The organism is Schumannella luteola (assembly GCF_013408685.1).
GTDB lineage: Bacteria > Actinomycetota > Actinomycetes > Actinomycetales > Microbacteriaceae > Schumannella > Schumannella luteola.
In genome coordinates this window covers 1,139,835-1,197,505 of sequence record NZ_JACBZY010000001.1, presented here as the reverse complement: position 1 = coordinate 1,197,505, position 57,671 = coordinate 1,139,835, and the positions used below count along the sequence as shown (strand labels likewise).

The window sequence follows — 57,671 nt, the reverse complement described above, 5'->3', positions numbered from 1 at the left end:
GATCGAGCTGCTCCGACTCGGGCCCTGCCACGCAGACACAGCCGTGGTGCAGCTTCACCCCGGCGAACGCCCACGGGCCCTTCTCGGCCGGCGACTCGATCCTGCTGGCCCGCGGCGCGAGCTGGAACCAGCAGCTCTCGGTCAGCGGCACCGGCACCGCGAACGCATGGATCACGCTGGGCGCCTACGGCACCGGCGCGAACCCCAAGATCCTGCGGAGCCAGGGCGACAACGACCTGTCGGTGAAGCTCACGAACCCCGACTACTGGGCCGTCGAGCACCTCGAGGTGGGGAACGCGGCCGCCGGCATCCTGGTCTACTACTCGACCAAAGGCCATCAGGGGTTGCGGCTGACGGACATCACCACGCACGACAACAAGGGCATCTGGGCCGTGCACAGCACCGGCTACCCGAACTTCCCGGGCGCACCCGTGGATCCGTGGGCCGCGGCGAACAACATCGTGCTCTCCGCCGGCATCCTCGTGACCGTCGATCCGGCGCTGGCGCTCACCGCCTCCTCGGATTACGCCGCGAAGGGGATCACCGCGACGGCGATCAGCGGGACGCACAACATCAATACCCTCGCGTTCTCCGCCACGAACGAAGGACCGGACCACAAGCAGTCGGGCACCTTCCCGCTGCAGGACATCACGGTGTCGCAGCTCGCGATCTCCGACGACGACGGCCATGCCGGAGCGGCCTATCAGGCCGCGGGTCTCGGATGCTCCGACGCCTTCCGCTTCGTCGGCGTGACGCGAGCGGTCGTGCGCGACTCGTCGTTCTTCCGAGGCGCGGCGTGCCACACGAACTCCGGGACCGCACAGGTGTTCATCGGCATGGTGAACGACCTCACCTTCGTCAACAACTCCTTCGTCGGCACCCCGGCGACCGGTTCGAACGACCAGACCGCGATCGACTTCGAGTACTTCGAGAAGAACGTGAAGTTGCGCAACAACTACTTCGCCGGGAACGCCGGCCCGGGCGTCGAGATGCTCGGCATCCACCCGCCGGACCCGGCCTTCCCCAATTCGCCACTGGATGTGGTGACGACGGAGATCGACGGCAACACCTTCGCGCACAACAACTGGGCGAAGACCAACGCGACCGGCTCCGATGCCTCGATCCATCAAGGGGGCACGAGCTCGGCGCCGAGCGGGCCGGTGTCGGACAACCTCTACACCGAGCCGAACAAGAACTTCCTCGGCGGCGACCGCATCGGCGATCTCGTGCTGACGAACAACACGGCGGTCACCTCGCCCGGGAACTTCGCCGCTGCGCAGTTCAGCGGAACCCAGGGCGCGAACCAGTGGAGCTACCGCTACCTCTCCGGCGGCGGCTGGACCGATCTGCCGACCTTCACCGCCTCGCCTTTCGGCGGCACCTGGCAGCGCACCGCAGGCCAGTACGTGGGTCCGTCGGGCATGGCACCGCTCTCGGGCGGCGACGTCGCGCGAGTCTGGACAGCCCCCTACAGCGGGACCGTGAGCATCCGCGGACGCCTGCTCAAGTCCGACACCGGCAACGGCGTCAGCGGCGGCAACGGCGTCACCGGATCGATCGTCAAGATCACGGGCGGTTCCGCGACGCAGGTGTGGCCCACCAGTGGCGGGCCGCAGGTGATCGCGGGCACCGACGGAGTCGGGGTCACCACGAATCGCGACAGCATCGCGGTCGCGGCGGGTGACAAGCTGTACTTCATCGTCGGCGCGAACGGAGCCGACAACAGCTACGACACGGCGAGCTGGACGCCGTCGATCGCGTATACGAGCTCGACGACGCCGTACGCCTGGAACTTCACCACCCCGACGGACTTCGAGGCGTGGAACCAGAACGCGTGGAACCAGCTCTCCGCCGCCGAAGTCACCGGAGGAGCGTTGACGCTGACATCCGCCGGCACGGATCCGTACATCCTGTCGCAGGACGACCTCGCGCTCGCGAGCAGCAACCGCTACCTCCACCTGCGGATGAAGAACCAGACGAGCGACCCGGCCGGAGCGATCTACTTCACCACGGCGTCGAGCCCCGCCTTCAGCGGCGACAAGGTGGTCACCTTCACCTCGGCGGTCAACGCCACCGGGTACACCGACTACACCGTCGACATGGGCACCAATCCGAACTGGACCGGCACGATCAAGCAGCTGCGGCTCGACCCGACAGGATCGCCGGGTGTCGTGTCGATCGACGCCATCTCCGTCGGTTCTGTCTGATCCGGCTTCGGCCGCCGAGAGTGGTTCTCGGCGGCCGAAGCTCACCCGGTCGCGTCGCTCGACAGGATGCGCGCGAGCCAACGACATCGGGCATCACGCGCATGACGCGAGATGGCCGCCGCCGGCACGACCGCGTCGAAGCCGTGGAACCCACCGGGCCAGACGTGCAGCTCCGCGTCGCCGCCATCCGCCCAGATCCTGCTGGCATAGGCGACATCCTCATCGCGGAAGACCTCCGAGCTGCCGCAGTCGATGAAAGCGGGAGCAAGATCGGAGAGGTCGCCGGCACGCGCCGGTGCCGCGTAGACGGATACGTCCGGGCCGCCACGGCGTTCGCCCAGGAGGGCCGACCAGCCGAACCGATTGTCGCGGGCATTCCAGATGCCCGTCGACGCGTATTGCGCAGCGGACGTCGTCTCGCCGCGATCGTCGAGCATCGGGCAGATCAGAAGCTGCCCGGCCGGCGCGGGCCCACCGCGGTCCCTCGCCAGCAGCGCCACGCCAGCGGCGAGGCCGCCGCCCGCACTGGCGCCCGCCACGACGACGCGCGCGGGGTCGACACCGAGCTCCGCAGCGTGTTCGACGACCCACTGCAGTGCCGCGAAGCAGTCCTCCACCGGTGTCGGATCGGGGTGCTCGGGCGCGAGACGGTAGTCGACCGTGATCGCGACGGCGGAGAAGAGCCGGATCCAGCCCACCACCTCGTCGATCCCACCCCAGCGCGTGCCGCCGACCATGCCGCCGCCGTGGATGAACAGGATGGCCGGCCGCGCGAACCCCTGACTCGCATCCAGCACGGACACCTCGATCGCGCCGTCGCCGAACCCGGTGAGCGTCACGTCCCGCCGACGCAGGCCCGCGAGTGCCGCATCGACCGCTTCCACGTCCGTCTCCCGCAGGGCGGCGATCGCCGCGGCGTCGAACGGGGGCAGCTGCGCGTCGGGGTCGAACTCGATCCCGACGCGCAGCTCCCGGTCGATGGCCGGGCGCCGCGGCAGTCGGTCAGACGGCAACGAGATCGACCACCGCCGAGTGCGAACCATGGCCGAGTTCGCGCACGTCGCCGCCGACCGCCCGCAGGTCGAGCGTCGCCGATGCTCCGACCGGCACCACCACATCGACGCGGCATCCCTCGGCGGTCAGCCGCCAGTCGATCGAGGCGCGACCGAACGGCGTCTCGAGCGTCGCTCCGGCGGACTCGAGCCCGCCTCCCGGTCGTGGACGGAACAGGATGCGCTCGTAGCCGGGAGCCGCGGGCGCGATGCCGGCGACGGTGCGGTGCAGGAAGTCGGCGACCGCACCGAGTGCGTAGTGGTTGAACGACGTCATCCCGGCGTCGTTCACGCGGCCATTCGGCGTGAGGCTGTCCCAGCGCTCCCAGATCGTGGTCGCCCCCTGGGTGACCGGATAGAGCCACGAGGGGCTCTGCGTCTGCATCAGCATCGCGTAGGCATCGTCGAGGTGGCCGGTATCGGCGAGTGCGTGGCAGATCGCGGGTGTTCCCGCGAAGCCCGTGCCGATGAGATGTCCGCGCTCGCGGACGAGCTCGGCCAGCCGGGCGCCGGCGAGGCGCGCCGTCTCGTCGTCCCCGAAGAGGCCGAACCGGATCGCGACGGCGTACGACGCCTGCGCGTCATCGCTCAGCACGCCGGGCGCGGGCGAGAAGCGATCCAGGAAGGCGACGCGGACGCGCTCCGCCAGTTCCGCGTACTCGCGGGCGTCGTCGGTCTCGCCGATCGCCGCCGCAGCCCGAGCCAGGATCGCCGCGCTGCGCTGGTAGTACGCGGTGGCGAGCAGGTTCGAATCTGCCTTGGCCGCCAGGGCGTTGTCGACGGGAGCGGAGGGGTCGAGCCAGTCGCCGAATTGGAACTCGCCCGTGATCAGTCCATCCGCGTCGGCGGCCGAGCGGAGCCCCTCGACCCAGCGTCGCGCGGTCGGATACTGCTCGGCGAGCATGCCCCGATCGCCGAACGCCTCGTACAGATCCCACGGTGTCAGCGCGGCGACGTCGCCCCAGATCGCCGTGAACCCGATCTCGAGGTCCAGCTCGGGCACGTCGGGCACGAAGTGCGGGATCGCGCCGGAGGGCCGCTGCTCGGCAGCGACATCCCGGAGCCAGGATCGGAGCAGCCCTGAGCAGTCGTAGAGGAAAGCCGCGGTCGGCGCGAAGACCTGCAGGTCGCCGGTCCAGCCGAGGCGCTCATCTCGCTGGGGGCAGTCGGTGGGCACATCGACGAAGTTGCCGCGCATGCTCCAGACGACGTTCTCGTGCAGGCGCTCGAGCAGCGGATCCGAGCTGCGGAACCAGCCGGTGCGCCGCATGTCCGAGTGGATCACCTCGGCGACGACGTCCTCCGGCGAAGGGTCTCCCGGCAGGCCCTCGACGTCCGCGTAGCGGAAACCGTGGAAGGTGAATCGCGGTGACCAGGATGGCGTCTCGTCGGTGCGCGGCCCGGTGGCGACGCTGAGCGTGTCGAAGGCCTCGGCGGTGCGCAGCGGACGAGTCGAGAGCTCGCCGTCCTGCATGACCTCGGCATGCCGCATCCGCAGACCGAAGGGCGACATGGTCGAGGCCGGAAGGCGCAGGCGCCCGACCAGATTCTGGCCGAAGTCGAACTGGTGGGTGCCGCCATCGTGCCGGATGATGCGCTGCGGCCGGACCTCCTCGATGACGCGCACAGGCGGGCCGTCGTAGGCGACCAGCTCGGCGGCGGGGCGAGGCAGCAGCCGCACCGGCTCCCATGCGGCGTCGTCGAAGCCGGGCCGGCTCCAGCCTTCGGGCAGCTCACGCAGGTCGAATCGTTCGCCGTCGTAGATGCCCGACCGCGTAATCGGTCCCCGCGCCGCCCGCCAGCTCGAATCGGTCCCGATGATCTGACGCCGTCCGTCGCGGTAGGTGATCTCGAGCTGCACCAGCAGCGCGAGGGTGTCGCCCCAGACATTGCGGATCCGCTCATCCCAGCCGATCCGCCCGCGGTACCAGCCGTCGCCGATCCAGGCGCCGATCGCGAGGCGCCGGCCCGCGGATCGGACCTGCTCCGTGACATCCTGCGTCGTGTAGCGGAGCCGGTGCCCGTAGGAGCTCCACCCGGGTGACAGCAGCTCGTCTCCGATCCGCTGCCCGTCGATCTCGAGTTCGTGCACGCCCAGACTCGTGCTGCGCAGGCGCGCGGACTCCACTTCCCCGTCGATCGAGATCTCGGTCCGCATCAGCGGCGGACGCTGGTCGACCCGGGTGTCCTCCAGCCAGGGCGCCGCGATGAAATGCGCCCGCCAATCGGTGGAATCCAGGAGCCCGGCTTCGACGCGGAGCGCGTCGCTCCAGGCCGTCCACAGCCCATCGTCTCCGCGCACTCTCACCCGCACATCGCGGGCCTCACCCGATGACAGCGGCGGGAAGGGCCAGGCCTCGACGACTCCTCGCGGGCCGACCGTCGCCACCACACGCTCACCCGACCCGTCCACCGCCTCGGCCTGGGCCGTGGCCGCGGTCCAGCCGACGGGGGCGCCGGGGATCGACCAGCTCAGTCGCGGGCGCGACGTGCCGACGCCGAGACCGTCCTCGCGGCGCTCGATGCGCAGTCGTGTCGGAGCCGCGGCGGCGGAGAGGACCGAGTGCATGGTGCGCTCCTCGAGGGGTCGGGAACGTGCCCACGCGACGATGCGGTCGATCGTGCGCTGCGCTCCGGGATTGTCAGGGGTGGCGAGATGGCCGTGGCGGGTCTCCGGCTCGATCTCGAGCTGCGCGTCCACCCGGTGCGCACGCAGCTCGAGCGCGAAGCTCTCGGCCGAGGGGCGCAGCCCGTCGAGCTCGGACGCGACGAGCAGTGTCGGCGGCATGCCGGTCAGGTCCTTGCCGCCGGCGAAGGCGTAGTCGGCATCGGATTCTGCGAGCGGGCCGAGGTGGTTGTCGTTCATGGCCGCGACGTCGCCGGGGAGGAAGCGCTCGCCGGGAGGCAGCTGCTCGAGGGCCGAAGCCAGGTCCGGATCCGGTTCGGGGATCACGTAGTGCAGCAGAGGGTAGGCGAGCACGAGCCCGGCAGGAGCGGCCCCGCCCCGATCACGCAGGCGCAGTGCCGCTCCGGAGGCCAGTGCGGCTCCGGCGCTCGCGCCGCCGAGCATCCATATCGCCCCGGGAGCCGGCCCGTCGCCCGATGCGGCCCAGGCGAATGCCGCCGAGAGCTCTTCCGAGGGGACGGGATAGTGCACTCCTCCGCGGCGGCCGAGAACCGGGACGAGCTCCTCGGGGACGGGCGCGAGACGGTAGTCGACCGCCACCACCGTGATCCCCTGCTCGACGAGTCGGCGTGCGACCCAGTCGGACTCGGCCGCGTCGAGGTCGCCGCCGATGAACGATCCGCCGTGCGCCCAGACCAGGCCGAGCTCGCCCGGCGCCGCGGCGGGATGGTAGATCCGCACCGGCAGCAGGCCATGCGGGCCGGTGAGCTCCCGATCCTCGATGCGCACCGCGTCGCTCTCGCGGGTCATCGGCGCAGCGAGCTGGCGCGCATGATCAGCTCCGGTCGGATGACGATGTCGCTGACGCCCGGGGCGCCCGCCGGCCGCTCGGCCGTGTCGGTCAGCAGGTCGATGGCGGTCCGGCCGAACGACTCGCGGGGGCGGTGGATGCTCGAGATCGGGATCGAGGCCGCCGCGGCGAACTCGATGTCGTCGTAGCCGATGATCGCGACGTCGGCCGGCACGCGGACGCCGCGCTCGGTGAACTCCTCGACCAGGCCGATCGCGAGGAGGTCGTTCGCGGCGAAGATGCCGTCGGGCATCGCATCCGGGCCGCGGTCCAGCAGCGCTCGCGCCGCCGCGCGTCCGGCGCTGATCGAGCGCTCGGGGGTCGAGAACAGCTCGAATGAGGCACCGCCCGCGGCGGTGACGGCGGCGCGAGCGCCTTCTGCCCGCGCGGCCAGCTGCCGCACGTGCAGATCGCTGCCGACGAAGACGATCGAGCGGCATCCCTGCTCGACGAGGTGCTGAGCCGCCTGGCGTCCGCCGACGGTGTCGTCGATCGACACGGACGAGAATCGGGGGTCCGGCTCGTAGGCGTCGACCAGCACGGTGGGGATGCGCCGCTGCTCCAGCAGGTCGAAGTCGGCCTGACGGGTGTGGCCCGACGAGAGGAGGAGCCCGAAACCGCGCTGCTGCACGAGCATCTCGATGTAGCGCGACTCGCGCTCCGGATCGCCGTTGCCGCAGGCGATGTTGAAGTACAGGTCGTTGAGGGCCGCACGGCGCTCCATCGCGTCGGCGACCTCGCCGAAGAACGGGTTGTTGAGCTCCATGGCGACGAACATCACCAGGCGGCTCGCGCCGGCGCGCAGCTGACGTGCGGCCTCGTTGCGCACGTAGCCGAGCGAGCCGATGGCGGCCGCGATGCGGCGCTTGGTCGCCGGGGCGACACGCTCGGGCGTGTTCATGTACTTCGACACGGTGCCGATCGACACGCCTGCCTGGTCTGCGACGTCTCGGATGCTGACCACTTCTCTGCCTTTCATCGGTCGTGCGGGTCGTGCTGCCGGTGGCCGGGACATCCCACCGTCCCGGCCACCGGATCCTTCAGATTCTCGCGCTAGCCGAGGTCGGACCAGCCGTTCTGCTCGATCTGCTCCGCGGCCCACAGCTCGTTGTTCTGCTGCTGATCGGCGACCACCTCCGCGAGCGTGCGGGTGCCGAGCAGGTACCCCTCGACGGTCGCGCCGCCAGTCGGGGTGGCCGGGGCCATGGTCAAGCCGGCGATCAGCGGGGTCGACGACCAGTCCTTCGAGGTCAGCGCCGAGATCGTGCTCGGCGCCTTCACGCCCTTCACCGCAGGGATGCCCCCGGTGGATTCGAGCCAGTCGGTGATCTTCGGGCTGGAGACGTACTGGAGGAACTTGATCGCGGCGGCTCGCTTGTCGCCCTTGATGTAGGACGGGATCATGTAGGACGTGCCGCCGGCGACGGTGCCGAACTTCGCCGGTTCGCCGGTCACGTACTTCGAGTCACGCGTGCTGACCGTCGGGAACGGGATCGACGTCCATTCGAACTTCGCGTCGTCCAGTCCGGCGGCCGCGAAGACGGTTCCCCACGACATCGCGGCCTTGCCCGCGGGGAAGCTCGACCCGCCCGAGAAGTTGCCCTGCGGCTGCACGCCCGACCAGTTGTCGGTCGCGCAGGCGTCGAAGAGCTTCTTCAGCAGCTCCAGCAGCTCCGCCTGCTCGGGAGTCTTCGTCAGATCGAGCGTGCCGTCGATGGTCGCCTTGGCGAGGCTCTTGAAGGTGACGTAGTCCGCCGTACCGGGATCGCCCGCGGTGTCGAAGACGTTGATCTCCGCCGCGATCTCGGGGAACAGCATCGATGCGAGCGCCTGGCTCGACCAGCCCATCGCGGTCGGACCGTTATCGGTGGCGATGGGCTCGATGCCCTTCTTGCGCAGGGTGGTGCACGCGTCGATCAGGCCGTCGAAGCTCGACAGATCGTCGACGTCGATCTTGTTCTGGGCCAGCACATCCTCGTTGACGTAGATGCCGACCGACACCAGGTTGAACGGGATCCACTCGTGATGCCCGACGGCGTTCTTCTGCGCGTCGCCGAAGTACGTGCTGTCGAAGTCGTCGATCCATGGGTCACCCGAGTCGGAGTAGGGGTTCGGCTTCGCCAGCTCCTTGTCGAGGTCGACGACCTGCGAGGGCTTGTGAGTGGTCTGGTTGAAGATCAGCTCGGGTGCCGTGCCGGCGGTGAGCTGGGTGGCCGAGGTCGCGGCCCAGCTGCTGATCGGCAGCACGTTGGTCTTGACCTCGATGTCGGGGTTGTCCTTCTCGAACGCCGCGATGAGGTCATCCCAGGCGTCGCCGAAGGTGCTCGTGTCGGAGGTCCACTGGTTCGGCCCCATCACGGTGATGGTCGTCTTCGCCGAGGATCCGCCGGCGGAGCATCCACTGAGCACCAGCGCGGCCGCGCCGACGACGCCGAGCGCCGCGAGGGCTCGCCGGCGAGCCGACGAGGGGGTGACGGGTTTCATTCTGAATCTCCTTCGATTGCAGAGAGTGCGGGTGTGGTGGTGGATCAGTGGGCGCCGGCGATGCCGCCCTGCACGCCGGCGAGGAAGTACTTCGACAGAGGGACGAACAGCGCGACCAGGGGGAGGCTGGCGATGACATAGCCGGCCATGAGCGGTCCGTAGTCGATCGCGTTCTGTCCTTGAAAGAATTGCAGTCCGACCGAGACCGTGCGCAGCCGATCGTCGGTGACGACCAGAAGCGGCCAGAAGAAGTCGTTCCAGACGCCGCTCAGCGTCAGCAGCGACACGGTTCCGACCGCGGGCAGCGCGAGCGGCAGGGTGATCGAGCGGTAGAGCCGCACCGGGCCCGCTCCGTCGACACGCGCCGCGTCGTAGATCGTCTGCGGAATCGATTCGATCGTGTTGCGCATGATGACCGTGCCCAGCACGAGACCGCTGGCGACATACGGGATGACGAGCACGGCGTAGGTGTTCAGCAGACCGAGATCGCGCATGAGGATGAACATCGGGATGAGGCTGGCGATGCCCGGCACCGCCATCAGCACGAGGATCGATCCGTAGACGATGCCGCGCCCCCGGAACCGGTAGCGCGACAGCACGAAGGCGGCGATCGAGGCGATGACGGCGATCAGCGCCGACGACACGATGGCGATGAAGAGCGAGTTGCCGAGGTAGGGCGCGACCTGATCCCAGGCACGCCCGAAGTTCTCGAGGTGCAGCGGCCAGGTGGGTGCCCAGTAGTTCTGGGTGAACTGCTCGTTCGACTTGAACGAGGTGACGATCATGAAGAGGTACGGGGCGAGTCCCACCGCCACGAGCAGCAGCAGCGCCAGCTTGACGCCGGACTGACGGGACCGACGCTGCGCGAGGCGGCCGGGACGAGGCGCGTTCACATCTCACCTCCGTCGGCGTTCGAGGCCCGGCGCCGCACGAGCAGCACGGCCCCGCTGATGAGCATCGTCAGAGCGAACAGCACCGTCGACAGCGCGGCGGCGTAACCCCAGTTGCCGGCGGTGAACGCCTGATCGATCATCCACAGCACCGGAACGGTGGTCGCGTTGTCCGGGCCGCCCCCGGTGAGCACATACGCGGCGAAACCGTACTGCAGCGTGCCGACGATGACGAGGAAGACGAGGATGCGCACCTGCGACGCCATGAGGGGGAGGTCGATCTGCCAGAACCGACGCCACCGTCCGACTCCGTCGAGCTGAGCAGCCTCGAGCACCTCCGCCGGGATGTTCTCCAGGCTCGAGGAGAAGACCAGGAACGGCAGGCCGGCGATGAACGGGAAGCCGACGAAGAGCAGTGCGAGCAGTGCCGAGTCGGGAGACCCCGTCCAGTTGTGCCGCAGCGAGTCGAGCCCGATCGACGAGAGGAACTGGTTGATGACGCCGGCGTTCGGGTCGTAGAAGAAGCCCCAGACGAGCGCGGTGACGACTCCGGGGAACGCCATCGGCAGCACGAGGAGCGTGCGGACGACGAACTTCCAGCGCGCGCTGCGCAAAGTGATCAGCAGCTCAGCGGCCAGCAGCGGCAGCACCCAGGCGACCACGCTGAAGACGAAGATGATGCCGAGGTTGCGGAACGAGGTCCACCAACCGGTGTCCGTGAGGATGCGCGCATAGTTGTCGAGCCCGATGAACCTCGACTCCCCCGCAGGAACCCAGTCGAAGAACGACCAGAAGATGCCCGACACGGCAGGGAAATAGGAGAAGACGCCGAGCACCGCGACGAGCGGCAGCAGGGCGACCCAGATCATGAGCGTGGCTGCGACCGGTCGCCGGGATCGCCGAACCGAGTGCGGGCGCAGAAGCAGCGCCTGAGAGCGGAAAGAGAGTGTCATCGTCGACCTTTCACTGGCCGGTCATTGGTGAAACGTTATGATCGGCGCCTCCAATATAGCCGCAATCGGGGCACGCGCAAGGGCCCTCTCGAACCCGACGGGATCGAAGTGCTTCGACGATCGACGGCTTCACAATGCTGCGATGAAACGTTATAGTCCTGAACGCATCGACCATCGAAGGAGATCCGATGACAACCGTCGACCCGGCGTCGTTCCCCCCGGAGTTCCAATTCGGCGTCGCCACCAGCGCCTACCAGATCGAGGGCGCGTGGGACGCTGACGGCAAGGGCCCGTCGATCTGGGACACCTTCAGCCAGACGCCCGGGAAAGTGCATGGCGACATCGCCGGCGACGTCGCCTGCGACTCATACCACCGCTACCGCGATGACATCCGACTGATGTCGCAGCTCGGCGTCGACAGTCACCGTCTCTCGCTGAGCTGGCCGCGGCTGCTGCCGGACGGCACCGGTCGGGTCAACCCGGCGGGTGTCGACTACTACGACCGAGTCATCGACGAACTTCTCGAGGCCGGCATCCGCCCGAACGTGACCCTGTACCACTGGGACCTGCCTCAGGCTCTCGAGGACCGCGGCGGCTGGCCGAATCGCGATGTCGCCGACTGGTTCGCCGAGTATGCGCATCTCGCCTTTGACCGTTTCGGCGATCGGGTACAGCGCTGGGCGACCCTCAATGAGCCGATCGCACTCTGGGTCGGCTACGCCCTCGGCGGCTTCGCCCCGGGCCGGCGAGACGAGCGCGCCGGTCGCCAGGCGATGCACAACGCCCTGCTCGCGCACGGTCGCGGTGTGCAGGCGTTCCGGGATGCCGGCTCGCCGGGCGAGATCGGGATCGTGCTCGACGTGTGGAAGCGCCATCCGGCTACCCCATCGGCCGCCGATCGCGCGCTGGCCGACGAAGGAGACGACGATGGATTCCGCTTCTTCCTCGATGCGCTGCGCGGCGGCGGATACAGCTGGCGCATCAGGGAGCGGCTCACGAGCGCGGGCACCCTCCCCGACATCCGCGATGGTGATCAGGAGCTGATCGAGCAGCCGATCGACTACCTCGGACTCAACGTGTATTCGCGGATCGTCGTCGACTCGCGCGCCGGGGACGCAACGGCTTCTCCGGCGAGCGAACCCGACCAGGAACGTCATCACGGCGGGAACTTCCTGGACAACGGGCTCGAGTTCTACCCGCGATCCGTCTACGACGCTCTGGAGATGGTGCGCGAGGACTACGGATGGACCGGTCCGGTCTTCATCACCGAGAACGGCATGGCCGACGGGCCGAGAGCGGATCGTGACCCGCTCGACGACACGGAGCGCATCGACTACGTCTCGGGCTTCCTCTCGTGGATCGCCCGCGCGATCGCGGACGGCCACGACGTGCGCGGCTACTACCTGTGGTCGCTCATGGACAACTACGAATGGTCGGCGGGGTTCAGCGCCCGGTACGGGATCGCCGCCGTCGACCCTGTGACGCTCGACCGGATCCCGAAGAAATCGGCTCACTGGTATCGCGATCTCATCGCTGCGCACCGCGCCGCCCACGCAGGGCGCTGAGGAGTCAGCCCGCCGCGACCGCGGCTCGCAATCAGCAGCGAGGAGGCTGCCATGGCAGGACAGCAACGACGACGTGGACGCCGCGAGGCGGTGGTGTTCATCGCCGCCGCCGTGATCATCGGGCTGACCGTCGACGGACCGTTGGGGAGTTCGATGAGTGAGACTGCGCACGCCAGCGCCGACGAGCGGACGTCGTTCGCGACGAGCGGCGTCGATATCGACGAGATGCTCGCGCGGCCGCTCGAGCCCGGGGTTCCGGTCGGCTACAGCGAGGACCTGTTCGCGCTGTACTCGCCCGGGTGGGGTTTCGACACCGATTCGATCAGTCGCACCGGCATCGCGGCGAACCATCGCATGCCGGTGACGGTGTCGTCCTCAGGGGCGACGATCCCCGTCGGGTCGGCGACAGCTCGCCCGAGTCAGGTGACCTCAGAGAGCGGCGAAGCGCGCGTCTCGCGAAATCTGGTGACGCCCGACACCGCGGTATCGGCGTCGTACACGAGCGTGTGGGACCAGCTCAGCCAGGTGAATGACGGCGTCGTGTCCTACGGAGAGACGCCCCGCAACCGCTGGTCGAACTGGGCGAGTCCACTGCGGACAGGAGAGGAGTGGATCGTCGTCGAACTGCCCCAGGTGCCGGTCATCTCGTCCGTGGAGGCGCTGGTCTACGCGGATTCCGGAGACACCCAGGCGCCGGCCGCGCTCGGGGTCGACGTCTGGACCGGTGCGTGGACCGCGGTGACGAGCCTGTCGGCGATGCCCGCCTCCCCTGCCAGCGGCGAGAACACCCTGAGCTTCGAACCGGTCACGACCGCGCGAGTGCGCGTGCGCCTGACCCCTCAGCCGGGGCGAGCGGTCAGTCTGACCGAGATCCGCGTGAACGAGCATGCGGCGGATTCCGGGCGGATCCCGCTGCGGGTCGCGGGGCGGAAGTACATCTCCGACAGGAACATCGCCTCGGTCGTCCTCGACCTCAGCAACACCGGGGAGGCGCCGCTGGACGCTGCGATCTCCGCGTCCAGCCCATCAGCGGGGAACGTCGACGGGGTGACGCGGGTCGGCACAGGCAGCGGCTTCCAGACCGTGCTCGGCGGCGAGGGCTTCGTCCCTGACTCCGCTGCCGGCATCGCCCGATCCATCACGCTCGCTCCGGGAGCATCGGTGCGCGTGCGGATCGGGTTGGCCTTCGGAGAGAGCCGCGCCGCCGCCGTCAGCGACCTGGAGAGCTTCTTCGCTGATGCAGACCCGGGCGCGACACAGAAGCGCACATTCCTCGCCTGGTTCTCTGACAACGTGCCCTACTTCGATGCACCCGATCCGGAGTTCCTGCGTACGTACTACTTCCGGTGGGTCACTTACCGGAACCACCTCCGCAAGACGCAGGACGGTTCGTACATCGTCAGCGAGTTCCTGCCGAACGTCTCCTGGGCGACGAAGGACAATGCGATCGCGGCCGGCGCCGGGCACCATCTCTACGAGGGGCGATGGGTTCGCGACCCGAAGTACCTCGATGACTACGAGACCTTCTGGTTCAGCGGCGTCGACCAGGGCCCGTACTCCGAATGGTTCGCCGACGCCTACAACGCGCGCCACGAGGTGCTGGGCAACGACCAGCTGCTGGTCGATCACGACCTCCTCGCGGCGCTCGTCAGCAACTTCGAGGACTGGGAGAACGGCAGCAAGGACGGCACCGGTCTCTACTCGATCGCCGACAACCCCGACGCCATGGAGAACTCCATCTCCGGGTTCGGCCCGAACTACCGCCCGACGATCAACAGCTACGAATACGGCGACGCGGTCGCCATCGCCGACATCGCCTCCCGGTTGGGCGAGACAGCGATCGCCGCGCGATTCCAAGCCACAGCGGCCGCGATCAAGCAGGCCGTGCAGGGCCAGCTCTGGGATGCCGACGACGACTTCTTCAAAGTCAGGGTCAAGTCCACCGGACAGCTGGCGGGCGTGCGCGAGCAGCTCGGTTACATCCCCTGGTACTTCGGCCTCCCCGACGACGACGCCGAGCACGCCTCGGCCTGGTCGCAGATCATGGATCCGCAGGGCTTCTTCGCTCCCTACGGTCCGACCACGGCCGAACGCCGCGACCCGGGATTCCAGCAGCGCACCGTGAACGTCGACTGCGAATGGAACGGCCCGTCATGGCCGTTCGCCACCTCGCAGACGCTCACGGGGATGTCGCGGCTCCTCCACGACTACCACCAGGACGCCGTCGACCGCGACGACTACTTCACCCTGCTGAAGAACTACTCATCGTCGCAACGGCGAAGCGGGTATCCGTGGATCGCCGAAGATCTGCACGCTGACACGGGTCAGTGGATCGCTGATTTCCCGCGGAGCCCCAACTACAACCACTCCACCTTCGCCGATCTCATCATCACCGGACTCGTCGGCCTGCAGCCGTCGTCGGGTGACGAGCTGACGATCGACCCGCTGCTGCCCGCCGGCACCTGGGACCACTTCGCACTCGAGAACGTGAGCTACCACGGCCACAACGTCTCGGTGATCTGGGATGCGGACGGGTCGCACTACGCCCAGAGAACGGGACTGCGGTTGTACCTCGACGGGCGCCTCAGCGCGAGCCGGGCCGAGCTCGGCGGGCTCACCGCCGACCTCCGTGCTCCGTACGCCCCGACCGCGACCGCCACCGGCGGCGACGGGTCGGCTCGGGTCGATGTCGAACCTGGCATGCCGGCGACGCCCGGACGCTTCGAAGTCGCCTACGGCACCTCGCTACAGGACCTGAGCTCGACGACGTCGATGTCGGGGCACTCCTCCGAGGTGCGCGGACTGCAGAACGGGATGACGTACTACTTCCGGGCCCGTCAGCTCATCGACGGCGCTCCATCTCCGTGGTCGATTGCGGTGACCGCGGTTCCGATGGCTGGGGCGGCACCGCCAATCCAGGGTCGCGACCCAGGCGGATCGAACACGGCGAGCGCCTCCGATCCTGGCTCCCGGCTGGCGACGACGGGACTGGATGGCGCGGCCGCACTGGGACTGGCCGCGCTCATGACATCGACGGGTGTCGCGCTCTTCATCGCAGGCAGAAGGCGAGCGGCGATCCGCGGGTGACCGGGCACGAGTCCACGGCCATGGAAGTCGATATCGACGCGGGCCCGTCCGCCGATGACCTTGAGGACGTTGCGGGCCGCATGGATAACGCCCCAGCCGACTCGAATGTGGTCGGAATGTGTTCAGAGTCTGGTCGAACGTCGCATCGACGCGGGCGAGACGACGTCCGGATCGAATGAGAGAAGCCTGGAACTACTGGGAAGTGGCGAGGGCGGAACCTGTGGAGCGGTCGGCAGCGTCGCACGGTGGCGTCAACTCACACGTACACCTCGGCCGCAGCGGCTCGGCAACCAGCGCGAGCTTCGTCCGTCAGTTCGACGGCATGCCGGCCTCGATTGATCTGTCCCTCGCTCGCGTCGGGGCGGACCCTGCAGCTGCCGTTGCGGATGAGGCGTGGACACGTTCGGTTGAGGCATTGCGAAAGTTGCTGGACTGCCGAACCGCCATCGTGCCTACTCCTCATCTCGCAGAGTTGCGCCGGTCGCGGCGGCGAGTTCGACGAGCTCGTGCTCGATGAGATTTCGCTCGAGCTCGCCTGCACGTCCGGTTGCGAACGCGACTCGGCGGAGCTGCCTTCCGATCGACATGGCTGTGATGAACAGGTCGTCGTCGACGGCGACATACTCGCCGCCATCGAGGATCCCCTCGTACATGGGCTCTCCCGTCTCGACCGATACCCGGCTGGGGCTCGCGCCGAGCGCCCCCGGTCGCGGAGTTCGTCGCCTGCCTGCACGCGGCGGCACGCGAACTTGCGGAGGGATGATGGGCCGGATGGAGCCCGAGCGGGCTCCCTCCCCGAGTCAGTCGCGGAGGAGGTAGGCGTCCACCTCGACCTCGACGAGCGTCGTCGCGCCGGCCAGCGCCGAGGTCCCGACGGTCGCCGTGACCGGACGGATGTCGCCGAACAGCTCGCCGTGCACGGCGCCGACAGCGTCGAAATCGCGCTCGAAGTCGGTCAGGTAGACCCGAGTGCGGATGACGTCGGCGAGCGTCGCACCGGCGTCGCCCAGGGCCTTCTCGATGCGCGCGAAGATCTCGCGGGTCTGCTCTTCGGCGGTCTCGCCCACCCCACCCGAGGTGGTTCCGGCGACGACGACGAGGTCGCCGACGCGGACGGCCCGCGAGTACCCCAGCACCGGCTCGCGCGGTGATCCGGAGGAGATGTTGATGCGGTCGGTGGTCATGCAGCGCTTCTTTCGCTCGGGTTCCGGACAGCAGAGGAGAGGGATGGGAGGGCGCTTCGGCTCACGCGCGCGCAGCCAGACGACCGGCGGTGCGCTGCCACCAGGGCGTCGCCGTGCGCGGGGCTCCGGCCTCGACGGTCGGCCGCGGCTCGCCGGGCTCGACGCCGAGCGCGGGCAGCAGCCCGGCGACATGATCGGCGATTCCGAGCGAGGCAGTCAGTCCCGTCGAGCGGATCGCGGCCACGTTGATCAGGCGCGGCTCGGCCGACGAACTGCCGATCACGTAGTTGCTGCCCCGACCGGCCGGCCGCAATCCGGCGTAGCTGAAGACCGGCTCGAGGCCCTCGAGCTCGGCGAACTGCGCGATGGCCTTCGGCAGGATCTCCGCGGCGGCCTCGGAACGCACAGACCAGTCGCCCTTGTCGACGAGGTCGCACGCGGTGGGTCCGGCGATCACCCGGCCGTCGACCGTCGGGAACACGAGCACCCCCTTCGTGCGCTTGGTCGGCACCGGCAGCAGGATCTGGTCGAGGCGGCTCGCTCCCGGGAGCTCGAAGACGAAGAATTCGCCCTTGCGCGGGAAGATCTCGAACGAGGTGTCGCCGACCATGGCGGCGATGTCATCCGCGTGCAGCCCCGCCGCGTTGACGACGACCTCGGCATCGATCGTCCGCCCACCTCGGAGCACGACCCGCAACCCGTCGGTCCGCCTGTCGATGCCGATCACCGCGCTGTCGAGCAGAACCGACCCGCCGGCGGCGACGGCCGAGGCGGCCAGCGCCGAGCTGAACGCGACGGGGTCGGTCACTGATTCGCCCGGCACGAGCAGCGCACCGTCGGTGGTCCTGATCTCGACATCGACGCCGTTGCGCTCCGCGTTCTCGGCGAGAGCCGCGATGACCGCATCGTCGCCCTCGGCGCGCGGCTGCAGTCGCGCGCCGACCGGCAGCACCGGCACGTCGAGCGCGGCCAGCACCGCCGGCCGCAGCTCCGCCGCTCGGAGGATCAACGCCGTCTCGAGCTCTCCGGCCGTCGAGTCGAAGCCGGTGTGGAGGATGCCGGAGTTCGTTCCGCTCGCGGCGAGCGCCAGTTCGTCGCAAGCCTCGATGAGGACCGCGTCGACGCCGCGGTGCGCGAGGGCATGCAGCACGGCGGTGCCGACGACACCACCGCCGATCACGGCGACCCGCGTGGTCGCGGTCGCGTCGTTCATGTCTTCTCCTTGGATCAGAGTCAGGGGCGTGGAGCGGACGGCGTCCGTCGCACGGAATCAGGCAGAGCGATGCGCGAACTCAGCGACGAGACGCGGCTCGGGGTCGTCGAGCCAGGGATAGATCGTGCGCGGGATGCGCTGGAACGGCAGCGTGCGCACCTGCGGCGCGGCGGCGCCCGGGGTGTCGGTCTCGGCGATCACCCCGGCGATCGCGGAGTAGCCGGCGCGGAACGAGGTGTTGGCCTTCACCACCACGAGGTCGCGCAGCAGGGGCTCGATGCCGAAGGCGCGGTAGAGCTGAGGGTCTCCGTTGCCCGCGATCGTGCCGCAGACGAGCACGTCGAGAGAACCGCAGCGGAGCACGGCCGCGCGACCGAGCTCGATGCGGTCGCCGGCGCTGCCGACGCCTTCGGGCACGAAGTCGCCGTCATGCAGGGAACGCACGTACCACTCGGCGTCCGCCGCTATCGCGCGCGGGTCGACAGACCCGCCGATGGACATCCGGAAGCGGGCGCCGACACCGGCCGCGAAGGCCGCGTGCACCGCGGCACGGTCGACCACCACGGTCGCGGCACGCACACCCGGACCACGCGCCAGCAGACGAGCGGCGACGGCCATGCTGTCGCCGGGCGCGCCGGCGTTGTTCGAGTCGGCGGAGTCGACGAGGATGACGGGTTTCGGTGTCGCCGGGTCCTCGGCGAGGTCGATGGTCTCGTCGATCGACCTGAGCCGCGGCTCGAAGTCGTGACGCGCCTGGTAGAGGCGCTGCGCGAGGTCGAGCGCGGCGCGGCGCGCTGCCTGCTCGGTCTCGGCGACGACGACGACCGACGAGTGGGGGTCGGGCAGGTCGAGCCAGGGCTGCATCTGGTAGATCGTGCAGTCGAGCACGCCCTCGATCCCGAGCATCGCCTCGGCATGATCGAGCAGCTCCCGGAACGGCCCGGCGAGCGAGTTGTATGCCGAGGCGGACACCATCATCGGCACCGGCACCCACGCCATCCACGGCCGCTGGCCGGTCAGGGCGCGCAACGCCAGCCGCGCGGCACGGCGCCCGGTTTCGACGAAGTCGACGTGAGGATAGGTGCGGTAGCCGCAGATCAGGTCGATCCGCTCGATCAGCTGTCGGGAGATGTAGCCGTGCAGATCGGTCGAGGCGGAGATCACGACCTGCTCGCCGACGACCTCCCGGATGCGGCCGACCACCTCCGCCTCGGCGTCGTCGAATTCGGTCGTCTGCAGCGCGCCGTGCAGCGACAGCACGATCGCGTCGAGCTGACCGGCCGAGTGGAGCACCGGCAGCAGACCCGCGAGGAAGTGCTCCATCACCGACTGGTCTGCCGTGCCCCCGCTCTGGGAGTACATCGCGGGGCCGAAGATGATGTCGTCGACCTCGGGCGCCGCATCGAGTGTCTCGATGATGCCCGCCATCGCGCACGCCTGATCGGCGAGGGCGGCACGCACCTCATCCGGCTCGAGGATCCACCCTGAGCGCCAGAAGTCGAGATCGGAGACGGCCGGACTCAGCGAGTTGCTCTCCTGACGGAACTCGGCGACGAGGACCCTCATGCGGTCAGCTCCGCGGTGTGGTGGATCGATGTGGTCATGCGGGTCCGTTCAGTTCGGTGAAGAGGTCGGCGAGTGCGGGGTGGATGCCGGTGTAGATGCGATGCAGTCGCGTGTAGATCTCGTGCGCCGCCGGGTCGGGGTCGAAGCGCGTCACCGATTGCTCGGTCCGATCCACTGACGAGAGGTCGGCGGCCTCGCCGAGTGCGACGACGGAACAGAACTGCGCTCCGATGACGCCGGTGTAGCGCGGCCTCTCGGGCACCTCGACGACCCGACCGAGCACGTCGGCGAGCATCTGCATCCAGACCCGGCTCGAGGCTCCCCCGCCGACCACTCGGACCGCATCGAGGCGGCGGCCCGTCTGCTGCTCGAAGCGCTCGAGCGAGCTTCGGTGCGAGTAGCAGAGGCTCTCCATGACGGCGCGAACCATGTGACGCCGGTCGTGGCGGGTCGTGAGGTTGAGGAACACGCCCTTCGCGTTCTTCGAGAGCGGCGGCAGCTCGCCGGTGAGCCAGTGGGTCGCGAGCAGGTCATCGGAGCCAGGCGGGATCTCGGCCACCTGTTCGTTCACCAGCTCCTGGATGGCCTCGTGCAGGTGCGCCTTCTCGGCGCCGTACACCTGCTCGACGATCCAGTCGTAGGCGAGGCAGCCGGTCTGAAGCGGGAACAGCACGGCCTCGCGATCGGCGGCGAGCTGGAAGGTGAGCGGCGCCTCCACGGTCTCGCCTGGTCGCAGCAGCGCGGCGAACCACGAGGAGGTGCCGAAGTAGAGGTGCGCGGCGCCGTCGACGACGGGGGCGGCGCCGACGGTGATCGCCGAGAGATCGCCGAAGCCGCCGAGCACCGGCGTGCCGGGAGCGAGTCCCAGCTCGGTCGCGGCGGGCAGCGTGAGACGTCCGACGATATCGGTGGAGGCGACAGCCGCCGGGAACCGCCCCAGGTCGTCGTCGAGATCCGCCGCTGCCAGGATCGCGCGCCGACGGTCGCCGACGGGCCCGTCGCCGGAGGTGACGAAGTCGTCGGAGATCTCGACCGAGGCGACGCCGGTAGCGCGCCAGCGGAGGTAGCCGGTGAGCCCGAGGATGAGCCGCGACCGTTCCCAGACCTTCGCCCGGTGACGTTTCAGCCACGCGAGCCGAGGCCAGTACTCCTGCCCGGTGCCGACGAAGAAGCCTGCTCGCTCGTTGATCTCGCGGGCTTCGGCCGTCGCCCGCCCGTCCATCCAGATGATGGCGGGATGCAGCACGTCACCACGCGCGCCGATCGGAACGATTCCCTTCCACGGTGCGACGAAGACCACCGTGCTGATGTCGTCGCCGCTCAGGCCGGCGGTCTCGAGCGCCCGCCGACCCGTCGCGGCGGCGAGGTCCCAGAGCATCTCGACGGCGAGCTCGGCCCATCCGGGCTCCGGCTGTGACACCGGGTAGCTCACGTCGGCGTCGGCGACGATGCGGCCGCCGTGCTGCACGACCGCGGCCTTCAGCGACGTGGTGCCGAAGTCGTAGGCCATGACCAGTGTCATGCGGGATCCGGCAGATCAGCCGGCGTGAGCACGGTCACCCCGGCGGCGCGCAGCTCGTCGAGCGCGCGCGGTTCGGCATCGGAGTCGGTGATCACGCCGGCGACGGACTGCAGCTCGCAGACGAAGCGGCGAGCGCGGGTGCCGAGTTTCTCGCTCGTCGCCAGGATGTAGGTCCGCTCCGCCTGAGCGATCATCAGCTGCTTCACGGCCGCGTCGTCGGTCGAGTAGTCGGTCATGCCGGCCTCGACGTGGATTCCGCCCGATCCGATGAAGGCGAGCGAGGCATTGAAGCCCTCGAGCTGGCTGAGCGCGTCAGGGCCGTAGGTGGTCATCTCGCCGACCCGCACACGACCTCCGACGAGATAGAGCTCCATCTCACGACGCTCGTTGAGGATGCCCCCGACGGCGAGGCTGTTCGTCACCACGCTGCCGGCGAACTCGGGGGGCAGGCTCGCCGCTGCGGCCTCGATGGTCGTTCCCACATCCATGAAGACGGTGTCATCGATCGACACCAGGCTGGCGACGATCGCGGCGATCTCGCGCTTGCGCTCGAGAGAGGTGGCGCTGCGGTCGCTGCGCTTGGGCTCGCTGGAGCGCACCGTCGACGCCATCGCTCCGCCGTGCACGCGACGCAGCTCGCCGGTCTGCTCGAGGGCGAGCAGATCGCGTCGAACCGTCTCGCCCGAGACGTTCAGTGCGGCGGCGATCTCGGCGGGCCGCAGGTAGTCGTTCTGCTCGGTGAGCTCGACGATGCGACGACGCCGCACCTCGGCGGGCTCCCGACGCGGCGCGGTCACTGGGCAGCACCCTTCACGGAGAGGATGCGCCGCACGGCGCCCCGCTTCTGGCTGAGTTCGTCGAGACCGGCCGCGATGACGAGAGCGGAGCCCGTGGCGATCGACTGCGCCCAGTAAGGCACATTGGTCAGCGTCATGCCGTTGCTGAGCACACCGAGGAAGAGCACCCCGAGCAGCACGCCGACCATCGTGCCGCGGCCGCCGGAGAAGGCGACCCCGCCGAGCAGCACGGCGGTGAGCACGTTGAGCTCCATGCCGTTGCCGAGCGTGGTGGGCGGCGCCGAGTCCAGTCGCGCCGCGAGCAGGATGCCGCCGATTCCGGCGGCGAGCCCGATGAGACCGTAGAAGAGGAGCGGCAGGCGCTTGGTGCGGATGCCCGAGAGGAACGCGGCGTCGGCGTTGACACCGATCGCGTAGACGTGGCGACCCGCAGCGGAGCGGTAGAGGAAGAGCGCTCCGAGTGCGAACACCAGCAGCGAGATCCACACCGCGATCGGCACACCGAACAGGGTGCCGCGTCCGAATACCCCGATGAGCTCGCCGAATCCGGCCGGCGGGTTCTGCTTCACGCCCTCGGTGATGCCGCGGTAGAGCTGCAGGGTTCCGAGCGTGACGATGATGGGGCTGAGCCGGGTATAGCTGATCAGCACGCCGTTGACGAGCCCCGCGACCGTGCCGAGCACCAGGGCGAGCAGCATCGCCGCCCACGGACTCCATCCGGCGTCGGTGATCTGCATGCCCATCGCGACTCCCGTCAGCCCGATGATCGAGCCGACCGACAGGTCGACGTAGCCCATGATCACCAGCACGGCCTGCGGCACGGCCAGGATCAGCAGCACGGAACTCGAGAGCAGGATGTTGCGGATGTTGCCGGCGGAGAGGAAGAGATTCGAGGCCGCCGAGAAGTAGGCGACCAGAGCGAGCAGTCCGATCAGGAGGGCGAAGCGCAGCACGATCGCGGTCCAAGAGCGCCGAGCGAGGCGGGGCGCGGGGGCGGTGGTGGTCACGGGTCTCCTCGAGTCGAGTCGTCGGGTCAGCGGATGCGGTCGTCGGTCAGACGAGCTCGTGGGCAGCGGACAGCAGGGCGCGTTCGGTGATGTCAGCGCCGCTCAGCTCGACGATCGCCCGGCCCTGATCGACGACGACGACCCGGTCGGCGAGCTTCACGATCTCGTCGGCGTCGGAGGAGGCGAACAGCACCGCGACACCTCGCTCGGCGAGCTGGTAGCAGGTCTCGTAGATCTTCTGCCGGGCGCCGACGTCGACTCCCTGGGTGGGCTCATCCAGAACGAGGACCCGCAGGTCGTCGTTCTGCAGCCAGCGCCCCAGCACGATCTTCTGCTGGTTGCCGCCCGAGAAGTCGCCGCCGTTGCGGCGCGGATCGGGCGGCTGCAGCTCGAGGCGTTCTGCCGTCGCGGCGAAGGCGGCGCGCTCGCGGCGCGCGACGCGCAGGGTTCCGGATGCGAGAGCGCCGAAGCTCGGCATGAGCATGTTCTCGCTCGCGTCGCGGGTGGCCCACAGCGCCTGGGTCGCCCGATCCGAGGGCACGAAGGCGAGGCCGTCGCGAATCGCGGCCGACGGTCGGCGGTTGCGCCGCAGCCGGCCGCCGATCGTGACGTCGCCGGCGTCGGCGCTGTAGCGACCGGCGATGGTCTCGAGCAGAGACGAGCGTCCTGAGCCGAGCACGCCGTACAGGCCGACGATCTCGCCGGCGCGGACGTCGAGGTCGATCGGGCCGAAGCGCGGTCCGCTCAGCCCGGTGACCGTCAGCGCGCTCTCGTCACGGCGTCGCGTGCCGACATCGGCGCCGTAGGCGGCGTCGACGGTGGTGGTCCCAGCGATCGCGGCGACGATCTGCTGCGGCCGGATCTCGCTCGTCGGTCCGGTGAGTGCGACGCCGCCGTCGCGGATGACGGTCACCCGGTCCGCGATGCGGTAGATCTCGCCGAGGCGGTGGGTCGTGTAGATGATTCGGGCGCCGGCGGCCTTCAGCCGCTCGATCTCGCTGAAGAGGCGCAGGGTCTCATCCTCGGCCAGGGCGGACGTGGGCTCATCGAGGATCAGCACCCGGATGTCGGTGCGGTGCCAGGCCTTCGCGATCTCGATGAGCTGCTTGATGCCGACCGGCAGCTGGCCGACCACGGCAGTCGGGCTCACGGGGATGCCGAACTGGTCGAGCAGCTGCTGGGTCTCGCGCCGCTGCCGCGCCTTCGCGACCAATGGGCCGGCGGGGATCTCACGGCCGAGGAAGATGTTGTCGCTCACCGAGAGCGAGTCGATGAGGCTGAGGTGCTGGTGGATCGTCGCCACTCCGGCCTCGAACGCGGCCGCCGGCGTCGTCGCATTCAGCGGCTCGCCATCGAGGTCGATCGTGCCGCCGTCGAATCCCTGCACGCCGCCGAGGCACTTGATGAGGGTCGACTTCCCCGCGCCGTTCGGCCCGAGGAGGGCATGCACCTCGCCGGGGCCGACTTCGAAGTCGATGTCGTGCAGGACCCGGAACGAGCCGTAGCTCTTGGATGCGGCGGAGATCGCGAGCGTCATGTCGGTGATCCTTGTCGTCTCGTTCGGGTCGATGGAGGTCTCGGGGGTGACGGGGCGGGCGCCAGGCGCGCCCGCCCCGTCGGCTCAGGAGTAGTCGCTCAGGTACTCGGAGAGCTTGGGGCTGTCGACATCGAGCGCGACCGGCGGCACGTCGACACCGTTGTTCTTCTTGCCCTGCAGGATGTCGATCGGCACATTCGCGACGGCTTCGCCGATGTCCTTGATGCGCACGGCGACCGACACGCGGTAGATGCCGCCCTGGGATACCGCGGTCAGGCCCTCCTTGGATCCGTCCTGTCCTCCGACGAAGATGCCGGGGTCCTTCGGGTCCTTGCCCGCGTTGACGAACGCCTGCTGGGCTCCGAGTCCCGAGTCGTCGTTGTAGGACAGCACCATGTTGAGATCGGGGTGCGCCTGCAGCACTTCGCGGGTGACCTGCTCGCCTTCGGTGCGGTCGGACGCCTTCTGCGTGGCGACGACCTCGATGTTCGATGCTGCGCCCGGGAACACCTCGTTGAGCCCGTCGTCGCGCGCCGCGCCGACGGCGAGGTCGCGGTCCTGCAGGATCAGCACCTTGATGGGCGCGCTCTGCTTCTCGGCCCAGGCGAGCGCCGCTTTGCCGAGCTCGACCCCGCTGTCGTGGCCGCTGAACAGGATCGCGGCGTCCTGGTTCTTGATGGGCGCGGCATAGGAGACGAACACGCTGCAGTTGCTGCGCGCCTCCTTCGCGAGCGCCTCCATCGAGGTGGGCTCGAGCGGGTACGACACGATGGCCGGCACCTGCTGGGTGACGAGCGCCTGCACGTTGGTGTTCTGCTTCTGCAGGTCGTTGTCGTCGGCGGTGTACTTCACCGTGTAGCCGCGCTTCTCCGCTGCGGCTTCGGCGAAGCGCTGCAGGTCTCCGTAGACCGAGAGGCTGGTCAGCGGGTAGTCGAAGTAGATCTCCTTGCCCGTGGGGCGCTGGCAATCGGCTGCGGCGCCGCTGTCGGAGCCGTCGGACTGGATCGCGCCGCAGCCGGCCAGGCTCACCGCAGCTGCGAATGCCAGCACGGCGCTGAGCTTTCGGAGGTGGGTCATATTCGTCTCTTTCGTCAGGGGTGGCGATAGCGAACAGGAACTGTGGTGCTGCTCATGGCCCGAGGCGCAGGCGGAGAGCCGGCCGCATGACCGGCTCCCCGCTCTTCCTGGGGCCGCCGGTCGTCGGCGTTGGAGTGGATAGTTCCACCAGGTTCGATGTGCTGTCCACTACAAATATGCTCGGCTTCGAGAAGAAATGGACGCACTACCAGCCTGAACTGGGGTTTTCACATGTGGAATTTTCCACTAGAACCCACAGATTTACACTCCAGCAACATGCGGGAAACATCGGCCCGGTCACGACGACGGCCGCGGAATGGCCGAATCAGTTCCGTGAGGTCTCGGCGACGATCGCCCGGACGAAATCCTCGTAGTCGGCGCTGTCACGCACGATGCGGGCGACTCGCGCCTCATCGGAGAGCATCGCGATCACCGCACCGAGAACGTCCCTGTACGCGTGGCGCCCTGTCGGACTGAGCGCGAACAGCACCACCATGCGGACCGACGACCCACCCCAGTCGATCGGTTCTTCGCTCATCACGACCGAGATCGCCGTGCGACTGCAGTCCATACGGAAGGAATGAGGGACGGCGATCTGGCCGCCGAACGCGGTCGATGACAGACGCTCCCGAGCGAGCACGTCCTCATGGAATCCGTCACTCGCCACGCCGGCAGCCGTCAGGTCCTCGCACATCGACCGCAGAGCTTCATCGCGCGTCGTGCGCGCGACCCGCCGGAACAGCCTCGGGTCGAGCAGTTCGGTGAGGGTCCAGCGGATCCGAGCAGCGCTCTTGCGGTGACGAACGCGGCGCACGGCGTCGCCGATCCGGTCGAGTTCGGCGCGCGAGGGAATCGGAGTCACCGCCACCGCGTCGCGCTGCAGCCCCACCGGCAGCTCGATCACGGAGACGATCAGGTCGGCGTTGATCCCAGCCCAATCGGGAAGCAGGGAGGCGAGCAGACGCAACCTGACCGTGTCACCCAGGTGCACGGACAGGCGCTCGATGAAGGCGGTGCGGGAGTCGTAGTGACGCGGAACCACGCAGACGACGTCGACGACGTCGTGAGCTTCGAGCGATCGCTGCAGGTAGGTGCCGAGGTGGAGCGCCAGATAGACGATCTCGTCCTCGCCGATGCTGACGCCGGTGCGGCCCTCGATACGGCTCGCGACGAAGACCGCGAGGTCGTGGATGAGGGGGTGCGACTGCTTGAACTCGGCGCGCAGCGGATTGCGCACCGAATGACCGGCGCGAGCACGATCCAGCATGTTCCGCACGTGCAGCCCCAAGTTGACGACGAAGGCGTCATCCGTGATGTCGAGGGCGTACTGAGCGCTGAGCTCGTCGACGACATCGCGAACGAGACGCACGTTCTCGTCATCCGCCCCGATCGCTGCTGCGCTGCCGATCCGGGTCCCGATGAGCTCGGCCAACCCCCGGACCTCCCCGTCGGGCAGCCGGGCGCCGAGATCTGCTTCCAGCTGCGTGCCGACGTGCGCCGCCGCGGCCAGCGCCCGCGGATCGAGAGCCGGGTCGCCGTCCTCGGCGGCGCGGGAATGACCGTCGTCGATCCGCTCGAGCGCGATCGCCAGATGGAGGGTCAGGTCGATGAGCTCGTAGTCGTGCAGGTCGAGCGTCGACTCGGCGAGCGCCGCCTCGAGGATCCGGGACAGCTCCGCGACGGGGTAGCGATTCAGCTCGTGCAGCGCCGCCTCCAGACCAGCGCCCGTCGCGCCGCGCGCCGAGCCGAGCAGAAGCTGGCGGACGAGACGACGACGATCGGATTCCCTCCCGGTCAGGCGGATCGTGTTCCCGGAGCGCGTCAGCGCGAGATCGAACTCGCGGATCACGGTGCGGACCTTCGTCAGATCGGCCTCGAGAGCGGAATCGGAGATCGACAGCGATGCCGCGAGGTCGAACGCGTCGATCCCGTCGCGAGCGCGCATGAGACGCTGAGCGATCGTGAAGATCCGATGACCGGACACGGACTCCCGCCGAACGACGGGGGCCGGCGGAGCCGCGCCGTCGACGATCGAGTAGCCGCGGTGCTCGGCTGCGATCACCGGTGACGCGGCCGACGCATTGATCGCCCGCACGTCGGAGCGCACGGTGCGCGAAGTCACCCCCAGGAGTTCGGCGATGCGCGAGCCGGCGAGCAACGGGCCCTGATCGCGCAGGATCCCGAGCAGCTTCTGACGTCGTTCGTGGGAATCCATGCGCCTCCGTCCACCGGTGCTTCCGCGACGGCGGAAGAAAGTTTGTTGGCGAGAGTACCCCGGCGGCCCGCACCCTGAGCGTGCGGCGTCATCGGCCGCGAGGAGAGGAACCACCGTGAATGACGAGGACTACGCCGCGGCGTTCGAGCTGATCAGCGCCGCGGGCGGAGCGCGATCGGATGCGATGCTCGCGCTCCGCGCAGCCCGCGACGGCGACGAAGCAGGCGCGCAGCAGCTTCTCGCTCAGGCAGATCAGCAGCTGCTCGCGGCTCACCGCATGCAGACGACCCTGATCCAGCAGGAAGCCGGCGGGTCGCCGATCCCCGTCAACATCATCCTGGTGCACGCGCAGGATCACCTCACCTCGGCCATGATCACGAAGGATCTGGCTGTCGAGATCGTCGCTCTTCACGCTCGGCTCGGCGCCCGCGCGGGAGAGCAGTCGTGACGCGCGCGAGCCAGACCGTGGTGGTCGTCAACCCCTCAGGACTTCACGCGCGGCCCGCCACCGAGTTGAGCAGACTCGCCGGCTCTCTCGAGTCGAGCGTGCAGATCGCCGCTCGAGGCCGCTCGGTGAACGGAGCGAGCGTGCTCGGCGTCATGTCGCTCGGGATCGGTCGCGGAGACGAGATCGAGGTGACCTGCGACGGGCCCACGGCCGATATCGATCTCGACACGCTGATCACCGCGGTCGAGTCCGGACTCGGGGAGTCGCTGTCATGACCGCGCCGGACCAGAACCGCACTCACGAGAAGTTCCTCTGGGGCAGCGCGACGGCTGCCTACCAGTGCGAAGGCGGATGGGACGAAGACGGAAAGGGTCTCTCGAACTGGGACGTGTTCTGTCACAGCGACGACAACGACGTCAATCCGGTCGACGGCGACGTCGCGAGCGATCACTACCACCGCTACGAAGACGACATCCGGATGATGGCCGAGGGGAACCAGAACGCCTACCGGTTCTCGATCTCGTGGAGCCGCATCATCCCGGACGGGACCGGAGCCGTCGAGCAGCGCGGCCTCGACCACTACCGCAAGGTGATCGAGACCTGCCACCGCTACGGGGTGGAGCCCTTGGTCACCCTGTACCACTACGACCTGCCACAGCCCCTGTTCGAGAACGGCGGATGGGAGAACCGGGAGACGGTGGACGCCTTCGAGCGCTACGCCGAGGTGTGCTTCGACGCGTTCGGCGACAGCGTCACGCACTGGATGACGGTGAACGAGCCCAACTACGAGACGCTCTGCGAGTACGGCATCGGCAACTACCCCCCGAACGTGCGCGACCTGCGTCGACGCTGGCACGCGATCTACAACATCCTGCTCGCTTCGGCGCGTGCCGTCGTGCGCTTCCGCTCGGGCGGTCACGCCGGCCAGATCGGTCTGGTGAGCGACAGCTACCCGATCGAGAGCCTCGTCGACGACGAAGCGCACCGTGACGCGGCCCGACTCGCCGACCTCTTCTTCAACCGGTGCGTGAACGACGTCGCCATCGACGGGACCTTCCCTGTCGAGTTCCTCGACAAGATCGAGAGCGACGGCACCGACATGTCGTTCATCCACCGAGACGACGCGGCCGTCTTCCTCGACGGGACGATCGACTACCTCGGGCTCAATGTCTACGACCGGATCCTCGTCAAGCCCTACACCACCGGCGAGACCAACCTCCGAGCCAACAACACCGGAGACGCCACGAGCACGAATCAGATCATCGTCAAGGGATGGTTCGAGCACGACGTCGATCCGACGACGGAGAAGAACCCCTGGGGGATGGAGATCTACCCGCAGGCCATGTACGACATCCTCGTCGAATTGCGCGACCGCTACCCGGGCACCCCGGTGATCATCACCGAGAACGGGGTCGGCTACCGGGATGTCGTCGTCGACGGAGAGGTCCACGACGACTACCGGATCGACTATCTTCGCGGCTTCGTCGAGCAGATGCAGCGCGCCATCGACGACGGGTGCGATGTGCGCGGCTACCTCGTCTGGTCGACCATCGATCTCTACAGCTGGATCAACGGCTACGAGAAGCGCTACGGGCTCGTCCGTGTGGACTTCGACACCCTCGCGCGCACCCCGAAGGACAGTTACCACTGGTACGCGGCACACATCGCCGCACAGAAGGAGATCACGTCATGAGCGCCATGGAGAGGATGACCGGCACGATCGAGAAGCGGATCGCGCCGGTCGCCAACAAACTCGCCCGTCAGAAGTACATCCAGGTGATGCAGAGCACGTTCCTCAGCCTGATCCCGTTCTTCACCCTCGGCAGCTTCGCGCTCATCATCGTCAGCCCGCCCGTCGACCCTCAGCGACTCGACCCCGGATTCGGGCGGTCGTTCTTCCAGGGCTGGACCAGCCTCGCCGACTTCGCGGGGCCGGCCGTGCTCCCGATCTACTTCGTGACGATCGGCGCGATCTCCCTGTACGTGGTCGCCGGCATGGCGTTCTACCTCGGCCGGCACCACAAGATGCAGTCGATCGTCCCGGTGGCGACGGCGCTCGCCGCCTTCCTGATCATGGCGGGCACCGACGAGAAGAACGAGCTCACCACCGCCTATCTCGGCGGCACGGGTCTCTTCACCGGCATCATCGTCACCATCGGCGGATTCGAGCTGTACCGGTTCCTCTATGCCAAGCGCGTCGGGCGGATCGAGCTCAGCGGCAACGGCGTGCCGCCGGCATTGACCGAGTCGCTGGCGTCTCTCGTCCCGATCGTCATCGTGCTGCTCACGGCGGGAATCGTGAGCGCGCTGACCCGCGTTCTCACCGGGTCGCCGTTCCCCGACCTGATCCGGCTGATCCTCACGCCGTTGGTCTCGGGTGTGAACACGATCTGGGTCGTGATCCTGCTGGCGGTCGTCGTCATGCTGCTGTGGTGGTTCGGCATCCATGACACGGTCATCACCGGCCCCCTCTCGCCGTTCCTGATCAACAACATGACCGCGAACGCCGCGGCGTACGCGGCCGGCGCGACGACCCTCGCGCTGCCGTTCATCGTCTCCGAGCCGTTCTGGTGGACCTTCATGGCGATCGGCGGATCGGGCGCGACGATGGGTCTCGCGTTCCTCGCCGCGTTCAGCAAGTCGAAGCACATCAAGACCGTCGGTCGACTGTCGGTGGTGCCCGCTCTCTTCAACATCAACGAGCCCCTGATCTTCGGACTGCCGCTGATGTACAACCCCGTGCTGTTCTTCCCGTTCATCGGCACGATGGCCTTCAACGGCGCCGTGGCGTTCGTCTTCATGGACCTCCACCTGATCGGGCGCCCGTTCGTCGATCCGGGATGGAACATGATCGCGCCGGTCGGAGCCCTCATCTCGACACTCGACTGGAAGGCGATGCTGCTCGTCCTCGGTCTCATCGTCGTCGACGCCCTGATCTACCTCCCCTTCTTCAAGGTCTACGAGAAGCAGAAGCTCGCGGAGGAGCGCGCTCAGGCCGACTCCGATGCCGAGGCCGTCGCCGCCTCGCCGACGACCACCCCTGCCGCATCCCCGGTCACCGACAACCGCCTCGCCGACGGCGACGCGGCCGCCCAGCCCATCTGAAAGTCATCACCATGAAGATCCTCCTCGTCTGCAACGCCGGCATGAGCACCGGCATCCTCCAGAACAAGCTCGAACAGCGCGCCCGGGAGCTGGGTGCCTCCGCTTCCGTCCTCGCCGTACCTCTGGTCGAGGTCGACGAGCACATCGGCGACGCGTCGGCGGTGCTCCTCGGACCTCAGATCCGGTTCGCACTCGACGACATCAGCGGCATGGCACCCGAGGGCGTTCCCGTTCTGGCGATCTCGGCGCAGGACTTCGGCATGATGAACGCTGCCAAAGTCTTCGACGACGTGACGGCCGCCCTCCGGGCGTGACCTCGCTCGACTGAGCCGGCGAGGCGGCGCGATTCACCGCCGATCGGAGTCCTCGGGGATCGTCGGGCCGAAGCTCAGCAGCACCTTGCCCGACCGTCGCGCGTCGGATGCGGTCTCGAACGCGGAGACCGCATCCGACGCGTCGACGACGTGGGTCACGACCCCCGTGACGTCGAGAGAGCCGTCGGCGAGCGCCTGCACGACCTCGTCCATCTCCTCGGTGAAGCGGAACGAGCCGACCAGCTGCAGCTCCTTGCGCGTCGCAGCGGCGATCGGCACCGGCTGATCACCCGCCGGAAGCAGACCGACCATGATCACACGACCCGCGCGTCGAGCGATGCGGATCGCGAGTGCGAGACCCGCCGGCGAGCCGGATGACTCGATGACCACATCCGCCTCGATCTGCGCGACCGACTGCTCGTCGGAGACGAGCACGCCGTCCGCGCCCAGCTCCCGTGCGGCCTCGACCGGTCTCGAGAACAGGTCGAGCACCCTCACCGCCGACGCCCCGTCGCGGCGCGCCACCGCTGCGCTGAGCGCGCCGATCGGACCGCCGCCCACGACGGCGACCGACCTCCCCCGGACGTCGCCGGCCTGCCGGACGGCGTGCCACGCGACGGCGGCGGGTTCGGCGAGCACCGCGCGACGATGGTCGAGTCCGGCCGGAACGACGCGGAGCATGCGAGTCGGAACGACGAGGTGGTGGACGAACCCGCCGTCCGTGTGCGGGAAGTCCATGGCGCTGCCGAGGTAGGTGCCGCCGCGGGACAGGTTCTCCCGCCCCGGAGGATCGATGTCGGCTCCCGGCGTCGCCGGGTGGACCGCGACGGAGGCGCCGACCGGCGGGCCGCTGAGGTCGGCGGCGGACTCGATGACCGTCCCGACGACCTCGTGGCCCAGCACCATCGGCGCGCGCAGCACGGCCGAGCCGACGGCGCCGTCACGCCAGTAGTGCAGGTCCGATCCGCAGATCCCGCCGTACGTGACCCGCACGACCGCCTCGTCGGGATCCGGGCGCCGTAGGTCGACCTCGTCGATGCGGAGATCTCCGGCTGCGTGCACGACGACGGCATGCGTGGACCTCGGCGTCCGGCTCACAGGACCGCCAGGATGCCGCCGTCGACGTAGACGGACTGTCCGTTGACGAAATCCGACGCGGGCGACACGAGATAGAGGAGCGTGCCGACCAGATCGTCCAGCTCGCCCCACCGCGCCGCCGGGGTGCGATCACGGAGCCAGGAATCGAAGCGCTCGTCGTCGCGAAGACCCTGATTGAGTTCGGTCACGAAGTACCCGGGTCCGAGCGCGTTGACCTGCACGCCGCGACGGGCGAGATCGCCGGCGAGACCTCGCGTCAGCATCTTCACCGCCCCTTTGGTCGCCGCGTAGGGCGCGATGCCCGGGCGTGACGCCTGGGCCTGGAGCGAGGTGATGTTCACGATCTTGCCGTGGCCGCGCTCAGCCATCCGTCGGCCTGCCTCGCGACTCATCACGAAGACGGAATCGAGGTTGGCTCGCGTGATCGCGTCCCAGTCGCTGTCGGTGTAGTCGAGGATGTCCCCGCGAAGCTGAGTGCCGGCGTTGTTGACGAGTATCTCGATCGGTCCGAGGCGATCCTCGATCCCGTCGATCGCGCGTCGCACCTCGTCGGGCTCGGCCGCGTCGAACGCCTCACCTCGCACCCGGTCGGCACCGAACTCGGTCGCGAGCTGATCGACACGCTCGGCCACCTGGTCGTGCTGACGGCTGTTGACCACGACGATCGCACCCGCCTCGAGCAGGCCCCGCGCGAGCGCGAGGCCGATGCCGCGGGTCGAGCCGGTGACGAGCGCGATGCGCCCCGAGATGTCGAACATCGGATGCGATGCCATCAGAGGACTCCTTCCAGAGAGACCGAGCGGGGCACGATCGCGCCCCGATGCCGGATCACCAGACCGGCGAGGGCTTGACCCGACCGCGCCGCGTCGAGGCCGGAGCGTCCCGCGAGTCGGGCCGCGAGGTAGCCGGCATCGAAGGCGTCGCCCGCACCGGTCGTGTCGACCGGCGCTGCATCGGGCGTGGTGCGGATGCGCTCCACGCCGTCGGTGCGGATCACCGTCACCTCGCCGGGGCCGTCGGTCACCACGACCTCACGGGCTCCGAGATGGAGGTAGTGCTCTCCGACCGACTCGGGGGTGGCATCCTCCGAACGGAGCAGACGCTCGTCGTCGAGCGACGGCAGCACGAGGTCGGCGTGCGCGGCCGCGGCGTCGATGGCCGCCTGAGCGTCCGCCGCATTCCGCCATCCTCGTTGCCGATAGTTCGCGTCGAACGCGATCGTCGCACCCGCCCGTCGCAGGCGTGCGAGCAGCTCACCGAGCCCACGCCGTCCGTCGGCAGTGAGGATCTGCACGGTCACCGCCGAGAACACGACCAGGTCGGCGCCGTCGATGCTCGCCGCGACCTCCGCATCCCATCCGGGACCGAACATCCCGCGTGCCGGCGAGGCGTCGCGGTAGTAGGTGAAGAAGCGCTCGCCCGCCGCGTCGTTGCGGACGAGATACAGACCGGGAGAGGCGTCGCTCACGCGGTGGGCTTCGAGTTCGATCCCCTCACCCTGCATGGCGACCGCCTGCTGCTCGCTGAGCCAGTCGTCCCCCAGCCCCGTGAGGTACTGAACGCGGGCCTCGCTCGGAAGCAGCCGCCGAAGATACACCGCCGTGTTGAAGGTGTCCCCGGCGAAGCCGATCGCCGCCGCGCCGTCGTCGCCGACGGCGACCTCGATCATGCACTCGCCGATCGCCGCGACGCGGGTCACGGCGTCGACGCCGTCTCGAGCTGAGCACGGAGCTCCGCAACCGCCGCCGCGACATCGGGGGCGGAGTAGAGATCACTCCCCACTCCCACCGCGACGGCACCCGCGGTCAGCCAGGCGCCGACGTCGGCGATCCTGATCCCTCCCGTGGGCATGATCGACGCGTGCGGCAGCACGGCCAGCAGGGTCCGCAGGTAGGCGACGCCGCCGAGATGTGCCGGGAACAGCTTGCACAGTCCATGCTGCGCCGCCGCGGCGATCTCGCCGGGGGTCGATCCGCCTTCCGCGAAGCGCACGCCGTGATCGGCGGCGACCGCGCGGACCGCCGGCGCCGGGAATGGGCTGACCAGGAAGCTGGCGCCGTGCTCGATCGCCAGCTCCGCATCCACGGCCGAGGTCACCGTGCCCATCCCGATGGCGGCACCAGGATGGGCCGCGCGCGCCGCGGCGAGCGCCTCATCCCATCTCGGGATGGTCGTGGTCAACTCGATCACGTCGAGTTCGGCGTCGACGAGCAGGGCGCAGATGCGCGCCGCGGCGTCGGGGTCGGCCGCGCGCACGACAGGAACCGCCCGCTGAGCGATGATGCGCTGCTGGACGTCAGCGGGGTGCACGGCACGGGCCTGCTCAGTCATCGAGATCGTCCCCGAAGATGCGCTCGCCGGGCTTGGCCCAGCGGCGCACGACCTCGAGATCCGGCTCGAAGCCGATACCCGGGCGGTCGGTCATGGGGATCGACCCGTCGACGATGACCTGCTGACCGACCACCTCGTCGAAGAACGGCACGTCCTGGGCGTGGAACTCGAGCGCGAGGAAGTTCGGCCAAGTCGAGGAGACCTGAGCGGCGAAGGCCGTGCCGATAGGCCCGGCGATGTTGTGCGGCGCGACCTGGAGGCCGCGATCGTGCGCCGCCGCGGCCAGCCGGCGTGCTTCATTGACTCCCCCGAACTTGCCGAGATCGGGGGTGACGACCGAGAGCGATCCGGCCTGGATGAGGGGGTCGAAGGAGCGATAGCCGATCAGGTTCTCGCCTCCCCCGATGGGAGCCGTCGACACCTGCGCCAGCGAGATCAGCCCCGCGACGTTCTCGGGCGGAAGCGGATCCTCGAGCCAGAGGATCGGCGCATGCGACACCGCCTCCGCCAGTCGCACGGCCGAGGCGACGTCGTAGCGCCAGTGCAGATCGAAAGCGAGCTCGACGCCGGGACCGGCGCCATCGCGGATCGCGTCGACCATGTCCTTCGCGAGCCGTTCCGCGCCCGCGGGCATGGTGCGGGAGCCGGCCCGCTCGGGAACCAGGCCGGGCACGTCGAGATCGAACTTCAGCGCGTCGAAGCCCTTGCCGACAGCCTCGGCCGCACGACGGTGCAGCAGCTCGAGGTCGATCGGCTCGGTTTCGGCACCGGGGTCGAAGAGGCTCGCTCCGATCGACCCTTCGGCGATCGCGTCGGCGGCCGCCCAGCGCGGCCGGCGGATCTCGAGCATCGGGCCGAGGCCCATCAGCCCGGTGCCTCCGTGGCAGTCGGCGTAGACCCGGACGCTCTCGTGAAAGCGCCCGCCGAGCAGACGCCACAGCGGAACGCCGAGCTGGCGCGCAGCCAGATCCCACAGCGCCGCGTCGATCCCCGAGAGCGCGTTGTGGACGATGCCGCCGACCGAGCCGGCCCCCGATGCGGCGGCACGGAGGCGCGCGCCGATCCGCTCGATGTTGCGCGCATCATCGCCGACGATCAGGTCGCCCATCTGCTCGATGATGCGCGTCAAGCCGGGGGCGAAGAACGATTCGCCCCAGCCGACGGCGCCGTCGGCGGTCTCGATGCGGATGATGGTCCAGTCGAAATTGGCCTCGATGACGGCCGTCGTGACGGATCGGATTGCAGACATGAGAGCGGTCTCCAGGTTGGGGTTTGCGAGGCCGGGCCGCCGGATCGTGAACCGGCGGCCCGATGAGGTCACTGCGGCGTCGAGGCCGGGGTGCTCGACGGCGCGGCGACGCTGCGGTCGAGGCGACGCACGAGCACGGCGACTCCGGGAACCAGGGCAGCGGCGACCACCGCGGCGCCGGCGATGATCCAGAGGCCGTCGGTCGCCGCACCCGTGGCGTCGACGATCGCGCCGATCGCGAGCGGCCCGAGCCATCCGCCGAGATTGCCCACCGAGTTGACGGTCGCGATCGCGGTTCCCGATCCCGCGCTGTTGAACAGGCGGGAGGTGAGCGACCAGAAGACGGCCTGCGGCCCCAGGATGCCCGCCGCGGCGACGGACATGAAGGCCAGCCGCAGGGCGGGTTCGTGCACGATGATGCTGAGCGCCATCGCGACGCCGGCGACCACGAGGGGAACGGCGATGTGCCAGAAGTACTCCTGCCGCCGGTCGGCGGAACGAGGGATGAGGTACAGCGCCGCGGCGCCGCACACGTAGGGGATCGCGGACAGCCATCCGGTGGCGGCGTCCGAGACCCCGAAGCCGCTGACGACCGTCGGAAGCCAGAAGCTGAGGCCGTAGGAGGCCACGACGATCATGAGGAACTGCACCACGAAGAACCACACGCGCCCGCTGCGCAGCGGCGCGAGGATGCTCGAGGTCTTCGGGCTGGACTCGTCATCGCGAGCGATCTCCTCGGTCAGCCAGCTCCGCTCGTCGTCGGGCAGCCACTTCGCCTGATCCGGGCTGTCGGTCAGGAAGCGCAGCGTCACGACACCGAGGATCACGGCGGGCAGTCCGGTGACGAGGAAGATCCACTGCCATCCGTGGATGCCGAGGACCCCGTCGAGACCGGAGAGCGCTCCGAGGATCGGGTTGCCGACGACGAAGGAGAGGGGATTGGCGAAGATGAAGAGCCCGTAGATCCACGCCCGGTGGCGCTTCGGGTACCACTTCGTCAGGTAGAACAGGATTCCCGCATAGAACCCGGCTTCGGTGGCTCCGAGCAGGAATCGCGCGAGGTAGAACGTCAGCTCTCCGGTGGCCAGCGAGGTGAGCATCGTCACAGCGCCCCAGGAGATCAGGATCCTCGAGAACCATCGCCGAGCTCCCACGCGGGTGAGGATGGCGTTGCTCGGAACCTCGAAGAGCGCATACGCGATGAAGAACATGCCTGTTCCCATGAAGAACGCGGCGTTGCTGAGCCCGAGCTCCGACTGCAGGGTCAGTTTGGCGAATCCGACGTTCGAGCGGTCGATGTAGGCGACCACGTACAGCAGCACGAGGAACGGGATGATCCGCCTCGTGACTCTCCTGATGACTTGCTTCTCCATCGATCGTCCTCCTTTGGGCGATGTGGGTTGTGTGCTCAGAGCACGCCGAATGTGCGGAACGCTTCGGTCGAGGACATCCCGCCCTCGATCGCGCGGAGGACGAGGTTCTCGGTCGCCGCCTTCTCGAAGGCGAGTCCGATCACCTCGGTCTCGACGTCCTGGGGGATGACGACGACGCCGTCGCGGTCGCCGACGATGAGATCGCCGGGCACGACATGCACCTGGCCGATCTCGATGGGGACCCGGTAGTCGAGGACCGACTTGCGCACGCCGGCGTCCTGCGCGTAGGAACCGCGGCTGAACACCGGCCAGTCCTGAGCGAGCACGCCGCGGGTGTCGCGGTGGTAGCCATCGACGACCGCACCCGCCGCACCGCGCCGCCGCGCCGTCGCCGTGAGGATCTCTCCCCACGCGGCGGTCGGGATGTCGGCGTTGCGAGCGAGGTACACCTCGCCGGGCTCGAGCTGGTCGAGTGCCTCGGTCAGACGCCCGAACGGCTGAGGCTGCGCTCCGAAGACGTCGGCGATGAGCACCGGCATGGCGCGGCCGACGACGATCATGTCGCTGGTGAGGCCGCGGACTTCGGGCGGGAGGAACTGGTGGGGTCGGCCGAGTCCGTCGAGGATGTCGCCGATCACCGGTGTGTAGAGCTCGTCACGGATCCGCGCGAGCAGCTCGTGCTCATCCGTCGTCGCGGTCGAGGTCGTCTTCTGGATCGTCATGGATCGCTTCCTGGTCGTCGCTGGCCAGATGGCAACTTATAAGAGAAGTTGGCAAGTTGCAAGGAGCCCATCGCGGGCGGCCACCCTGCTAGCGTTTTCGTCGACCGCGAGGAGTCGCTATGCCGAAGGTGCAACGCCTGCCGCTCACCGATCAGGTGACCGAGGCGATCGTGGAGCTGATCGACGAAGAAGGACTCCGCGACGGCGCCACGCTGCCGCCGACCGGCGAGCTGGCAGCGCGCTTCGGCGTCAGCGTCCCGGTCGTCCGCGAGTCCATCGCAGGCCTGGCCACGATCGGACTCGTGAAGAGGCAGCAGGGCCGGGAGAGCGTCGTGTCGACACCGGACGCGTCGCACCTGACGCGGCTGCTCTCGTGGCGCATCGCCAACGCGGAGGTGTCCGACGAGGAGATCCAGCAGTTCCGCGAAGTCGTCGAGGTCGGGAACGCGCGCCTCGCCGCAGCGAACCGCTCCGACGGAAGCCTCGACCAGATCGAGCAGGCGCTGCAGGCGCTGCGCTCAGTGGACTCACCGGAGAGCCTGCACGACGCCGACGTCGCCTTCCACTCCGCCGTGGCGCACGCCGCCGGCAACGACCTCTTCACCCTCACCCTCGACGCGCTCGAGCCGCTGCTGCGCCGCATCCGCCAGCGCGTGTGGAATGGATGGGTGGCTGAGGGCGGGGACCTCGAGAGCATCATCGGAGCGCACGCCGCGATCCTCGAGGCGATCCGCGACGGCGACGGCGAGGCGGCGAGTGCGGCGATGACCGCGCACCTCAGCCAGGCGCGCCAGGGGCTCGAGTCGCCACTCGATTCGGACGGCACCGCTCCGTTCGTGCGTTCCTGACCCACATCCCCTCGACTTCTCATCTTCTCTGAGAAGTTGTACGGTGCCTCTCATGTCATCGACGACGCCAGCAGCTCCGCCCCGAATCCGCCGCGCGGTCATCGCCGGAACCGTCGGGACCCTGATCGAGTGGTACGACTATGCGCTCTACGGCGCCGCCGCCGGCGTCGTCATCAAGCCGCTGTTCTTCCCCGACCTGGTCGACTCGGCCGGTGCCCTCGCCGCGTTCGCCACCTTCGCCGTCGGATTCGTCATCCGTCCGATCGGCGGCATCGTGATCTCGCACATCGGAGACCGCATCGGGCGCAAGCCGGCTCTCCTCCTGTCCGTTCTGCTGATGGGCGGAGCCACCGTGCTCATCGGAGCTCTTCCCACCGCCCTGTCGATCGGGGTGGCGGCGAGCCTGCTGCTGATCGCGCTCCGGCTGATCCAGGGGTTCGGCGCCGGAGCCGAACTCGCCGGATCGATCACGCTCGTCGCCGAGTACGCACCCGCCAACCGCCGTGGATTCTTGACGGCGCTCCCGAACGCAGCAACCGCAGCCGGATCGACGCTCGCGACCCTGGCGTTCCTCGGAGCATCGGCGCTGCCCGGTGAGGCGCTGCTCGACTGGGCCTGGAGGCTGCCCTTCCTCATCTCCGCCGCCCTCTTCGCCGTCGCCCTCTACATCCGGAAGCGACTGGACGAGACCCCGGAGTACAAGTCGGCGTCCGGCACGCAGCCGACCGCGCCGATCGGCGAGCTGCTGCGCCGCAGTCCGCGCCAGCTGATCGCGGGATTCCTGTCCGTCACCGGCCACAACGCGTGGACCTACCTGCTGTCCACGTTCTCGCTCAGCTACCTGACCGGGACGCTGCAGGTTCCCGCGACCCAGGCGCTCCTGGCTGTGGTCGTCGCGACCGTCGTCGGATTCCTGCTGACGCCTCTCTTCGGGCAGCTCTCCGACCGGATCGGCCACCGCATCGTGTTCGCCGCGGGGGCGATCTTCGCGCTCGCCTTCGTCTTCCCGATGTTCGCCATGATCGACACGCGCAACGTGTGGCTCGTGGCGTTGGCCCTGTCGGCGGGTTACGGCCTCGGATTCGGGTGCATGGCCGGCGCCCAGGCCGCGTTCCTCGCCAACCTCTTCCCCGTCCGCTACCGCTTCACCGGCATCGCCGTCACCCGCGAGCTCAACGGCGTCGCGGTAGCCGGCCCCACGCCGCTGATCGCATCCGCCTTGGTCATCGCCGGCGGCGGGGCGCCGTACCTTGTCGGCATCTACATCGTCGGATGCTGCCTGCTCACTGTGCTCGGGATCGCTCTAGCCGGGTCGAGTCGCACGGCGTCGGGCCTCGCCTCCTCCCGATGACGAGGCCCGGCACCGGAGACCGGGTGGTCGTCAGCGCGCGCCGAGGAGATGCTCCGTGGCGAGCTGCTGCAGGCGCACGAAACCCGAGCCCCTGCCGCCGAAGTAGGCGTCGCTGTCGAACTCCTCGAAGGCAGAGCTGTCGGCGAGCAGGTCGTCGTAGCTCTCGCCCGGGGCGAGGGTCGGCGTCGCGAGCTCGGGCACCCGGGCCGCAGCGAGCGCCGCCGTCACCTCGGGGTCTGCGCGGAAGGCGGCGGCGCGCTCCTTGAGCATCAGGTAGTTCGACATGTTCGCCGCCACGCTGTCCCAGATCCCCGACTCGTCTTCGGTGCGGCTGGGCTTGTAATCGAAATGCCGCGGACCGTCATAGGCGGGAACGCCGGCGGGTCCGCCGTTCTCGAGCAGGTCGACGAGCGCGAAGGCGTTGTGCAGGTCGCCGTGGCCGAACACCAGGTCCTGGTCGTACTTGATGCCGCGCTGGCCGTTCAGATCGATGTGGAAGAGCTTGCCGTGGTAGAGGGCCTGCGCGATCCCGGCGGCGAAGTTCAGGCCCGCCATCTGCTCGTGCCCGACCTCCGGGTTCACACCGGCGAGTTCGGGGTGCTCCAGCGAATCGATGAACGCGATCGCGTGCCCCAGGGTCGGCAGCAGGATGTCGCCCCGCGGCTCGTTCGGCTTCGGCTCGATGGCGAAGCGGATGTCGTAGCCCTTGTCGATCACGTACTGCGAGAGCAGGTTGACGCCCTCGCGGTAGCGCTCGAGGGCCTGGCGCACATCCTTCGCACTGTCGTATTCGGCGCCCTCGCGACCGCCCCACATGACGAAGGTCGTCGCACCGAGCTCCGCGGCCAGGTCGAGGTTGCGCAGCACCTTCCGCAGAGCGAAGCGGCGCACGGCGCGGTCGTTGGAGGTGAAGCCGCCGTCCTTGAACACGGGTGCCGAGAACAGGTTCGTCGTGATCATCGGAACCCGCAGCCCGGTGTCGGCGAGCGCCTGCGTGAGGCGGTCGATCTCCGCCCGCCGTTCCGCCTCGGTCGAGCCGAAGGCGAAGAGGTCGTCGTCGTGGAAGGTGAGCCCCGCGGCACCGAGTTCGGCGAGCTGCTCGACGACGTGGACGACATCGAGCGGGGGGCGCGTCGGCCCACCGAAGGGGTCGGTGCCGTTGTAGCCGACGGTCCAGAGGCCGAAGGTGAAGTTGTCGGATGGTTTCGGCGTGAGCGCCACGGGGATCTCCTTGGGGATGGTGCGGTGGGGCGGTGGGTATGCGGGGCGACGACCGTCGTCAGTCGAGCGTCGCGTTCTCGTCGATCGTCATCGATGCGCTCGACGCGATTCAGCCTCCCGCGGCGACGGATCGCGTCGTCGAGCGCAGGATCAATCGCGGGCGCAGCAGCACATGGCGCGACTCCGTGCGCCCGCCGATCCGCTCGAGCGCCAGGCGCCCCGCGGTCTCGCCCATCTCGAAGCCGGACTGGTCGACGGTGGTCAGATCGATCGGGCCGATCGAGGTCATGCGGGAGTTGTCATAGCCGGCGAGCGAATACGCATCCGGCACTCGCAGGCCCCGCTCCCAGAGCTCGCTCATGATGCCGAACGCCGTCACGTCGGCGCCGGCGAAGACCGCGGTCACCGCTTCGGCGGTCTCGGCGATGACTCGGGCGGCCTCGTGCCCACCCGTCAGACTCCATCGCGAGTCGACGACCATCGCGCTCTCGGCGAGACCGTGGCGGGCCATGGCCTCCACGAAGCCGGCCAATCGCACGCTCTCGGGCCTGTCCGGCTCGAGACTGTCCTGCTGGTTGGCGACGAAGGCGATGCGGCGGTGCCCCAGCGCGACCAGGTGGTCGACGACCAGGGCCGAGCCGAGCTCGTCATCTCCGGATACCGAATCGAGGGCCGCGCTTCGACTATGACGACCGACGACGACGAGCGGGATCTCGCCGGCGATGCGCTCGAGATCGGCTCCGGTCACGACGGGGCCGATGAGCACGAGGGCATCCATCTGGTGATCGATGAGGGCGTCGATCACCGCGTTCTGAGAGCCCGCGTCGTACCCGCCCGGCGAGATGAGCAGCTCGTAGCCCTGCGAGCGGACGACACTGGTGATCCCATCGGCGATCAGGCTGAAGAACGGGTTCTCGATGTCGGAGACGAGCAGACCGAGCGTGAACGTGCGGCCGCGCATCCCGCGCGCCGGGCGATGCGGACGGTAGCCGAGGGCGTCCATGGAGGCCTGCACGCGCTGCTTCATCGCTTCGCTGACGCCGTAGGCGTTGCGCAGCACCTTCGATGCCGACGCCGTCGACACCCCCGCGTGCTGTGCGACATCGACGATGGTCACGCGCCGCACCCGCGCGCCGGTCTCGGCATTGATCTGCGTCACATCGACCGCCTTTCTGCACTGATCAGAGAACGTTATTCGATCGCCGCACCGCGGGCTTCGCCGCGGGAGGAGTGACGGGCCATCGTGAGCAGAGCGATCGTCCCCACGACGCCGGCGGCAGTGATCGACACCCCGAGGGCGGCGATCGGGCCCGGTGCGGCGGCCGCCGTCAGCGGCGACAGCAGGCCCGGGGCCGCGAAGTTGATGGCGCCGAGCGCCGACGCCGCGGTGCCGGCCCGCGCGCCGTGCGACGCCATGCCCAGCACCTGCACCACCGGCATCGTGGCTCCGGCCGCGACGAGGAATGCGAACGAGGCCGCCAGAAATCCGCCCACCGGGGCCGAGGTCACCTCGCAGACGATCAAGGCCGCGCCGGAGATCAGCCAGGGCGGAAGCGCGACGACGAGCGCGCGGCGCGGACTCGTGGCGGCGACCAGCCGTGACGCGAGCTGCGAGCCGAGGGCGAAGGCCGCGGCGTTGACAGCGAAGACGATCGCGAAGAGATCGGCATCGAGTCCGAACCCGTCGCGCAGCACGAAGGCCGATGACGCCACGTAGGCGAAGACGCCGGTGCAGGCCATCGAGCCCAGCACGGCGGCACCGAGGAAGACACGGTCGGTGAGCACCGCGCGGTAGCGCGCCAGCTGGCGGGTGCGAGGCTGGTGGATGTCGCGGGTCTCGGGGAGCAGGGCCGCGCACAGCACGGCGACCAGCACACCGTAGACGGCGAGCACTACGAACAGTCCGCGCCAGTGCACCGCATGCAGGAGCCCCGAGCCGAGGAAGGGCGCCGCCACCGGCGCCAGCCCGCTGAACAGCGCCAGCCGGGCGAGCAGCCGCACCAGGCGCGCCCCCGACGCCAGGTCGCGGGCGACCGCCATCGCGACCACGCTCGCGGCCGCGGCCCCCGCGCCCTGCACGACGCGCAGGCCGAGCAGGGTCGCCATGTCGGAGCACAGGGCGATGCCGACGCTCGCGACGACATGCACTCCCGCACCGACGAGCAGCGGCACCCGCCGCCCGATCTGGTCGCTGAGCGCGCCGCCGACGAGCTGTCCCGCCGCGACGCCGATCAGCGCCGCTCCGACCGACAGCTGGGCCAGCTGCCGGTCGGAGCCGAGTTCGCGGGCGATGTCGGGCAGAGCCGGCAGGAACAGGTCCGTCGTCAGCGCCCCCAGCACCACCAGCGGACCGAGTACCGCCAGTGTCGTGCGATACGAGACGCCCGCGGGAGAGCTCTCAGGCTCCCTGTCGGTCACCGCACCGGTTCGGCCCCGGCATAGGTCGCGGCCAGGGGGACCGTGAACTCGTGCACCCCCGCGCCCCGCTCGACGGGCGCGACGCCCTCCAGATGGAACTCGCCGACCGATCCCGGCGGGATCACCGCGCGGACCGCGAGCTCGTCGCCGACGACCTCCCAGTCGATGGACGCGTCACCGCGCGCCGTGCGGAAGGTCGCGCCGGCGTCGCGCAGAGGATGACGCGGTCGCGGCGCGAAGCGGATCCGCTCCCAGCCGGGTGCCGCGGGCGCCAGACCCGCGATCGTACGATGCATCCAGTCGGCGACCGCGCCGAAGGCGTAGTGGTTGAACGAGGTCATCTCGCCCGGGTTGATGCTCCCGTCGGGCAGCATCGAATCCCAGCGCTCCCAGATGGTCGTCGCGCCCATGCTGACGGCGTAGAGCCACGACGGCACCTCGTCGCTCAGCAGCAGGCGGTAGGCGTCGTCGATCGCGCCGACATCGCTCAGCGCATCCAGGATCAGCGGGGTGCCGACGAAACCGGTGCCGATACGGTGCCCGTTGGCGCGCACGAGCTCGACGAGGTGCTCTCCGGCGACCGCTCGTTGGCGATCGTCGGCGAGCAGATCGAGTCGCAGGGCGATCGCGTACGCGGTCTGCGCCTCGTTGCGGAGCGTGCCGTCGTCGCCCACGAAGGCGCGCCGGAATGCCTCGCCGACCCGATCGGCGAGCTCGGTGTAGTGCGTCGCCGTCGCCGTATCGCCCAGCGCCGACGCCGCCCGCGCCAGCAGTCGCGCGGAGTGCGCGAAGTACGCGGTCGCGACCAGCGCCGGCTCGGTGGCACCGGCCGCAGGATCGTCCGGCGGGGCCACCGGATCGAGCCAGTCGCCGAACTGGAAGCCGGTGTCGCGCAGCAGACTCGGCCCGGCGAGATCGGCCAGACCGTCGACCCACGCCCGCATCATCGGCAGGCTCTCGCGCAGGATCCCGGAGTCGCCGGTCGCCTCGAAGATCGTCGAGGGCACGAGGGTCGTGGCGTCGCCCCAGACGGCGGGATGCGCGCGACCGAACTGCCCGTCCCACTCCTCGGCGCCGCGCGGGAAGGGGATCTCCGGGACGAAGTTCGGCACGCTGCCGTCATCGCGCTGCTCGAGCTGCAGGTCGCGCAGCCAGCTGCGCAGGAACTCGGCCGAGTCGAACAGGAACATCGCGGTGGGACCGAACACGGCGATGTCGCCCGTCCAGCCGAGTCGCTCGTCACGCTGCGGGCAGTCGGTCGGGATCGAGACGAAATTGCCCTCGGTGCTCGCGACGACGTTCTCGTGCAGTCGGCTGAGGCCCGCGTGCGAGGTGCGGAACCAGCCCCGCCGGGTCACGTCGGAGTGCACGACGACCGCCTCGATCTGGTCGACGGCGGGTTGCCCGCCGGGCCAGCCCGTCACCTCGGCGTAGCGGAAGCCGTGGTAGGTGAACGACGGCTCCCAGACGAACTCCTCGCCGTCGGCGAGGATGACACGATCGGTGGCCTGCGCGGTGCGCAGCGGGCGGATGCCGAGCTCCCCGTCTTCGAGCACCTCGCTGTGCCGCACCACGATCTCGTCGCCGGCGTGGCCCCTGACGCGGATGCGCACCCAGCCGACGATGTTGCGACCGAAGTCGACGACGAGCCGACCCGATGGCGTGCGGAAGATGCGCTGCGGCGGCAGCGTGCGCTGTCGACGCACCGGCGGCCCGATGCGGGGCTCGACCGAGATGCCGTCGCGCGCGACGACGTCGACGGGATGCCGCGCCGCCGGGAGAGCGCGACGTCGCGCATCGTGCGTCTCGCCGTCGTAGAGCTGCGCGGCGAGGGTCGGTCCTTCCCTCCAGGTCCAGCTGCCATCGGACGCGACCACGGTGGACCACTCCGGCCCGGTGCGCACATCGACCTGGGCCAGCACCGCGCGCGCGGTGCCGTAGATCTCGGTCTGCTCGAAGAAGCCGAGCCTCCCGCTGTACCAGCCGGGCGCGATCTCGGCCTCGATCGAATTGGCGCCGACTCGCAGGTGCCGGGCGACGTCGCTCGTGCGGTAGACGATCCGGTGTGCGTAGCTCTGCCAGCCGGGTTCGAGAACCTCATCGCCGACGATCTCGCCGTTGATGCGGATCACGCCGATGCCGAGGAAGGTCGATCGCAGGATCGCCTCGTCCGGCGCCGTGGCGATCTCGAACTCGCCGCGCACGATCGGCACGGTGCCCGATCCGCCGGCGCGTCCGACGAAATCGGCGGTCAGCTGAGGGAGGTCGCTCATCCCTTCGTGCCTCCCTCGGTGAGTCCGGCCAGCACCTGGCGCTGAGAGAAGAGGTAGACGACCACCAGGGGCAGACTCGTCATGATGACGTGGGCGAAGACGAGGTTCCAGCGCACCCCCACGAACGACGACGACGCGAACTGGAACAGCGTCAGCGGCAAGGTCGCGTTCTCGGTCGACCGCAACAGCAGCAGACCGAAGAAGTAGTCGTTCCAGACGCCGATCACGAGCAGCACGGCGGCGACGAACATGATCGGGCGCAGCAGCGGGAGCATCACCGAGAAGTAGGTGCGCAGCCGCGACGCTCCGTCGATCTCGGCCGCCTCCTCGAGTTCGATCGGCATCCCCCGGATGAATCCGGTCGTGAGGAAGATCACGAAGCCGAGCCGCGTGCCCATCTGCATGAGCGCGTAGCCCCACAGGCTCCCGTCGAGGTGCAGCGAGCTCAGCACGAAGATCGTCGGGATGATCGCCGGCGGCAGCAGGATCGACAGGGCGCTGATGTAGAAGAAGACCTGGCTGAGGCGACGGGTGCTGCGGGCGTAGCCCCACGCCGCGAGAGATCCGAGGAGCAGCACGACGAGCACGGTGGGCACGGTGACGAGCAGGGTGTTGCGCAGACCCGTCAGATAGTTGCCGTCGGTGAAGACGGCGGCGTAGTTGTCGACGACGGCCCAGTCGGTCGGGAGCGCGAGCGACAGCTGCGAGGCCTCGCCTTCGCGCTTGAACGAGTTGACGATCAGGAGCCACAGCGGCACCCCGACCCACGGGATCGAGAAGAGGGTGAGCAGCGTGTAGCGCAGCCACGGCACCGTGCGGCGGGGGCGACGCCGTGGGGTGAGCGCCCCGCGGGCGGCGACGACGGTCATCCGGTCACCTCCCGGCGGCGCAGCCAGCCGACGAGCGGCACGGCGAGCAGGACGACGAGCACGCTCACGGTCAGACCGATGCTGCTCGCCGAACCGAGGAAGCCGGCTTTGAACTCGTTCTGCAGGGCGACATTGAGTGTCGTCGTCGACGATCCCGGGCCGCCCGATGTCGTCGAGGCGATGATGTCGAAGGCGCTGAGCGCACCGATGAGGGTCGTCGCGATGTTGAACGTGAACGAGGGCGCGAGCAGGGGCAGCTGCACCCGGAAGAAGCGCTTGACCGGTCCGGCGCCGTCGAGGGCGGCCGCCTCGAGCAGCGAGACGGGGATGCTGTTGAGGCCGGCGATGTAGACGAGCGTGGCGAGGCCGCTCCACTTCCAGGCGTCGATGAACGCGACGGTGACCAGCGCGAACCCCGGATGGCCGAGCCAGGCGAAGTCGAACCCCGGCACGATGACGCCGATGGCGTCGTTGAGCGGACCCTGTGGGGCGACGATGGCGCGCCAGACGTAGCCGGCCGCGAGCGGAGAGATCAGCACAGGGATGAACAGGATCGACCGGAAGATCGAGTTGCCGCGGTTGGTGTCTTTGAGGGTGAGCGCCAGAGCGATGGCCACGAGGTTCTGGATCGTCATCGCGATGATCGCGTAGACGAAGGTGACGAGAATCGCGCTCTGCAGCTCTCCGCCGGAGAGCAGGAGGTCGAAGTTGTCGAGTCCGCCGAAGCCGATGGTGTTGCTGTAGGAGGTCCAGTCCGAGAAGGCGAACGGGATGTTGAGGACGAACGGGAGGACGAAGAAGAGGAGCAGGAGCAGGAACGAAGGGAGGACGAAGAAGAACACCCACCGGCGCCGGCGGGCCGGAGCCCGCCGCGGACGGCGGGCTCCGGTGGTGCTGGCGGTGGTGCTCTCAGCCTCGATGGCCGCGATCACCATCCGTCGATACCTGCAGCCTTCGAGGCGCGGGCGACGGCCTTCTCGGTGCCTTGGGCGAGCTGCTCCGGCGTGATCTCCCCGGCCAGCATGCGGCTGATGTCGGCGGCGAAGTTGTCGCCGAACCCGGCGATGTCGGTGGTGAGACCGAGGGTCGCGCCGTTGTCGTACGCGTCTTTGAACGACTGCTTGAGCGGGCTGATGCCGTCGGGGGTGTCGTAGCCGTCGATGACCGGGAATGCCTTGTTCGCCTCGATCAGCGGTCCGTAGCCCTTGCCGGTGGCGTACTCGATGAACTTGATCGCGGCGGCTTCCTTGGCCGAGTTGCCCGTCTTGGGCGCCATGTAGCTGCCCATCGGTCCGGGGCCGAATGCCGCCGTCGCCGACGACTTCGACAGTCCGGTGAATCCGACGGTGGACGACAGCAGATCCTCGTCGCCGCCCGCCGCGTCCTGGAAGATGTTGTAGGCGTCGGAGTGGATGGCGGTCATCGCGGCGCTGCCGCTGTAGACGGCGGTGACGGCGTTCTCGAACGTGCCGGTGGCGTAGTCGTCCTGGAAGCAGGCGTCTCGCACCTCGAGGTACTTGTCGAGCGCCTGGACGACCACGCCCTTCGGGTCGTCGATCTTCTTCTCGTTGTGGGCGAGCGCGTCGCCGAGCTTGCTGTCCTTGTTCGAGTCGGCCGCGTAGAGGAACGGCAGGATCTGCGTAGGCCACTGGCTGCCGCCGGACTCGTAGAACGCATCCACTCCGGAGGCCTTGAGGGCCGGGCAGGCGCTGATCATCTCGTCGATGCTCGTCGGCACCTCGATGCCGGCCTTCTCGAAGACCGACTTGTTGTAGTAGATGCCGAAGATGCTCGGGAAGCCCGTGATCGCGGCGTAGACCTTGCCGTCGAGGCTTCCGGTCTGGTCGTACAGCTTGCCCGACTTGCCGACGAAGTCGAGGTCGGAGAGGTCCTGCATGTTGTCGTCGGCGTTGAGCAGACGCAGGGCGCTCGTGGTGGGGTGGTATTCGAGGATGTCGGGGCGCGCTCCGGTCGCCCATTTGGTCTGCACCGCGCTCTCGAAGCCGTCGGCGGGGATCGGCTCGAGCTTCACCTCGATGCCGGTGTCGTCGGTGAAGTGCGAGTACAGGGCCTTGACGCCGTCGTTGTCGGCGGCGTTGTGCCAGATCGTGATGCTCTTCCCGGCGTCGCCGCCGTCGGAGCCGGCGGAGCAGCCGGCAGCAGCGAAGAGCACCGCTCCGATCGCTGCCGCTGCCGTGAGCTGTCGGGTGATGCGCATGAACCCTCCATTGGGTTTCGGCTGAGATGCGAGTTGTAGAACGTTCTCTAGAGAACGTTATCGACGAGGTTAGACACTGTCGCGGTGCGGAAGCAAGACCGGATCCCGATCCGAGGGCGAGTAATGGAATTCGGTGATGCGCGCGCGCCCCTGCGCGCAGCGGATGCCGACGACTCGCCCGGTCCATCCGCCTGCCACCTCGACGGAGAGGTATCGTCCGTCCACCCGGTCGAGCGGGATGCGTCGGCCCTCGACGACGACACCCACCTCCACCACATCGGGACCGGCCAGCAGGACGGGAGCGCCGTCCGGGCTCACCTCGATATAGAGCCGCGGCGGCGAGGCCAGCTCCGGGGCCGGCCGCTCGCGACGGAGGTCGCCCACCGTGATGCGCGAGACGACCCGACCGTCACCGTCGACGAGCACCTCGGCCGCGTGACGTTCATCCACCCGCAGGCACAGGCCGGCGAGACCCTCCACATCGGCGAGCTCGATCTCGGCTCGCCAGAAGTCGTCGAGCGGACGGCAGGCGAGCAGCGCATGCTCGCCGGCGTCGTCCGTCGCCCCGATCCATCGTCCGGGTCGGGCGGCGCGCGAGATCTGCGCCGGCAGGCGGCCGGGCGAGACCCAGCGCGCATGAAGGGTCGTGCCATCGAAGCGCTCGACGAAGGTATGGTCGCGCGCCGGCACCGGAAAGGCGCCCTCGTCGACGACCGGCCAGCCGTCAACCCAGGTGACGCCGGCGAGGAAGGTCTCGCGACCGTTCACGTGGAAGCCGCTGAAGCCGCGCGGCCGCACACCGAGATAGACCATCGCCCAGCGGTCATCGGCGAGCTCGACGAGATCGGCGTGGCCGACGTTGAGCACGGGGCGGTCGAGGCCGCGGTGGGTCAGCAGCGGGTTGCCCGGCGCCGCCTCCCAGTCGTCGGATGCGAGGTCGCGGGTGCGGGCGATCGTCACGGCATGGCCGCGCTCCGTGCCGCCTTCGGCGAGCAGCAGGTAGATCCAGTCGCCGCGACGGATCAGGTGGGGGCTCTCCGGCGCCTGCCCCCCGGTGCCCGACCAGAGCCGCCGCGCCGGCCCGAGCAGTCGTCCGGTCGTCAGATCGACCGGCGCGCTGCGCACGCACGGGGCACCGTCGGCGTACGACGAGACGGTCAGGTGGGCGGTGCCCTCGGCATCCCAGAACAGGTCGGGGTCGATGCCCGGGAGCTCGGGGAACTGCACCCCGTCAGACCACGGTCCGCTGGGATGATCGGCGGTCACGACCATCGGTCCGCCGAAGAAGTCGCTGACGTTGGTCACCGCGACGTGGAGCCGCCCCGCGTGCGCGCGGATCGTCGGGGCGAAGGCGCCCGTGTTCGCCGACCCCGGCGGCAGCCCGTCGGTCTCGGGCGAGATGGGCGATCCGTCGATCCAGCGCCGGAAGCGGTCGAGCCGCAGCTGCTCCGGTCGATCGAGCACGTTGCCTTCCAGCGTCCAGTTCACCAGATCAGGGCTGCTCCAGAGCGGCAGGGCGGGAGCGTATTCGAAGCTCGAGGTCACCAGCAGGAAGCGGTCGCCGAAGCGGCAGAGCGAGGGATCGGGATGGAAGCCCGGGATGATCGCCCGCCCCTCGGCCGCCGTCATGACATCGTCGATCTGCATTCGCGTCACCCTCCACCTCGTGTGTATAACGTTATCCAAACGCCCGCGACGATGGAGTGCGGGCCCGTTGACGGAGGCCCGATTGTCCGAAACGCTTCGCCACCTCGACGCGCGACTCCCCGCCGAGGAACGCGCCCGCGAGCTCCTCGCGCTCATGACCGTGCGCGAGAAGGCCTTCCAGCTCACCTCCGCGGCACCGTGGAACTTCGTCCACACCGACGGGGCGCGCTCAGCCACCGCCGACGACTACGTCACGCGCGGATACGGCTTCATCTGCAATTTCGGCGTCGACGATCCGACGGCGATGGCAACCGTCGTCGGGCGCCTGCAGCGCATCGTCGTCGAGGAGACCCGGCTCGGCATCCCCCTGCTGGTGCAGGCCGAAGCGCTCAGCGGCTTCCTCTCCGGCGGGCACATGGTGTTCCCGACCCCGACCGGCCTCGCTGCGACCTGGAGCCCCGAGCTCGTCGAGTCGATGACCGACACCATCCGCACCCAGATGCGCCGGGTGGGTGTGCGTCATGCGTTGTCGCCCAACCTCGACGTCGCCCTCGACCCTCGATGGGGGCGCGTGCACGAGACCTTCGGCGAAGACCCCTATCTCGTCGCCGCGATGGGCGTCGGGTTCGTGCGCGGACTGCAGGGACCCGACCGCGCCGATGGCGTGATCGCGACCGGCAAGCACTTCATCGGCTACGGAGAACCACAGGGCGGCATCAACCTCTCCGCCTTCGAAGGCGGGCGCCGCCGCATCCGCGACCTCTACGCGTTCCCCTTCGAGGCGGCCATCCGGACTGCGGGGCTCGCCTCGGTCATGAACTCCTACAGCGACGTCGACGGCGTGCCGGCGGGGGCCTCCCGCGAGATCCTGACCGACCTGCTGCGCGGCGAGCTCGGCTTCACCGGCTTCGTCTCGGCCGATTACGGCACCATCGAGCAGCTCGTGCACCGTCAGAAGGTGGCGCGCACCGCCGGCGACGCCGGCGCCCTCGCACTGCATGCGGGGCTCGACACCGAATTCCCGGTGCCCTTCGGCTACGGCGACACCCTCGCCGCCGAGGTCGACGCCGGTCGGGTCGACATCGCCGACCTGGACCAGGCGGTCACGCGCATCCTCATCGCCAAGTTCCAGCTCGGCCTGTTCGAGAACCCCTACCCGGCCGAGACCATCGACGTCGCCGCCGTCGCCGCGGAAGGCGCCGAAGTCTCGCGTGAACTCGCGCGCCGTTCGATCGTGCTGCTCGAGAACGACGGCATCCTCCCCGTCGCCGATGACCTGTCGATCGCGATCGTCGGGCCGCACGCCGACGACGTCATCAACCAGTTCGCGACCTACTCCTACCCGGCCTTCCGCGACATGATGGTGCACATGTCCTCCGGGGGGATGGGCAACATGATCGGCGTCGACCCGGCGATGGCCACGTGGAATGCCGAGGCCTTCGCGACCGGGGGACCCGAAGACTACGCGCGCGACCGACTCGGAGCCCGGACGCTCGGCGAGGTGCTCGGCGAACGACGCGACGACGTGGTCGTCGAGCGCGGATGCTCGATCACCGGCGAGATGGACGACCCGACCGCCTTCGACCGCGCCGTCGCGGCCGCGGCCGCCGCCGATGTCGTCATCCTGGCGCTCGGAGGGGCGAGCCTCTGGTTCAACGGCGAGCGCACGGAGGGGGAAGGCAGCGACTCCGCCGATATCGCGCTGCCAGCCGTGCAGACGCGACTCGCCGATGCTGTCGCCGCGCTCGACACGCCTCGCGTCACCGTGCTGGTGCAGGGCCGCGCCTACGTGCTGCCCGCGTCCGTGCTCAGCTCGAACGCGCTCATCGTCGCACCCTACGGCGGCCCCTTCGGTGCCGCCGCTGTCGCCGACGTGCTGCTCGGTGACGTGAATCCGAGCGGGCGCCTGCCCTACAGCATCCCGCGAGTCGCAGGCCAGACCCCGGTGCACCACCATCAGCGCACCGGCACCGGGCGGCGCAACCCGCTGCCGCCCGATGTCGACCGTCACTACCTCGACGCCGCCGCCACCCCGCAGTACGGCTTCGCCGCAGGCGGGTCGTACACCGAGTTCACGCTCGGCGAGACCGTCGCCGGCGAGCTCATGTCGACGCGCGGATCGGTGCCGGTCACCACCGTCGTCGAGAACACCGGGTCGCGGGCGGGCGCCGTCGTCGTGCAGCTGTACCTGAGCGCGCCCGGCGTCGGCGTCACGCGTCCTGCTCAGCAGCTCGCCGGATTCGCGCGAGTCGACCTCGCCGCCGGAGAGCGTGCGACGGTGCAGATCGATCTCGCTGCCGACCAGCTCGCCTACACCGGCGCCGACGGCGTGCTCGCCGTCGAGCCCGGTGAGGTCGACGTGTGGTTCGCGCTCGACTCCGAGGAGGGGCCCGAACGTCAGCGCGTCACCGTGCACGGTGATCGTCGCCCGGTGTCGGGTGCGGCGCGGCGGTTCCTCAGCCGCACGTCGGTGAGCTGAGCCGGGCGAGGCGCGGTGTTACCCGAGGGGCGCACGCTGGGAAGTAGCGAGGGCGGGACTCGAACCCGCGACACCACGATTATGAGCCGTGTGCTCTAACCACCTGAGCTACCCCGCCGGGGCCCTCCGACACTGCAGTGGAAGTGCTGCGCCGGAAGACGGAGCCCCGAGTCAGGATTGAACTGACGACCCCTTCCTTACCATGGAAGTGCTCTACCACTGAGCTATCGGGGCGCGCGCTCGAGGCCGTCGGCCGCGGGCACCCGAGAACTCTAGCATCGCCCGGCGGTCGTTTCGAACCACTCCCCGCGCCCCCGATCGCGGGTGGATACCCGACGCGCGGGGCCGCCCCGAGGTGACGCCCGACGTCGCCAGGTGACGCTCCGATGAACCCGGATGACGCCCCGGTGTCGCGAGCCTGAGCACTGGCTAGAGGGTTGCGTCAATCCCTTGCCGCGACCGTCCTAAGTAGTTAGACAAGCTAGTAATTCGATAGCGAGCAAATCGGGAGGCTCATCGTGACCATCGCCCAGACGCAGGAACCAGCCACGAGCGGCGCGCACGCCAGCGCCACCGCGGAGACCGCTCCCGAGCAGATCGACATCCCCGACCACCCCTCGCTCGGCTCCGCCGGACGCACCGTCGTCACCCCGCTGACCGCGACCGTCTACCAGGTCTCGCGCGGCGACCGCATCCTCGGCTTCATCGAGGCCGCCGGCGTGCTCTGGGTCGCGCTGCGCGGCTCGTCGTACGGCTGGGCCGTCGAAGTGGGCCAGTTCCACGCCCTCGGGCCCGCCCTGCGCGAGCTCGCCGAGACGATCGACGAGATCCCCGACGACCTCGGCTCGCGCCGAGCCAGCTGACGAGGCGGATGTGGCGAGAGCCGCATCCGCGCAGCGCACCACCCGAAGCACCAGCACCACCCGCACGACAGCACCGCCCACCACCCCAGCGCACCGACGCGCGACCGTCCCGAGGTCGAGCGCCAGCGCACCCCGACCCGGAACGGCCGCGCGTCGGCCGCCCTCGGCGTCGTCCCCCGCGCCCTCCCGAACCGGCGAGCCCGCCGGTAGCGTGAACGACGCACGACACCGCACCACCAGCACTTCACGCCCCGACGGCGTCGCCTGCACCGCACGACAGCACCGCACCACCGCAGCGCGCCGCATCCACCACCACAGCGGAAGGCCCTCATGCAGGTCTGGCCCGGCACCCCCTACCCCCTGGGTGCGACCTTCGACGGCAGCGGAACGAACTTCGCGATCTACAGCGAAGCCGCCGACAAGGTCGAGCTCTGTCTCTTCGACGAGAACGGCGACGAAGAGCGCATCCGCCTGCACGAGGTCGACGCCTACGTCTGGCACGCCTACCTGCCCACCGTGCAGCCCGGGCAGCGCTACGGCTACCGCGTGCACGGCGAGTGGGATCCCGAGCAGGGTCTGCGCTTCAACCCGAACAAGCTGCTGCTCGACCCCTACGCCAAGGCCACCTGCGGCGACATCGAATGGGGCCAGCCGATGTTCTCGTACACCTTCGGCGACGAAGACGAGCGCAACGACGACGACTCGGCTGCGAACATGATGCTCGGCGTCGTCGTCAACCCCTTCTTCGACTGGCGCGGCGACCGGCAGCCGAAGCGCCCGTACGCCGAGAGCGTCATCTACGAGGCCCACGTGAAGGGACTCACCGCCCTGCACCCGGCCGTGCCGGAGGAGCAGCGCGGCACCTACGGCGGCATCGCGCATCCGGCCGTCATCGAGCACCTCAAGCGCATCGGCGCCACCGCGATCGAGCTCATGCCGGTGCACCAGTTCGTCAACGACGACACCCTGCAGCAGAAGGGCCTCAGCAACTACTGGGGCTACAACACGATCGCCTTCCTCGCGCCGCACGCCGGCTACAGCGGCTCGGGCGAGCTCGGGCAGCAGGTGCAGGAGTTCAAGGAGATGGTGCGCACGCTGCACGAGGCGGGCATCGAGGTGATTCTCGATGTGGTCTACAACCACACCGCCGAGGGCAACCACCAGGGCCCCACGATCTCCATGCGCGGCATCGACAACCCCGCCTACTACCGGCTCGTCGACGACGACAAGAAGTTCTACATGGACTACACCGGCACCGGGAACAGCCTCAACGTCGGCAACCCGCACACGCTGCAGCTGATCATGGACTCGCTGCGCTACTGGGTGACCGAGATGCACGTCGACGGCTTCCGCTTCGACCTCGCATCCACCCTCGCGCGCGAGTTCTACGAGGTCGACAAGCTGTCGACCTTCTTCGAGCTCGTGCAGCAGGATCCGATCGTGTCGCAGGTGAAGCTCATCGCCGAGCCCTGGGATGTCGGACCCGGCGGCTACCAGGTGGGCAACTTCCCTCCGCAGTGGACCGAGTGGAACGGCAAGTACCGCGACACCGTGCGCGACTTCTGGCGCGGTGAGCCCTCGACGCTCGGCGAGTTCGCCTCGCGCATCACCGGCTCGGCCGACCTCTACCAGGACGACGGCCGCCGCCCGGTCGCGAGCATCAACTTCCACACCGCCCACGACGGCTTCACCCTGCGCGACCTCGTCAGCTACAACGAGAAGCACAACGACGCCAACGGCGAAGACGGGCGCGACGGCGAGAGCAGCAACCGCTCCTGGAACAGCGGCGTCGAAGGCCCGACCGACGATCCCGCCGTGCTCGGGCTGCGGGCCCGCCAGCAGCGCAACTTCCTCGCGACCTTGCTGCTCGCGCAGGGCGTGCCGATGATCGCCCACGGCGACGAGCTCGGCCGCACGCAGGACGGCAACAACAACGTCTACGCGCAGGACAGCGAGATCAGCTGGGTGCACTGGGACGACGCGGATGAGCCGCTCATCGAGTTCACCGCCGCGCTCGCCCGACTGCGCCGCGAGCATCCCACCTTCCGGCGCAGCCGCTTCTTCGACGGACGCCCGGTGCGCCGCGGCGAGGGAGAGCCCCTGCCCGACGTCGAGTGGCTGAAGCCCGACGGCACCGCGATGCTGCCCGAGGACTGGTCGGCCGGCTTCGGCCGCACGATCGGCATGTTCCTCAACGGGCAGGGCATCCGCGGCGTCGACCAGCGCGGCCAGCGCATCGTCGACGACAGCTTCCTCGTCTACTTCTCGGCGCACACCGAGCCGGTCACGATCACGGTTCCCGGCGACGAGGCGGGCGGCTGGGATGTCGTGGTCGACACCGCCGGACACGAGGGCTGGGTCGACCGGGGCGTGCTGCGCGCCGGCGACACCTTCGACCTCGGCGCCCACGCCCTCGTCGTGCTGCAGGAGCACGAGGAGGAGCCGGTCAGCGACGACTCCGTCAGCGCTTCGCTGTCGGCGCGCTCGGCGCAGCGCGAGAACGCGGCGCGGGAGAACGCCGCGACCGCCGCCAGCACCGCACCCGATTCCGCCGAGGAGGCGCCGCAGAAATGAGCCGGATCCCCGCATCCACCTACCGACTCCAGATCTCGCCGGAGTTCACGCTGACGGATGCGGCCGAGCTCGCCGACTATCTGCACGAGCTCGGCGCCGACTGGTTCTACCTGTCGCCGCTGCTCGCCTCGACTTCCGGGTCGATGCACGGCTACGACGTGGTCGACCACTCCCGCATCGACGCGCCGCGCGGCGGATCGGCGGGGCTGGATGCGCTGGCCGCGGCCGCCCGCGAGCGCGGGCTCGGGGTGCTGGTCGACATCGTGCCGAACCACGTCGGCGTCGCGAAGCCGGTCGAGAGCGTGTGGTGGTGGGATGTGCTGCGGCTCGGCCGCGACTCGGCGCACGCTGACGCCTTCGACATCGACTGGGACTTCGGCGGCGGGAAGCTGCGCATCCCGGTGCTCGGCGAGACGCTGGCCGAGGCGGCAGCCTCGG

At 69.1% G+C, this 57,671-nt stretch carries 45 protein-coding genes and 2 tRNA genes (2 of these 47 cut by a window edge); 14 read left to right on the top strand and 33 right to left on the bottom strand.

Annotation, left to right across the window (positions count from 1 at the left end):
* Positions 1-2,207 carry the 3' portion of a hypothetical protein gene (locus BJ979_RS05215; RefSeq protein WP_179565840.1) on the top strand. Its footprint begins 118 nt before the window's first position, so 2,207 of the gene's 2,325 nt are visible here — the last part of the coding sequence; its start codon lies beyond the left edge, outside the window; its stop codon occupies positions 2,205-2,207.
* Between the two features lie 41 nt (positions 2,208-2,248).
* Here the strand turns inward: BJ979_RS05215 and BJ979_RS05210 are convergent, their stop codons facing one another.
* From BJ979_RS05210 to BJ979_RS05185, 6 genes are all read right to left on the bottom strand, one after another.
* Positions 2,249-3,250 (bottom strand): alpha/beta fold hydrolase, encoded by a 1,002-nt coding sequence (locus BJ979_RS05210; RefSeq protein WP_179565838.1) that lies wholly within the window; start codon positions 3,248-3,250, stop codon positions 2,249-2,251.
* The gene (locus BJ979_RS05205) at positions 3,210-6,695 is read right to left on the bottom strand and encodes a family 78 glycoside hydrolase catalytic domain (RefSeq protein ID WP_179565836.1); all 3,486 of its coding nucleotides are present in this window, start codon (positions 6,693-6,695) and stop codon (positions 3,210-3,212) included. Before BJ979_RS05205 ends, BJ979_RS05210 begins: the two co-directional genes overlap by 41 nt.
* Positions 6,692-7,714: a LacI family DNA-binding transcriptional regulator gene (locus BJ979_RS05200; RefSeq protein ID WP_281360913.1), complete on the bottom strand. Its 1,023-nt coding sequence runs from the start codon at positions 7,712-7,714 to the stop codon at positions 6,692-6,694. Before BJ979_RS05200 ends, BJ979_RS05205 begins: the two co-directional genes overlap by 4 nt.
* Positions 7,715-7,788: 74 nt before the next feature.
* On the bottom strand, positions 7,789-9,219 hold the full coding sequence (locus BJ979_RS05195; protein WP_179565832.1) for an ABC transporter substrate-binding protein: 1,431 nt from the start codon (positions 9,217-9,219) through the stop codon (positions 7,789-7,791).
* Between the two features lie 44 nt (positions 9,220-9,263).
* Entirely contained in the window at positions 9,264-10,112 is an 849-nt protein-coding gene (locus tag BJ979_RS05190; RefSeq protein ID WP_218853445.1) for an ABC transporter permease subunit, read from the bottom strand.
* Positions 10,109-10,978 (bottom strand): carbohydrate ABC transporter permease, encoded by an 870-nt coding sequence (locus BJ979_RS05185; protein WP_179565830.1) that lies wholly within the window; start codon positions 10,976-10,978, stop codon positions 10,109-10,111. Before BJ979_RS05185 ends, BJ979_RS05190 begins: the two co-directional genes overlap by 4 nt.
* Before the next feature lie 272 nt (positions 10,979-11,250).
* Here BJ979_RS05185 and BJ979_RS05180 point away from each other — a divergent pair, with 272 nt between their 5' ends.
* Both BJ979_RS05180 and BJ979_RS05175 read left to right on the top strand, forming a co-directional pair.
* Entirely contained in the window at positions 11,251-12,627 is a 1,377-nt protein-coding gene (locus BJ979_RS05180) for a GH1 family beta-glucosidase (RefSeq protein WP_179565828.1), read from the top strand.
* Between the two features lie 51 nt (positions 12,628-12,678).
* Complete coding sequence (locus tag BJ979_RS05175) at positions 12,679-15,714, top strand: MGH1-like glycoside hydrolase domain-containing protein (RefSeq protein WP_179565826.1); 3,036 nt, start codon at positions 12,679-12,681, stop codon at positions 15,712-15,714.
* A gap of 452 nt (positions 15,715-16,166) precedes the next feature.
* Here the strand turns inward: BJ979_RS05175 and BJ979_RS05170 are convergent, their stop codons facing one another.
* The 10 genes from BJ979_RS05170 to BJ979_RS05125 form a co-directional block, all read right to left on the bottom strand.
* Entirely contained in the window at positions 16,167-16,367 is a 201-nt protein-coding gene (locus BJ979_RS05170) for a hypothetical protein (protein ID WP_179565824.1), read from the bottom strand.
* A 147-nt stretch (positions 16,368-16,514) separates the two neighbouring features.
* Positions 16,515-16,898 (bottom strand): RidA family protein, encoded by a 384-nt coding sequence (locus BJ979_RS05165; protein ID WP_179565822.1) that lies wholly within the window; start codon positions 16,896-16,898, stop codon positions 16,515-16,517.
* Positions 16,899-16,959: 61 nt separating this feature from the next.
* Positions 16,960-18,111, bottom strand: coding sequence for an NAD(P)/FAD-dependent oxidoreductase (locus tag BJ979_RS05160; protein ID WP_179565820.1), 1,152 nt, complete (start codon positions 18,109-18,111; stop codon positions 16,960-16,962).
* A 57-nt stretch (positions 18,112-18,168) separates the two neighbouring features.
* Positions 18,169-19,677: a M81 family metallopeptidase gene (locus BJ979_RS05155; protein WP_179565818.1), complete on the bottom strand. Its 1,509-nt coding sequence runs from the start codon at positions 19,675-19,677 to the stop codon at positions 18,169-18,171.
* Positions 19,678-19,711: 34 nt separating this feature from the next.
* On the bottom strand, positions 19,712-21,199 hold the full coding sequence (locus tag BJ979_RS05150; RefSeq protein ID WP_179565816.1) for a xylulokinase: 1,488 nt from the start codon (positions 21,197-21,199) through the stop codon (positions 19,712-19,714).
* Positions 21,196-21,996: a DeoR family transcriptional regulator gene (locus BJ979_RS05145; protein WP_179565813.1), complete on the bottom strand. Its 801-nt coding sequence runs from the start codon at positions 21,994-21,996 to the stop codon at positions 21,196-21,198. Before BJ979_RS05145 ends, BJ979_RS05150 begins: the two co-directional genes overlap by 4 nt.
* A complete protein-coding gene (locus BJ979_RS05140; protein ID WP_179565811.1) occupies positions 21,993-23,003 on the bottom strand; it encodes an ABC transporter permease subunit in 1,011 nt (336 codons plus the stop codon). Before BJ979_RS05140 ends, BJ979_RS05145 begins: the two co-directional genes overlap by 4 nt.
* A gap of 46 nt (positions 23,004-23,049) precedes the next feature.
* A complete protein-coding gene (locus BJ979_RS05135) occupies positions 23,050-24,540 on the bottom strand; it encodes a sugar ABC transporter ATP-binding protein (protein WP_179565809.1) in 1,491 nt (496 codons plus the stop codon).
* An 84-nt stretch (positions 24,541-24,624) separates the two neighbouring features.
* On the bottom strand, positions 24,625-25,617 hold the full coding sequence (locus BJ979_RS05130; RefSeq protein WP_179565807.1) for a sugar ABC transporter substrate-binding protein: 993 nt from the start codon (positions 25,615-25,617) through the stop codon (positions 24,625-24,627).
* Between the two features lie 325 nt (positions 25,618-25,942).
* A complete protein-coding gene (locus BJ979_RS05125; protein ID WP_179565805.1) occupies positions 25,943-27,946 on the bottom strand; it encodes a PRD domain-containing protein in 2,004 nt (667 codons plus the stop codon).
* 1 nt (position 27,947) lies between these two features.
* Between BJ979_RS05125 and BJ979_RS17880 the strand changes: the two genes are divergently transcribed.
* Genes BJ979_RS17880 through BJ979_RS05100 form a run of 5 tightly spaced genes read left to right on the top strand, consistent with a single transcriptional unit; the run spans position 27,948 to position 31,699 of the window.
* Positions 27,948-28,280 (top strand): PTS lactose/cellobiose transporter subunit IIA, encoded by a 333-nt coding sequence (locus tag BJ979_RS17880; protein ID WP_218853444.1) that lies wholly within the window; start codon positions 27,948-27,950, stop codon positions 28,278-28,280.
* A complete protein-coding gene (locus BJ979_RS05115) occupies positions 28,277-28,555 on the top strand; it encodes an HPr family phosphocarrier protein (RefSeq protein ID WP_179565801.1) in 279 nt (92 codons plus the stop codon). The genes BJ979_RS17880 and BJ979_RS05115 overlap by 4 nt, the downstream gene beginning before the upstream one ends.
* A complete protein-coding gene (locus BJ979_RS05110) occupies positions 28,552-29,973 on the top strand; it encodes a glycoside hydrolase family 1 protein (RefSeq protein WP_179565799.1) in 1,422 nt (473 codons plus the stop codon). The genes BJ979_RS05115 and BJ979_RS05110 overlap by 4 nt, the downstream gene beginning before the upstream one ends.
* Entirely contained in the window at positions 29,970-31,385 is a 1,416-nt protein-coding gene (locus BJ979_RS05105; RefSeq protein ID WP_218853443.1) for a PTS sugar transporter subunit IIC, read from the top strand. Before BJ979_RS05110 ends, BJ979_RS05105 begins: the two co-directional genes overlap by 4 nt.
* An 11-nt stretch (positions 31,386-31,396) precedes the next feature.
* Positions 31,397-31,699: a PTS sugar transporter subunit IIB gene (locus BJ979_RS05100; protein ID WP_179565797.1), complete on the top strand. Its 303-nt coding sequence runs from the start codon at positions 31,397-31,399 to the stop codon at positions 31,697-31,699.
* A gap of 33 nt (positions 31,700-31,732) precedes the next feature.
* On the opposite strand, the gene BJ979_RS05095 is transcribed toward BJ979_RS05100, so the two are convergent.
* The 7 genes from BJ979_RS05095 to BJ979_RS05065 all read right to left on the bottom strand — a co-directional run bounded on the left by BJ979_RS05095 (position 31,733) and on the right by BJ979_RS05065 (position 38,472).
* Entirely contained in the window at positions 31,733-32,761 is a 1,029-nt protein-coding gene (locus BJ979_RS05095; protein ID WP_343046604.1) for an L-idonate 5-dehydrogenase, read from the bottom strand.
* Between the two features lie 32 nt (positions 32,762-32,793).
* A complete protein-coding gene (locus BJ979_RS05090) occupies positions 32,794-33,555 on the bottom strand; it encodes an SDR family oxidoreductase (protein WP_246286950.1) in 762 nt (253 codons plus the stop codon).
* A 14-nt stretch (positions 33,556-33,569) separates the two neighbouring features.
* Positions 33,570-34,496 (bottom strand): sugar kinase, encoded by a 927-nt coding sequence (locus BJ979_RS05085; protein WP_179565791.1) that lies wholly within the window; start codon positions 34,494-34,496, stop codon positions 33,570-33,572.
* Entirely contained in the window at positions 34,493-35,128 is a 636-nt protein-coding gene (locus BJ979_RS05080) for a bifunctional 4-hydroxy-2-oxoglutarate aldolase/2-dehydro-3-deoxy-phosphogluconate aldolase (RefSeq protein WP_179565789.1), read from the bottom strand. Before BJ979_RS05080 ends, BJ979_RS05085 begins: the two co-directional genes overlap by 4 nt.
* Positions 35,121-36,377 (bottom strand): mandelate racemase/muconate lactonizing enzyme family protein, encoded by a 1,257-nt coding sequence (locus tag BJ979_RS05075; protein WP_179565787.1) that lies wholly within the window; start codon positions 36,375-36,377, stop codon positions 35,121-35,123. The genes BJ979_RS05080 and BJ979_RS05075 overlap by 8 nt, the downstream gene beginning before the upstream one ends.
* Before the next feature lie 68 nt (positions 36,378-36,445).
* Positions 36,446-37,750: an MFS transporter gene (locus tag BJ979_RS05070; protein ID WP_179565785.1), complete on the bottom strand. Its 1,305-nt coding sequence runs from the start codon at positions 37,748-37,750 to the stop codon at positions 36,446-36,448.
* Between the two features lie 35 nt (positions 37,751-37,785).
* On the bottom strand, positions 37,786-38,472 hold the full coding sequence (locus tag BJ979_RS05065; protein WP_179565783.1) for an RraA family protein: 687 nt from the start codon (positions 38,470-38,472) through the stop codon (positions 37,786-37,788).
* Between the two features lie 119 nt (positions 38,473-38,591).
* Here BJ979_RS05065 and BJ979_RS05060 point away from each other — a divergent pair, with 119 nt between their 5' ends.
* Entirely contained in the window at positions 38,592-39,320 is a 729-nt protein-coding gene (locus BJ979_RS05060) for a FadR/GntR family transcriptional regulator (RefSeq protein ID WP_179565780.1), read from the top strand.
* Between the two features lie 52 nt (positions 39,321-39,372).
* Positions 39,373-40,671: an MFS transporter gene (locus BJ979_RS05055; protein ID WP_179565778.1), complete on the top strand. Its 1,299-nt coding sequence runs from the start codon at positions 39,373-39,375 to the stop codon at positions 40,669-40,671.
* Positions 40,672-40,701: 30 nt separating this feature from the next.
* Here the strand turns inward: BJ979_RS05055 and xylA are convergent, their stop codons facing one another.
* From xylA to BJ979_RS05015, 8 genes are all read right to left on the bottom strand, one after another.
* Positions 40,702-41,892, bottom strand: a complete 1,191-nt coding sequence (xylA, locus tag BJ979_RS05050) for a xylose isomerase (protein WP_179565776.1) — start codon at positions 41,890-41,892, stop codon at positions 40,702-40,704.
* Positions 41,893-42,001: 109 nt separating this feature from the next.
* Entirely contained in the window at positions 42,002-43,051 is a 1,050-nt protein-coding gene (locus tag BJ979_RS05045) for a substrate-binding domain-containing protein (protein ID WP_179565774.1), read from the bottom strand.
* Between the two features lie 32 nt (positions 43,052-43,083).
* The gene (locus BJ979_RS05040; RefSeq protein WP_179565772.1) at positions 43,084-44,310 is read right to left on the bottom strand and encodes a Bcr/CflA family efflux MFS transporter; all 1,227 of its coding nucleotides are present in this window, start codon (positions 44,308-44,310) and stop codon (positions 43,084-43,086) included.
* Positions 44,307-46,583 (bottom strand): alpha-L-rhamnosidase, encoded by a 2,277-nt coding sequence (locus BJ979_RS05035; RefSeq protein ID WP_179565769.1) that lies wholly within the window; start codon positions 46,581-46,583, stop codon positions 44,307-44,309. The genes BJ979_RS05040 and BJ979_RS05035 overlap by 4 nt, the downstream gene beginning before the upstream one ends.
* Positions 46,580-47,452 (bottom strand): carbohydrate ABC transporter permease, encoded by an 873-nt coding sequence (locus tag BJ979_RS05030; RefSeq protein ID WP_179565767.1) that lies wholly within the window; start codon positions 47,450-47,452, stop codon positions 46,580-46,582. Before BJ979_RS05030 ends, BJ979_RS05035 begins: the two co-directional genes overlap by 4 nt.
* Positions 47,449-48,387 carry a carbohydrate ABC transporter permease gene (locus BJ979_RS05025; RefSeq protein WP_179565765.1) on the bottom strand — a complete coding sequence of 313 codons (939 nt, stop codon included), beginning with the start codon at positions 48,385-48,387 and terminating at the stop codon, positions 47,449-47,451. Before BJ979_RS05025 ends, BJ979_RS05030 begins: the two co-directional genes overlap by 4 nt.
* On the bottom strand, positions 48,381-49,670 hold the full coding sequence (locus BJ979_RS05020) for an ABC transporter substrate-binding protein (protein WP_179565763.1): 1,290 nt from the start codon (positions 49,668-49,670) through the stop codon (positions 48,381-48,383). Before BJ979_RS05020 ends, BJ979_RS05025 begins: the two co-directional genes overlap by 7 nt.
* 69 nt (positions 49,671-49,739) lie before the next feature.
* Positions 49,740-51,317: a glycoside hydrolase family 43 protein gene (locus tag BJ979_RS05015; protein ID WP_218853442.1), complete on the bottom strand. Its 1,578-nt coding sequence runs from the start codon at positions 51,315-51,317 to the stop codon at positions 49,740-49,742.
* An 82-nt stretch (positions 51,318-51,399) separates the two neighbouring features.
* Between BJ979_RS05015 and BJ979_RS05010 the strand changes: the two genes are divergently transcribed.
* Complete coding sequence (locus BJ979_RS05010; RefSeq protein ID WP_246286695.1) at positions 51,400-53,796, top strand: beta-glucosidase family protein; 2,397 nt, start codon at positions 51,400-51,402, stop codon at positions 53,794-53,796.
* 44 nt (positions 53,797-53,840) lie between these two features.
* On the opposite strand, the gene BJ979_RS05005 is transcribed toward BJ979_RS05010, so the two are convergent.
* Together BJ979_RS05005 and BJ979_RS05000 are read right to left on the bottom strand one after the other, a co-directional pair.
* Positions 53,841-53,914, bottom strand: a tRNA-Met gene (locus BJ979_RS05005).
* 44 nt (positions 53,915-53,958) lie between these two features.
* Positions 53,959-54,030: transfer RNA gene (locus tag BJ979_RS05000), tRNA-Thr, on the bottom strand.
* A gap of 284 nt (positions 54,031-54,314) precedes the next feature.
* On the opposite strand from BJ979_RS05000, the gene BJ979_RS04995 reads away from it, so the two are divergent.
* From BJ979_RS04995 to treY, 3 genes are all read left to right on the top strand, one after another.
* Positions 54,315-54,659, top strand: coding sequence for a hypothetical protein (locus BJ979_RS04995; RefSeq protein WP_179565761.1), 345 nt, complete (start codon positions 54,315-54,317; stop codon positions 54,657-54,659).
* A 330-nt stretch (positions 54,660-54,989) separates the two neighbouring features.
* Positions 54,990-57,233 (top strand): glycogen debranching protein GlgX, encoded by a 2,244-nt coding sequence (gene glgX / locus BJ979_RS04990; RefSeq protein WP_179565759.1) that lies wholly within the window; start codon positions 54,990-54,992, stop codon positions 57,231-57,233.
* Positions 57,230-57,671, top strand: partial view of a malto-oligosyltrehalose synthase gene (gene treY, locus BJ979_RS04985; protein WP_179565757.1) — the beginning only. 2,030 nt of this gene lie beyond the right edge of the window; only the first 442 of its 2,472 coding nucleotides appear in the window; the start codon lies at positions 57,230-57,232; the stop codon falls past the right edge of the window. Before glgX ends, treY begins: the two co-directional genes overlap by 4 nt.

Coding starts and splice junctions, on each gene's coding strand:
- BJ979_RS05210 (WP_179565838.1), bottom strand. CDS start 3,250: ATGGTTCGCACTCGGCGGTGGTCGATCTCGTTGCCGTCTGACCGACTG.
- BJ979_RS05205 (WP_179565836.1), bottom strand. CDS start 6,695: ATGACCCGCGAGAGCGACGCGGTGCGCATCGAGGATCGGGAGCTCACC.
- BJ979_RS05200 (WP_281360913.1), bottom strand. CDS start 7,714: ATGAAAGGCAGAGAAGTGGTCAGCATCCGAGACGTCGCAGACCAGGCA.
- BJ979_RS05195 (WP_179565832.1), bottom strand. CDS start 9,219: ATGAAACCCGTCACCCCCTCGTCGGCTCGCCGGCGAGCCCTCGCGGCG.
- BJ979_RS05185 (WP_179565830.1), bottom strand. CDS start 10,978: ATGATCTGGGTCGCCCTGCTGCCGCTCGTCGCGGTGCTCGGCGTCTTC.
- BJ979_RS05180 (WP_179565828.1), top strand. CDS start 11,251: ATGACAACCGTCGACCCGGCGTCGTTCCCCCCGGAGTTCCAATTCGGC.
- BJ979_RS05175 (WP_179565826.1), top strand. CDS start 12,679: ATGGCAGGACAGCAACGACGACGTGGACGCCGCGAGGCGGTGGTGTTC.
- BJ979_RS05170 (WP_179565824.1), bottom strand. CDS start 16,367: ATGTACGAGGGGATCCTCGATGGCGGCGAGTATGTCGCCGTCGACGAC.
- BJ979_RS05165 (WP_179565822.1), bottom strand. CDS start 16,898: ATGACCACCGACCGCATCAACATCTCCTCCGGATCACCGCGCGAGCCG.
- BJ979_RS05160 (WP_179565820.1), bottom strand. CDS start 18,111: ATGAACGACGCGACCGCGACCACGCGGGTCGCCGTGATCGGCGGTGGT.
- BJ979_RS05155 (WP_179565818.1), bottom strand. CDS start 19,677: ATGAGGGTCCTCGTCGCCGAGTTCCGTCAGGAGAGCAACTCGCTGAGT.
- BJ979_RS05150 (WP_179565816.1), bottom strand. CDS start 21,199: ATGACACTGGTCATGGCCTACGACTTCGGCACCACGTCGCTGAAGGCC.
- BJ979_RS05135 (WP_179565809.1), bottom strand. CDS start 24,540: ATGACGCTCGCGATCTCCGCCGCATCCAAGAGCTACGGCTCGTTCCGG.
- BJ979_RS05130 (WP_179565807.1), bottom strand. CDS start 25,617: ATGACCCACCTCCGAAAGCTCAGCGCCGTGCTGGCATTCGCAGCTGCG.
- BJ979_RS05110 (WP_179565799.1), top strand. CDS start 28,552: ATGACCGCGCCGGACCAGAACCGCACTCACGAGAAGTTCCTCTGGGGC.
- BJ979_RS05105 (WP_218853443.1), top strand. CDS start 29,970: ATGAGCGCCATGGAGAGGATGACCGGCACGATCGAGAAGCGGATCGCG.
- BJ979_RS05100 (WP_179565797.1), top strand. CDS start 31,397: ATGAAGATCCTCCTCGTCTGCAACGCCGGCATGAGCACCGGCATCCTC.
- BJ979_RS05090 (WP_246286950.1), bottom strand. CDS start 33,555: ATGTTCGACATCTCGGGGCGCATCGCGCTCGTCACCGGCTCGACCCGC.
- BJ979_RS05080 (WP_179565789.1), bottom strand. CDS start 35,128: ATGACTGAGCAGGCCCGTGCCGTGCACCCCGCTGACGTCCAGCAGCGC.
- BJ979_RS05075 (WP_179565787.1), bottom strand. CDS start 36,377: ATGTCTGCAATCCGATCCGTCACGACGGCCGTCATCGAGGCCAATTTC.
- BJ979_RS05070 (WP_179565785.1), bottom strand. CDS start 37,750: ATGGAGAAGCAAGTCATCAGGAGAGTCACGAGGCGGATCATCCCGTTC.
- BJ979_RS05065 (WP_179565783.1), bottom strand. CDS start 38,472: ATGACGATCCAGAAGACGACCTCGACCGCGACGACGGATGAGCACGAG.
- BJ979_RS05060 (WP_179565780.1), top strand. CDS start 38,592: ATGCCGAAGGTGCAACGCCTGCCGCTCACCGATCAGGTGACCGAGGCG.
- BJ979_RS05055 (WP_179565778.1), top strand. CDS start 39,373: ATGTCATCGACGACGCCAGCAGCTCCGCCCCGAATCCGCCGCGCGGTC.
- BJ979_RS05035 (WP_179565769.1), bottom strand. CDS start 46,583: ATGAGCGACCTCCCTCAGCTGACCGCCGATTTCGTCGGACGCGCCGGC.
- BJ979_RS05030 (WP_179565767.1), bottom strand. CDS start 47,452: ATGACCGTCGTCGCCGCCCGCGGGGCGCTCACCCCACGGCGTCGCCCC.
- BJ979_RS05025 (WP_179565765.1), bottom strand. CDS start 48,387: ATGGTGATCGCGGCCATCGAGGCTGAGAGCACCACCGCCAGCACCACC.
- BJ979_RS05020 (WP_179565763.1), bottom strand. CDS start 49,670: ATGCGCATCACCCGACAGCTCACGGCAGCGGCAGCGATCGGAGCGGTG.
- BJ979_RS05015 (WP_218853442.1), bottom strand. CDS start 51,317: ATGCAGATCGACGATGTCATGACGGCGGCCGAGGGGCGGGCGATCATC.
- glgX (WP_179565759.1), top strand. CDS start 54,990: ATGCAGGTCTGGCCCGGCACCCCCTACCCCCTGGGTGCGACCTTCGAC.